We start from the raw sequence: 56,412 nt of genomic DNA, 5'->3' as shown, positions 1-56,412 counted from the left end.
TACGGCGGACAGTTGGTGTTCGACACGCCGCTGGTCGAGCGGGCGCTGGACGCGTGGCGACGATGGACCGCGACCGTGCCGGAAAACCTCACCTCGACGGTCACCATGCTCGCCTTCCCGGATATCCCCCAGGTGCCCGCGCCGCTGCGCGGACGGTACGTCGCCTCCGCACGGATCGCTTACAACGGGCCCGCGGAAGAAGGGGAACGGCTGGTCGCGCCACTGCGGGCGGTGGGGGAACGGCTGAAGGACGATCTGCGCGAAATGCCGTACCCGGAGTCGCACACCATTCACAGCGACCCTGATCATCCACACGCCTATGCCGCTACCAACGCGCTACTCGGCGAATTCACCGAGGAGACGGCCGCTGCCCTCCTCGCCGCCGCGGGCCCGGATTCCGGGGCGGGCGCGGTCGTCGACGTCCGTCATCTCGGCGGGGCACTGGCCCGCCCGAGCGATACCGGCATCGCCGTGGATCATCGCGAGGCCGCGTATGTCGTGCGAATCATCACCGGCCCCGAGGATGCCGCGACTCGCGCCGCGATCCGCGCCGCGCTGACGCCGTGGACGCTCGGGCACAGCCTCAATTTCCTCTACGGCGCGGGCGCCGAAGCGGACGAGGCGCAGACCCGCGCGGGTTATCGGCCCGACACCTACGCCCGGCTGGCCGCGCTCAAGGCCGAGCACGATCCGCGCAATCTGTTCCGCTTCAACCGCAATATCCGGCCGGAAGCCAGCTGATCCCACCGCCGCCGCGCCCTGGTGCGGCGCGGCGGCGTCATGCTATCTTCGTGATATCACTCTGATATTGGGAGAATGTCATGCAGTTTCGATCCGCGTTCCACGTCGACGGCTTTCTGGTGCTGCTCGGGTGGTTCGTGCTCACGGTCTTGTTCGGCGGCGGCGCGGCGCTCGGTTTCGCCGTGGGCGCCAGGGACGGCAACGGCTTCGCGGTGGCCGGTGCGGTGGCGGCGGTCGTCGTGGTCGTCGTCCTGCTGCTGCTCGCGACCGGGCTGACCGTGGTGAACCCGAACGAGGCCAAGGTGGTGCAGTTCTTCGGCCGCTACGTCGGCTCGGTGAGCGAGCCCGGCTTCTATTCCGTGCTCCCGCTGACCGACCGCAAGAGCATCTCGCTGCGCGTGCGGAACTTCGAGACCCAGAAGCTCAAGGTCAACGACGCCGACGGCAACCCGGTGGAGATCGCCGCGGTAGTCGTCTACCGGGTGGTGGACAGCTTCAAGGCGGCCTTCGCCGTCGACGACTACGAGGAGTACGTCGAGACCCAGTCCGAGGCGGCCGTCCGGCACCTGGCCACGACGCACCCGTATGACGCGCACGAGGCCGACCGCACCAGCCTGCGCGACGGCGCGGAGGTGGCCGGGGAACTGACCGTCGAACTGCGTGAACGCACCGAAATGGCGGGTATCGAGGTGCTGGAGGCGCGGATCACCCACCTCGCCTACGCGCCCGAGATCGCCCAGGCCATGCTGGTCCGCCAGCAGGCCGCCCAGGTGGTCGCCGCGCGGACCCGGATCGTCGAGGGCGCGGTCGGCATGGTCGGCTTGGCGCTGGAGCGGCTCGCTCAGGAGGGCATGGTGGAACTGGACGAGGAGCGCAAGGCGGCGATGGTGTCGAACCTGCTCGTCGTGTTGTGCGGTGACCGTCCCACCCAGCCCGTCGTCAACGCCGGTTCGCTCTACTCCTGAGGCGGGCTGCCCATGGCCGAGCGCAAGAAACTGCTGCTACGCCTGGACCCGGCCGTCCACGACGCCATCGCGAAGTGGGCGGCCGACGACCTGCGCAGCATCAACGCCCAGATCGAGTACGCGCTGCGCCTGGCGCTGGAGCAGGCCGGACGCAAACCGAAGTCGCAGTGACACGACCTCGATACCGATCAGAGATGGTGCCCCGGCCCGAGGGCGCGAAGACTTGCAAGGTGTCAGCAAATGTCCGGCCATCGGAACCGAAAGGGGAAATGATGACCACGGTCGTGCACATCGATGACACCGTCCGCGATTACGAGACGTGGAAGCCCGCCTTCGACGGTCTGGTGCAGTACTACACCGAGGCGGGAGCCCGCAACTGCCGGGTGGCGCGGTTCACGCACAACCCCAACCGGGTGCTCATCGAGCTGGACTTCGACACCATGGCGGAGGCCGAAGCCTTCCGGGACGGTCTGCACAAGCTGATCGACCTGCCGCGGACGCAGATGCTACTGGTCAGCCACGAGGTCTCCATCCTCGAGCTCGTCGATGACCGCCGCCTCACGGCCCGGGCTTCCTCGTGACGAAGATGGCCGTACCGGGGAAAAGCTCACCGCGCAGCGGGCTCCACTGCCCCCATTCGCGGTCGAGCCATTCCGGCCACTCCGGTTCGACGATGTCCTCCAGCGCCAGGCCCGCCGCGACGATCTCCCTGACCCGGTCGCCGATGGTCCGGTGGTGCTCGACGTAGGTGGGCACGTCGTCGCCGTCGACCTCGACGTAAGGGGTGCGGTCGAAGTACGGGATGGTGGCGGTCAGGCCCGCCGGGCCGGGATCGTCCGGGAAGATCCAGCGCATCGGGTGGTTCACCGAGAACACCCAGCGCCCACCGGGGCGCAGCACTCGCGCGACCTCGCGCATCACCTGCGCCGAATCGGCGACGAACGGCACCGCGCCGAACGCCGAGCAGGCCAGATCGAACGACGCGTCCGCGAACGGAAGGGCCTCGGCGTCCGCTTGCACCAGCGGCACTCGCGGGCCGCCGCGCGCCATCACCGCGAGGCCCCGCTCGAGCATCCCGCGCGACAGGTCGAGCCCGACGGGACGCGCGCCCTGCCCCGCCAGCCAGCGCGAGCACGGAGCGGAGCCGCAGCCGATCTCCAGCACCGCTTTGCCGGTGACGTCGCCGAGGAATCTCATGTCGCCTTCGTGCAGGCCCTCCGGGCACCACACGAACTCGCCGCCGGGGGAGTCCACGCCGAGGAACTCCGCGTGCGTCTCGTGGTACTGCGCGGCGTCGGCGTCCCACCATCGCCTGCTGGCCAGTCTGCTGGCCGCCGATCCGATCCGGGTCCGCACCGTGCCCGTCGTTCCGAGCAGTGCGTTTGCTTGCGCATGGCGATCTTCCGACACGCCGATCAGACTATCGGCGTGGCGACCCGACCGGTTTGCCCGCCCGGACCGAGGTCGCGTACGCTGAACGCGCGAGTGTCTTCCGTACAGCCGTACCGAAGTTCAACCCGTGCTGAGTTTCACGCGCGTCGCGTGCGGTACGTTCCTAGTGTCCGTCTTCACACTTCGCGGTGAGATCGCAGCGTACCGAAAGTTCCAATGTCCGCAACCGACCACAATCCGTCCGGAGCAAACCGACATATGCCCACCACCGTCACCTCGCCGCAGGTAGCCGTCAACGACATCGGCTCCGCCGAGGATTTCCTCGCCGCCATCGACGCCACGATCAAGTACTTCAACGACGGCGACATCGTCGAAGGAACCATCGTCAAGGTCGATCGCGACGAGGTCCTGCTCGACATCGGTTACAAGACCGAAGGCGTCATCCCCTCTCGTGAACTCTCCATCAAGCACGACGTCGACCCCAACGAGGTCGTTTCCGTGGGTGATGAGGTCGAGGCCCTTGTTCTCACCAAGGAGGACAAGGAAGGCCGCCTGATCCTGTCGAAGAAGCGGGCGCAGTACGAGCGTGCGTGGGGCACCATCGAGGAGCTCAAGGAGAAGGACGAGGCCGTCAAGGGCACCGTCATCGAGGTCGTCAAGGGCGGCCTGATCCTCGACATCGGCCTGCGCGGCTTCCTGCCCGCGTCGCTGGTCGAGATGCGGCGCGTCCGCGATCTCCAGCCGTACGTCGGCAAGGAGATCGAGGCCAAGATCATCGAGCTGGACAAGAACCGCAACAACGTCGTGCTCTCCCGCCGCGCCTGGCTGGAGCAGACCCAGTCCGAGGTGCGCAGCGAGTTCCTGCACCAGCTGCAGAAGGGCCAGGTCCGCAAGGGTGTGGTCTCCTCGATCGTCAACTTCGGCGCCTTCGTCGACCTGGGCGGCGTGGACGGTCTGGTGCACGTCTCCGAGCTGTCCTGGAAGCACATCGACCACCCGTCCGAGGTCGTCGAGGTCGGCAACGAGGTCACCGTCGAGGTGCTCGACGTCGATCTGGACCGCGAGCGCGTCTCGCTGTCGCTCAAGGCGACCCAGGAAGACCCGTGGCGTCAGTTCGCCCGCACCCACGCGATCGGCCAGATCGTGCCGGGCAAGGTCACCAAGCTCGTTCCGTTCGGCGCGTTCGTCCGCGTCGAGGAGGGCATCGAGGGCCTGGTGCACATCTCCGAGCTGGCCGAGCGCCACGTGGAGGTGCCGGACCAGGTCGTGGCCGTCGGCGACGACGCGATGGTCAAGGTCATCGACATCGACCTGGAGCGTCGCCGGATCTCGCTGAGCCTCAAGCAGGCCAACGAGGACTACCACGCCGAGTTCGACCCGTCGAAGTACGGCATGGCCGACAGCTACGACGAGCAGGGCAACTACATCTTCCCCGAGGGCTTCGACCCCGACACCAACGAGTGGCTCGAGGGCTTCGACAAGCAGCGCGAGGAGTGGGAGGGCCGCTACGCCGAGGCGGAGCGTCGCCACAAGATGCACACCGCGCAGATGGAGAAGATGGCGGCCGACGCCGCGGCCGAGGCCGCGAACGGCGGCGGCGCGTCGAACTACTCCTCCGAGAGCGGTTCGCAGTCCTCCGCGGGCCAGGCCGAGCCCGCCGGCGGTTCGCTGGCCAGCGACGCCCAGCTGGCGGCTCTGCGTGAGAAGCTGTCCGGCAACGCCTGATCGGCAATAGGCTGAACGACTGTGCCCCAACCGGGATTCGGTTGGGGCACAGTCGTTTTTCGGTGAGTTTTTCAGTCGTTCTCGTGCCGTGAGGCTTTCGTCGTGCCGCGTTGCACTCGTGGCGCGTGAGCGGGCGGCCGTAGCGCCTCATGTGGCGCCACCATCTGGGCCGTGGTGAGCGCGACGACCTGAATCTGCTCGAGCCGCAACCCGAGCGAGGCCAGCCGGGCGATGACGCCCAGCCGATGTTCCGGCAAGCCGGGGCGAATCACCAGCGGTTCCCGCTCCGATCGACGCAGAACGTAGGCTCGACGTTCGGCGTCGAACCGCACGGGGACACCGTCCCGGATCGCCCGGTAAGCGGCCAGATCCAGTGTGTTGTGCCGGATCGGGTCGATCAGCAGCGACTCGACGAATTGCTCCGCCTGCCGCAGGAACGGCTCTTGGTCCGACGGGTCCAGATGCTCGATCCGCTGGGCCACGCGGTACCGGTAATCCTCCGCGGCGGGGCGCAGCAGGGCACGGTGCCGCTCGATCTCCGCCGCGAAGGCCACGAGCTCTTCGTGGTCCACGGTGAGACGGTCGGGCGTCGAAGCAAGGACGTCGGGCATGGTGACCCCTATCTCTCGGGTTGCGGATTACTTTGTGTGGCAACCTGATCGACGTCCGACATCCCTTATTGTGCCGGAGGGGTCCGACAGAAACCGTGCGCGGCGCCCGGCTGTTCGCCCGTAGGCCCCGGGTTGTTCGGCAGGCGACTCCAGCCTCAGTAGCCCACGGTGAAGCGGCGCTGAACGAAACGCGGCTGCTCGGCCTCGTCGATGAGGGCGACCGCCACGTCTTCGGCGGAGAGGTCTCCGCCGCCGACCAAGAGTTGATCGCCGCCGATCCGGAAGCGGCCGGTGCGCTCGCCCGGAGCGATCCGCCCCGAGGAGGGGCTCAGGTAGGTCCAATTGCGGTTGGACAGCCGATAGATGTTCAACGCGTCGCGCAATGCGCGCACCACCCGCGCGTAGTCCGCGGGAACGTCGAGCACTTCGGTGAGGGTGCGAGTGAAATCGTCTCCGGTGTCCAGTAATTGGATGCCGGGCGCGACTTCCAGGCTGCCCGCCCCGCCCACCGCGATCAGCCGGACGCGCGGCTGCCGGTCGAGCGCGGCGACCATCGCCCGTGCGCCCACCACGAAGTCGTCCGCTCTGGCGATGGTGTCGGCGATGCCGTGCCCGGCGTTCACCGCGCTCACGACGACGTCGAGCCCGGCTATGGCCTCGGCGATGCTGTCGGTATCCAGCCAGTCGGCCACCGCCCACGTCGCGCTCCCCTCGCGGGTCGGGATACGCGCCGCGTCGCGAGTGAACGCGGTGACCCGGTGCCCCCGCCGCAGCGCTTCGGTGACCACGCGCGACCCGATGACGCCGGTCGCCCCGAAAACTCCGATGTCCACGATTCTCCTTAGCAATGTTCATTTACTACACGCCGTTCAGTAACAACACCGCAGATAGTATCCAAACGCTGTAGGGTGTCAACCGTGGCCGAAATCGTGAGAAGTCGCCGGGAGCGCCTGCGCGCCCAGACGCTGGAGGACATCACGACGATCGCGATGCGGCTGCTCGCCGAGGGCGGTCCCGACGCGATCTCGCTGCGCGCCATCGCTCGCGAAATGGGCATGACGGCGGGCGCGATCTACGGCTACTTCGCCACCCGCGACGACCTGATCTCCACCCTCATCTCGGACGTCTACACCGCCTTGGTCGACCGGCTGGAAGCGGCGCGCGACGCCGTTCCGGCGGCGGATCCGGCCGGACGCATCATGGCCTGGGCCGAGGCCGTGCGCGCCTGGGCAATCGAACGGCCCGCCGAATTCCGGCTCATCTACGGCGATCCGGTGCCCGGTTATCGGCCGCCGCCGGGCGGACCCGCCGGCGCGGCCGAATTACGCGCCTGTACCGGCCTGGTCGGTCTCGCGGCCGCCGCGTGGCCACGGGCCGCGGCTACCCAGTCCGCGGGTGACTGCACGTGGTCCGACTTCGACGCGAGCTTGGTCGACCATGTCCGGTCCGACTTCCCGGATCTACCTCCCGACGCGCTCGCCCTCGCCCTGCGTCTGTGGGGCCGGATGCACGGCCCGATCGCACTGGAGGTGTACGGCCACCTGCGTCCACAGTCGCAGGACCCGGGGAAACTGTTCCGCGCCGAGATGCGCGACCTGGTTCGTTCGCTCGGATTCTAGCCCGTCGGGTTCGGCGGCGGTTCCGCAGCGGCGTCGCGGAGCTCGGACGGTCTAGCGTGCCGGTCGTGTTCCCTCGTGCGATCCCGGTTCGGCGGGGCCGTGCGCGATGTCGTGAAAGGCGTTGCGCAGCAAGGCGATGATGCGCTGCGGCGGCGCGTCGCGCAGACCATCGAGTTCGAGCAGATGACGGCCGATCACCACGCCGATGGTGAGGGCTCCCAGCAATCCGGCGCGCAGGTCCGCCTCGTCGTCGCGCAACTGCCCGGCCGCTTCCCGCTGTCGCGCGGTCATGGCCGCGCGTACCTCGTCGGCGGCGTCCGGGTGGGTGAGCATCGAGCGGATCGCCGCCAGCGTGTTGACCGGCTGGTCGGCGAGCTTGATGGCGAGCGCGTCGAGCAGGAGTTCGGCGACCTGCTCCGGCGTCCCGGTGATCGGGTGGTCGTCGGCGAAGACCGCGACCCGCGCGAACAAATTCTCTTTCGATCCGAAATAGCGCATCACCAGGCTCGGATCGGTGTCCGCCTCCGTCGCGACGGCCCGGATGGTCGTCCGGTCGTAGCCGATCTCCGCGAACAACCGGCCCGCCGCCGCCAGGATCCGTTCCTCCGTGTTGCGGCGCTGCTGGGCTCGGGTGGGAGTGGCATCCATGAATTCAGTCTACGTGCGTTGACTCAAAGGCCGCGCAGGGGTAGCTTTCGGTCTACAACTGTTGACCGAATTGGAGAGTGAGGTGGTAGCGATGTGGTCCACTGTCGCCCTGGCCCTCGGTGCCGGGATCCTGGGAGTGAACGCCGTTCCGCATTTCGTGAAAGGGATGATGGGGGAGGAGTTCCCGAACGTCACGGGTAACGCGCCCGTGCGCAACTCCGTGGCCGGATTCCTCGGACTGCTGCTGACGGCGCTGCTGGTGTACTGGGCCGACTTGGCGAGTCATCCATGGGTCGGTGCGGTGAGCATCGGCATCGGAGGCCTGAGCATGGCGGTCTTCCACGGTCTGGGTGGGGCTTACCGCCTCAATACCGCACTCGGGCTGCCGAATCCGCCTCGGCAGATGCACGCGGGTACGACTGCCTGACCCGCGTTCCGGGCTGGTGCGGCTTCGGCGAGGCATCCGATGAGGTGTCTCGCCGTCGCCGGTCCATGAATTCAGCGAGCCGGTGCCGGAGCGGTGCCGGCTTTCGCTGTGATGCCGAGTGCCGCGAGGATCGCCGCCACCGCGAGAATCGCCGAGCTGATTTCGAATGCGAGCCGGAATCCCTGGGTGAGTGCGGATTCGGTGGAGATCCCGGACTCGAGCAACGCGGTGCTGCGGCTGATCGCGACGGTGCTGAGTACGCCGAGCCCGAACGCGCCGCCGAGCTGTTGCGTCGTCGTCACCAGTCCGGAGGCCAGTCCGGTGATGTCCTCGTGGGTTTCACCGACCGCCGCGATGGTGATCGACACGAACGCCAAGCCCATTCCGAACCCGGCGGCCAGCATGCCCGGCAACAGCTCGAGATAGCCTCCCGTGGGTGACAGCCGCGACAGCGCGAGCATGCCGAGACCGCAGGCGACCATCGCGGTGGTCAGAACCCAGCGGACGCCCAAACGTGGAGTGAGGGCCGCCGAAGTCGCGAAGCCCGCGATCACCAACGCGCAGAACGGCAGCCAGGCCGCTCCGGTTCGGGCCGGGCTGTAGTGCATGACCTGCTGCAGGTGGAGGGTGAGGAAGAACAACATCGACAGGATCGCCGAGCAGAACAGGACGTTGGCCGCGTTGGCGACCGCCCGATCCCGATCGCGGAAGAACGACAAGGGAATCAGGGGGGACGCGTGGCGCCGTTCGCGGACGAGGAACGCGAGCAGCAGCGCGAGACCCGCACCCAGCCGGAACGCCGTCGCGGCGAAGGATGCTCGGCCGCTGTCGATCAGCCCGTAGTCGAACGCCGCGACCGCCGCGGTGATCAGGGCTGCGCCGAGCCCGTCGATGCGCGGCCGCACGGCCTCGCTCCGGGTTCCCGTCTCGACCAGTCGTGGAATCGCGACCAGGGCGATCAGCGCCACCGGCACATTGATGAAGAAGCACCAACGCCAGCTCGCGTACTGAGTGATGACGCCGGAAAGCACCACGCCGAGCGTGGCCGCCAAGCCGCCGAGGCCGGCCCAGATGCCCAAGGCGCGACTTCGCGCCCGTGGGTCGGTGAACAATCCCGCGACGATGCTCAGCGCGGCCGGACTGGCGAGAGCGCCGCCGATGCCCTGACCCGCCCGGCTCGCCACCACCATCAAGCCGTTCTGCGCGAGGCCGGTGGTCAGTGACGCGACCGCGAACACGGTGACGCCCACCAGGAAGACGCGCTTGCCGCCGAACAGGTCGGCGCAACGTCCGCCGAAGATCAGGAACCCGCCGAACAGCAGGAGGTAGGCGTTGACGATCCAGGTCAGGTCGCTTTCGGACATGTGCAGCGAGCGCTGGATGGTGGGCAGTGCGACGTTGACCACGGTGTCGTCGAGATTCAGCATCATCTGCACCGAGCACAACAGCGTCAACGCCAGATAGCCGGACCTCAGGCCGGGGCGCGGTGCGATCGTCGAAGTAGTCATGGTTCCTTCATTGGTGGTGTACCACTATTACCGAGCTATGGTGACATCCGATTTAATGGTGGTCAACCACTAATTAGTGTGCCGTGGGTAGGCTGTGCCGGTGAGCGAACCGCAAGAGGTGCCGAGCATGGCGGAGTTGGTCGACGTGCTGCAGCGCGCGGTCGGGCTGGTGCGTGCGCATTTCGCCGCTGCCACAGCGCGTTTGGGCGTGACCCCGGCGCAGGCGAAGGCGCTGGGGCGACTGGCTACGCCCATGACGCCGAAGGATCTCTCCCGTCAGTTGGGTGCCGACCTGTCGAATACCGCGACCATGGTGGACCGCTTGGAGGCGCTGGGCTTGGTGCGCAAGGAGGTGCACCCCACCGATCGCCGCGCGCGCCTGCTGACTCTCACCGAGCGGGGAGAGGACCTCCGGAGAACTCTCGATCGAGAGGTGTTCGACAACGTGCCCGCACTGGCCGTGCTCGACGAACCGGAGCGCAGGCAACTGTACGGGCTGCTGCGCCGCGTGACGTCGGGCTGAGCGCCGCGAGAGACCCGGTAGCCCGGCTCGCTGCGGATGGTTTGCCAGGAGACGCACCACATCGAGAATCCGAAAGGCGTCGGCCGCTGGTGAAAGGCGATATCCCGCTGGCGATAATGCCGGGAATTCGGTCGTCGGCGCTTATGGGACCGTTCGGTGGGTCGAGTTGCGCGAGAAGCCGTGGAAACGGCGGCGGTTTCGGAGATGTTTTTCTCTCGTCCCGGTGACGGTCACGAATCGAAACCGAGTGCATGCCGTGTCGTCGCACGGCTTCGTCACCGAATCGGAGGAGAACTTTCGTAATTATTTACGATGTCACCCGGGCATCCGGGCCGCTCGGAGTTCGCGCTCGGGGAAGCACGGCTTATTCGGGGACGGTCGGCGCGGAGTTCCGCCGGAAGCGAGTTCACTGTCGCGGCCCGCCATCGATCTTGCATCTGTACTTACATTCTGTCCGGCCGATGTCGCGCACCGGGAACCGCGCTCACCGTTGGCACGCAAAACAGTGGCCCAGCCTTGGCGAGAGGCTGGGCCACTTCGAGCTCGGGTTCAGCTTGCGGTAGCAGGTACCCACCGGACCGCGGGTGCGGCCGGACGGTTCCGCATGGCAGCGAAACTGTGCCGCGCGGGACTGATGAACGCGGTGAACCAAGAGCGACGGTGCTCGGCGAGCGCCGCCGCGACAGCGGGGATCTGAATGCAGTGCACTCGCCCCGCCATGCCCAGGCGGTGGCGACCCGCCCGGTTGATTCTGGTGCCCAATGGTGTTCCTTTGCTTCGCTGGTGTCGGCCTGGATCGCCACGGCGAAGATTAGCGGAACGAAACTGATCGGCAGAGTATTTTGCCCGAGTAATTGCCTCGGCGTGTCGGAAAGTCGTCGCGGCCGAACCGTAAACATCCGGAATTGTTGCGAATCGGTCTCGGCGCTGTCACGGATCGGGCAAATGGCTTCCCGGGCGGTGGAATACGCGACCGCATCGGGTAATCGGCCGGATCGCCCGTCGACGGGCCGGGCCTACGAGGCGGACCGTCGCCGACGCGTTCGGGGCAGCACAGGCCCCTGCCAGGCCCGGATGCGAGACTGGTCGAATGTTACGAATCGGCCTCACCGGAGGCATGGGAGCGGGGAAGTCGACGGTGGCTCGCGCACTGGCCGACCTCGGCGCGGTGGTCATCGATTCCGACCTCATCGCCAGGGAGGTGGTCGAGCCGGGCACCGAGGGACTCGCCGCGCTGGTGGAGGCGTTCGGCGCAGGCATCCTCGCCGCGGACGGCAGTCTCGACCGGCCCGCCCTGGCCGCCGCGGCCTTCGGTGACGACGCGGCGCGCGCGAGACTGAATTCGATCGTGCACCCGCTCGTCGGAAAACGTACCGCGGAATTGATCGCGGCCGCACCCGCGGACGCCGTTGTGGTGCAGGATATTCCGCTTCTGGTGGAAAACGGCCTGGCGCCGTTGATGAATCTCGTGCTCATCGTCGACGTCGACGCGGAAACGCGAATTCGCCGTTTGGTGGAATTCCGTGGTGTCGCCGAATCCGATGCGCGTGCGCGTATTTCGGCGCAGGCCACCGACGAGCAGCGCCGAGCCGTTGCCGATGTATTGCTGGACAACAGTGGCGCGCCGGGTGAGGTCGAGGCGGAGGTACGCGCGCTGTGGGCGGAGCGCCTGGTGCCCTTCGAGCGCAACCTGCGCGCCGGGACGCCCGCGCGACGCGGTGACATCCGGCTGGTGCCCGCCGATCCGGCCTGGCCCGCGCAGGCGCAGCGGCTGATCGCAAGGCTGTGGGTGGCCTGCGGCAGCGCCGCCTCCCGGATCGACCACGTCGGTTCCACGTCCGTGCCGGGCCTGCCCGCCAAGGACGTCATCGATCTGCAGATCACGGTCGCCGACCTGGCCGCCGCCGACGGCCTGCGCGATGCCATCGCCGCCGCGGGATTCCCGGCGCGGCCGGAGAGTACCCAGGACAATCCCAAGCCGACGCCGCAGGACCCGGCGGGCGTGGACACCGCGCTGTGGAGCAAGCGCTTCCACCAGAGCGCCGACCCCGGCCGGCTGGCCAACGTGCACGTGCGCGTCGAGGGTTCGCCGGGGCAGCAGTACGCGCTGCTGCTGCGGGATTGGCTGCGTGCCGACGCCGGGGCTCGCGCGGAGTATCTCGCCGTCAAGCGTGAGGGTGAAGCCAAGGCGGCAGGGCTGACGGGAGCGGAGGCCACCGCCGCCTACCTCGACGTCAAAGAGCCCTGGTTCGACGCCGCGTATCCGCGCGCGCTCGCTTGGCGGGAGTCGTCGGCGCCTTAGCCGCTCCGGCCCCGGCCGTCCGCCGCGCCGATCAGGTCGGGTGTGCGCAGGTCCGGGACTACAGCCAGGTCAAGGTGATGTCCATGGTCTCCAGCCAGCCCTCGAAGGTGTGACCGTTCGCGGCGATGCCGTCGATGGCGGCGGTGGCGTGCTGCACCGCCGCCTCGGCGTCGGCGAGGCTGATCAGGCCCGCGGCGTGCGCGGCGATCAGCTCGTCGACGTCGAGCAGCTGCGTCTCGCGTGCGGAGCGCACGACGATGTCGAGGTAGTGATCGACGGACTTCCACTTCTTCGGGGCGACCGGCGTGAATTCACCGATGTCGAGGTAATAGTCCTGGTCGCGCCGATGCGCGGGCAGGTAGTGGAAGATGGTCGCGCGCAGGTGCAGCTTCGGCAGCAACCAGGACTCGATGTAGTGGAACTGCGGGTGATCCGAGGTGCGCGCCATGTACAGGCCCCACGGCTCGACGTGGTACTTCTCGACCGGGCGCACGAAGCCTTTCGGATCCGTGTTCGTCAGGTCCGCGAGGTTGAAGTACTCGACTTTGGGCCGGTGCACGTCGACGATGGGTGCCTGCGTCATGCATCAAGAATCTACCGCCGTTCCCGGCGCGTCGAGCCGGAGGCAGTAATCCGCGGGCTACATCCAGGTGAGGGTGATGCCGTGGGTGGCGAGCCAGCCCTCCACGCGGTGATCGTGCGCGGCCAGCCCGTCCAGCACGGCCGTGGCCCGCTCGAACGCCCGGTGCGCCTGCGCCGTCTCGACCAGTCCCGCGGCATGCGCGGCGAGCAGTTCGTCGACGCCGAGCAGTTCGGCGGTGCCGCCGCGGCGCACGGCGATGGACAAGTACTGGTCCACCGCCTTCCAGCGTTTCTGGCCGACCCGGCTGAACTCGCCGACGTCGAGGCGGTAGACCGGTTCCCGGTGGTGCGCCGGGTTGGTCCGCGCCAGCGTCGCGCGCAACGAGAGTCCCGGCAGCAACCAGGATTCGAGGTAGTGCGAATCCGGTCCGCCGACCCGGCGGGCCATGTACAGGCCCCACGGCTCGACGTGGAAGCGGTCGACCGGGCGGACGAAACCCTTGGCGTCGGTGTTGCTGAGTTCGGCCAGATTGAAGAACTCCACCCGCGGCCGGTGCGGCGCCGGTCTGACGGGAGCGATCGGCCCTGGTGGAGCGGCCATGACGGCGCCGGCGACGGAGGGAACCACCGCGCGGATGTCTCTGGCGACGTACCCGGCGATGCCGGTCACAGCCGGCACGGCGACGAGCAATGGAATCAGACCGCTCATGGCTTTTGTCCTTCACCACGTCCGAACAACCAGATCAGGTTACACCTGGGTCGGGGTGCTCGCGCGGTTCGCGATAAGGTGTTCTTCCACACGAAACCTGTTGCCGCAACGGACATTTCGGACATGTAACCGTTCGCGCCGAGCGCGGGTACGTGGGCTGTGAGGATGCGGTCGAGCGCAGGCCGCACGGCGAACTCCGTGCCGCCGAGGATGATAGGAGCGGGCTCGCACCGCTTCATCGAAAGTCGTTGAAATCGTTCGCTTTCGGTGTACCCACCGCGCGGTGTCGCTTATCCCCTTCTTCTCGATGGCCGACAGGCGGCTCGATCGCGTCCGCGCGTATCGGTGGCACGCGAACTCGGGAACTTTCGGCGAACGACCGGCCGGCGACCGCTTTCGGTGTGATCGGTTTCACAGCGCCGAAGCGCGGGGCATCACCCGGCTCGTGACCGGCCGTTGTCCACGGGAACCTGTCGGTGGGTGGGCCTAGGCTGGTGAGCATGGCATTCGCAACCGAGATTCCGGCGGAGGGCTTCGAGGACAGGGCCGCCGAGCAGCCGCTCGCGCACTCGGAGTTCCGCCCGGTCGGCGAGATCGAGCGCGTCGGCGGCCGGTTCGAGGTGGTCAGCGAGCACCAGCCCGCGGGCGACCAGCCTGCCGCGATCGCCGAACTGGAGCGCAGGATCACCGCGGGGGAACGCGACGTGGTGCTGCTCGGCGCCACCGGTACCGGCAAGTCGGCCACGACGGCCTGGCTGATCGAGCGGTTGCAGCGGCCGACGCTGGTGATGGCGCCGAACAAGACGCTCGCCGCCCAGCTGGCCAACGAACTGCGCGAGATGCTGCCGAACAACGCCGTCGAGTACTTCGTCTCCTACTACGACTACTACCAACCCGAGGCGTACATCGCGCAGACCGACACCTACATCGAGAAGGACAGCTCGATCAACGACGACGTCGAGCGGCTGCGCCATTCGGCGACCTCGAGCCTGCTGTCCCGGCGCGATGTGGTGGTGGTCGCCTCGGTGTCGTGCATCTACGGCCTCGGCACGCCCCAGTCGTATCTCGACCGGTCGGTGCAGCTGCAGGTCGGCACCGAGATCGATCGGGACGCGCTGCTGCGGCTGCTGGTCGACGTGCAGTACACCCGCAACGACATGGCGTTCACCCGCGGCTCGTTCCGGGTGCGCGGCGACACCGTGGAGATCATCCCGTCCTACGAGGAACTCGCCGTTCGCATCGAGTTCTTCGGCGACGAGATCGAGGCGCTGTACTACCTGCACCCGCTCACCGGCGACGTCGTCCGTCAGGTCGACATGCTGCGGATCTTCCCCGCCACCCACTATGTGGCGGGCCCGGAGCGGATGGAGCGCGCGGTGCACGACATCGAGGCCGAGCTGGAGGACCGGCTCGCCGAGCTGGAACGTCAGGGCAAGCTGCTCGAGGCGCAACGGCTGCGCATGCGCACCCAATACGACCTGGAGATGATCCGGCAGGTCGGCTTCTGCTCCGGCATCGAGAACTACTCCCGCCACATCGACGGCCGCCCGGCCGGTTCGGCGCCCGCGACGCTGCTGGATTACTTCCCGGAGGACTTCCTGCTCGTCATCGACGAGTCGCACAACACCGTCCCGCAGATCGGCGGTATGTACGAGGGCGACATGTCCCGCAAGCGCAACCTGGTGGAGTACGGCTTCCGGTTGCCGTCCGCGGTGGACAACCGGCCGCTGACCTGGGAGGAATTCGCCGATCGGATCGGGCAGACGGTGTATCTGTCGGCGACTCCCGGTCCGTACGAACTCGGGCAGACCGGTGGCGAGGTGGTCGAGCAGGTCATCCGGCCGACCGGCCTGGTCGATCCGCAGGTCGTGGTGAAGCCGACGAAGGGGCAGATCGACGATCTGATCCACGAGATCAGGCAGCGCACCGAGCGTGACGAACGGGTCCTGGTCACCACGCTCACGAAGAAGATGGCCGAGGACCTCACCGACTACCTGCTCGGGCTGGGGGTCCGGGTGCGCTATCTGCACTCCGAGATCGACACCTTGCGCCGCGTCGAGCTGCTGCGGCAGCTGCGGCTCGGCGAATACGACGTGCTGGTGGGCATCAACCTGCTGCGCGAGGGCCTCGACCTGCCCGAGGTGTCGCTGGTGGCGATCCTCGACGCGGACAAGGAAGGATTTCTCCGCAGCACGACCGCGCTGATCCAGACGATCGGGCGCGCGGCGCGCAACGTCTCCGGCGAAGTGCACATGTACGCGGACAAGATCACCGACTCGATGCAGTTCGCCATCGACGAGACCGAACGCCGCCGCGCGAAACAGATCGCCTACAACGAGGAAATGGGCATCGATCCGAAGCCGCTGCGCAAGAAGATCGCCGACATCCTCGATCAGGTGTACCGCGAGGCCGACGAGACCGAGGTGGAGGTCGGCGGCTCCGGACGCAACGCCAGCCGGGGCAGACGCGCGCAAGGCGAGCCGGGGCGGGCGGTGAGCGCGGGTGTGTACGAGGGCCGCGACGTCAAGTCGATGCCGCGCGCCGAACTGGCCGATCTCGTGAAGGAACTCACCGCACAGATGATGAACGCGGCTCGGGAGTTGCAGTTCGAACTCGCCGGGCGGTTACGCGACGAGATCGCGGATCTGAAGAAGGAATTGCGCGGCATGGACGCCGCCGGGTTGAGTTGATCCGGGGCGCAGCGGCGCTGCCTCCGCGGTCCGTTCCCGGAACGACCGCGGAGGCAGCCGAGCCGTCAGGCCTGGGTGGCCATCCATTCGTTCACCCGGCGCTCGGCCTCTTCGCGCGAGACGTCCTCGACCTTGGTGAGCACCACCCAGCGGTGCCCGAAGGGATCGATCACCACGCCGAACCGGTCGCCGGTCACGAAGGTCTGCGGCTCCTCGACCTTGCGGGCGCCGTGTTCGACGGCGCGCCGCACTACGGCGTCGACATCGGGGCAGTAGTGCACGATCGAGGTGTGCACCCACTCGCCGTTCGGCGCCAGCACGCCGTTGTCCGGGATGGGCAGCCCCATCTGCAGGGTCGAGTCGCCGATCTTCAGTTCGGCGTGCGCGGGCTGCCCGTCGGGCATGTCGTTGCGAGTGACGACCTCGGCCTCGAAGACGGCGGTGTAGAAATCGATCGCTTTGTTGCCGTCGCCGACCGCGAGGAAACAGGTGATCGAGTGGTAGCCATCGGCAATGGGATTCACTGTGTTCGTCATGACCACTACTTTCGCCGGTCCGGGCCCCCGGGTCTTGTAAGAAAGCGACACCGTGCCGCGTAGCGCCGAATCATCCGCCGCCGAGCCGCCGCAGCCCCGCAATCCCTTCGCGCCCGAGGACACGAAGGGCATTCTGCATCCGGACGAGCAGGCGAAGCATCGCTCGCTGGTTCGCTTGCCGCCGGGTCCCGCGGTCGACCGCTACATCGAGTGGTACTGGGCGGTGAGCTGGGATCTGCGGGGCAGGCCGCCGTACCGGGCGGAGGTCCTGTCCTATCCGAGCGTGAACGTCACCTTCGAGCGATCCGAAACGCGCACCGGCGGATTCGTCAACGGCGTGACCACCACGAAATTCATCCGCGAACTCAGCGGGCTCGGGGAGACGTTCGGCATCCGCTTCCGTGCGGGCGGATTCGGCGCGTTCACCGGCCTGGATGTCGGCTCGTTCCGCGATCGCGCCGTGCCACTCGCCGACGTGCTGCCCGACGCCGCGAACTTGACCGAACGCGTGCTGGACGCGCCGACTGTCGAGCGGCGTCGCCACATCGTCGAGGAATACCTCGCCGACCACCCCGCGGTCGAGGACCCGACCTATCGGTCGGTGCTGCGCATCATCGACGCCATGGCCACCGACCAGGAGCTCACCAGGGTCGATCAGATCGCCGAGCGGTTCGATGTGCCCGCCCGCACGCTGCAGCGCATGTTCCGCCGCTACGTCGGCGCGGGGCCGAAATGGGTGCTGCGGCGCTATCGATTGCAGGACGGCGCCGATCTGCTCGCGAAAGGCCGTACCGAGGATCTCGCCGCGTTGGCCGCGGAACTGGGCTATTTCGACCAGGCCCATTTCTCGCGTGAGTTCACCGCGGAAGTGGGTATGGCACCCCTGGAATACGCCAAGAATTCCCTACGTCTCCGGAACGAGGTCACCGCCAAGGTCATCCCGGCGAGGGCTTAGTTGCCGGACAGCCGACGAGGAGCTGGACATGGATGTCGTGGTGTTGATCGGACGAGTGTTGTTCGCGCTGCTGTTCCTGGCCTCCGCCCTCGGGCATTTCACTCAGACCGAGGCGATGGCGGGGTACGCGCGGAGTAAGGGCGTCCCGATGGCGAAGGCCGCAGTGTTCGGCTCGGGGGCGCTGTTCCTGCTGGGCGGCCTCAGCGTGCTGTTGGGCATCTGGGCCGACCTCGGTTCGCTGCTGTTGGTAGTCGCGCTGCTGCCGACGGCGGCCGTGATGCACCGGTTCTGGCAGGAGTCCGATCCGCAGACCAGACAGGGCGAGATGATCCATTTCAACAAGGACGTCGCCCTGGCGGGCGCCGCCCTGATGCTGTTCGCGTTCTTCGCGCACGTCGACGAACTCGGATTGACCATCACCGGTCCGCTTTTCGACCTCTAGTCCGCGCTCCGCGCGCTAATATTGCGCGTCCTTTTCACCGCAGGAAGAAGAAGCCATGGACATCATCGGAGCGATTCTCGGCATATTCTGGGCAAACTATCGGCAGTGGCCGTAGCCGCACGGTAGTCCGGGCCCGATCGGTCCGTTCCCGGCACGTGATCAACGTGCGGGGCGGACCGATCTTCGTGTGACGGACCTGGCTCTGTGATGAATATCCCAGGCCCGCAACGGCGTTGAAGGCCGTTGTGGCACATCACAAGTTTAGTTCTCCGAAATTGCGTCTGCCCTGGTTGGTCCGGCCCTTCCGGTATTCCCTGGCGAATACGCGGCGGGAATGGCCGGACGGCCCCGGTGTGATGTCTTGCGATTTCTGAAATTTCCGCACCGATTGCCGCTATGGTCGACCCCAGTCGCCGCGCCGGCGCGCCGTCGAACCAGAGGCGAACCCGTGCGCAGCACCCGACACACCGCATAGTTGGAGGAGAAATGACCGCCTACCGGACCATTGTCGTCGGTACCGATGGCTCGGACTCGTCGTATGTCGCCGTCGAGAAGGCAGGGGCGCTGGCCGGTGTGTCCGGCGCGACCCTGGTCGTGGCCTGCGCGTACTACCCGACCGACGACCGCGATGTCGCCGCCGCGGCCGACGTGCTCAAGGAGGAGGCTTACCAGGTACGCGGTTCCGCGCCGACCAATGAGATCCTGCGCGTCGCCAGGGACAAGGCGATCGCGGCGGGTGCGGCCGACATCGTCGAGCGCGCCATCGTCGGCGAGCCGGTGGAATCGCTGCTGGCGCTGGTCAAGGAGGTCGACGCCGATCTGCTGGTCGTCGGTAACCGGGGCCTGAACACCTTGGCCGGACGGCTGCTCGGCTCGGTGCCCTCCGATGTGGCGCGCAAATCGCGCTCCGACGTCCTGATCGTGCACACCGTGCGCTGAGTCCCGCCTCGGCCGAAAGGCTCCGTGCCCACCGCGAACAGCGTTGTGGCACGGAGCCTTTCGTCTTCCGGTGCGTCGGTGATCAGCGCAGCCGGTCGAGCACGGCGGGCAGGTCCGCGCTGTGCACCACGCCGAGCCGCTGGGTGGCGCGGGTCAGCGCGACGTACAGATCGTTGAGGCCACGCGGCGATTCGTCGAGGATGTCCCGCGGTTCGACCAGATAGACCGCGTCGAACTCCAAACCCTTCACCTCGTGCACGGTCAGCACGCGCACCGATTCGCCCGCGAGGTCGGCCAGCGGTGCCACCAGCGCCTGCGGCGCGATCACCGCCGTGGTCCCCGGCCCCGTCTCGGTGGCGACCAGCCGGGCGACCTCCGCGTGCACGTCGCCGGGCTCGACCCGGTACGCGCGCGGCGCGACGCCGGTCGCGCGGACCGAGCGCGGCGCGGTCGCCGTCGGATCGATGGCGGCGAGGACGTCGGCGGCTACGTCCATGATCTCCGCGGGGGTGCGGTAGTTGACGGTGAGTTCGGTCAGCTTCCACCGGGCCGCGACGTAGGGCTCCAGCATCCGCTGCCACGACGACGTGCCCGCCGGGTCGCCGGTCTGCGCGACGTCGCCGACCACCGTCACCCACCGGTTCGGGATGCGCCGCATCACCATGCGCCAGGCCATCTCCGACAGCTCCTGCGCCTCGTCCACGATCACGTGGCCGTAGGTCCAGGTGCGGTCGCCCGCAGCGCGCTCCGCGGTCGTCTGGCGGGTGCGGAAGTCCTGGCGTTCGGCCAGCTGGCCGGCATCGATCAGGTCGTAGGCCATCAGAATCTCGGGATCGAGGTCGTCCTCCAGATCCTGGGGCGCGGAGCCGGTGAGGATGTCGAGGGCGTCCTGCGCCTCGGCGAGCTGGGCGCGCCAGCGGCGGCGGGCGCGTTCGCGTTCCTCGGTGTCGTCCACGCCGAGCAGTTCGGCCAGCTCGTCCAGCAGCGGTGCGTCCGCCGGACTGAACCGCCCGTCGTCCGGCCGGAGCAGTTCGGCGCGGTCGGCCGGGTCCAGCGAGCTGGCGGCCCGGTCCAGTCGCTTCGGGTCGGCGAGCAGGTCGGCCAGGACATCCTGCGGGGACAGGATCGGCCACAGTTTCGCGATCGCCGCCTGGATCTGCGGGTCGGCGCGCATCTCGTCGCGGATCTCGGTGAGATCGGCCGAGCTGAGCAGACTGGGCCCACCGGAGAGGTCGGCGCCCATGGTCGCGGCGAGCTGATCGGTCAGCGCATCGACCACCGAGGCGGCGAAGATCGGCCGCGCCAGGTTGTGCGGGCGGCGCGAGGAACGGGCGCGGCCACGGGCCTTCGTGGCGATCTTGCGATCCAGCGTGACCGGATAGCCGTCGAAGCCCAACCGGATCGGTTCGGCGGGCACCTCCTGGCGGTCGCGCACGGCCTGCTTGAGCACCTCGAGTATCGTCAGCGACCCCTTGATCTCGCCCGCGCGCAACGAGTCCTCGCGCGCGGCCCGGACGCCGGGGTACAGATCGCCGATGGTGGACAGCAGCACGCCGGTTTCGCCGAGCGACGGCAGCACCTGGCCGATGTAGTCGAGGAAGGTGGCGTTCGGCCCGATGATCAGCACGCCGCTCTTGGCCAGCTGCTGCCGATAGGTGTAGAGCAGATACGCCGCCCGGTGCAGCGCGACCGCGGTCTTGCCGGTGCCGGGCCCGCCCTGCACCACGAGCACGCTCTTGTGCTCGGAGCGGATGATCGCGTCCTGCTCGTGCTGGATGGTCTCGACGATGTCGTTCATGTGGCCGGTGCGCGCGGCGTTGAGCGCGGACAGCAGCGCGCTCTCGCTGCCGACACCGCCGTCCGCGGCCGTGACACCGGCCCGGCGCGCGGCGGTCAGATCGAGGTACTCGTCGTTGATCGCGGTGACCTTGCGGTTGCGCGAGCGGATGTGCCTGCGCCGGGTCACCCCGTCCGGCGCCGCGGTGGTGGCCAGGTAGAACGGCCGCGCCAGCGGGGCGCGCCAGTCCAGCAGCAGGCTCTCGTAGTCGTCCTTCTCGTCGAGAATGCCGAGCCTGCCGATGTAGCGGTACTCCTCCTGTTCACCGTCGAGGTCGATGCGGCCGAAACACAGGCCGTGCTCGGCGGCGTCGTATTTCGCCAGGTCCTCGGTGTAGAGCTGACTGAAGGACTCCCGTTCGCTGCGGGCCTGCGGCGTGCCGCCGGTCTCCAGCAGCACGGTGCGCAGGCGATTGCGCGCGTAGTCGCGCATCTCGTCGAGCCGCTCGTACAGCACCGACAGGTAGGCCTGCTCCTGATCGGTTTCGCGGGTCCGCTCGGGCGCGCCGCCGCCTGCGGCACGGTCCTGAGTGAGGTCGGGCAAACTGAACTCCTTGTCACCGCGAACAGGCGCGCGCACGCCGCCGGGATCGGGCAGGTGCACGCACGGAAAACAGAGTTGTCGAGTCTACTGGGGTTGCGGCGGGCTCGCCGTAACCGCAGGTGAGGCCCCCGGCGCCGGGGCGGGGGCGAGGTCGGCGGGCGGTGTGAGCTGCACCGGCGTGAAGTGCTCGACCACCGGGAACGGGTCGTAGAAGTGGTGTAGCAGGTCCTTCCAGCGCTGATATTCCGGCGAGCCGCGGAATCCGACGACGTGATCGTCGAGCCGGTCCCATTCCACCCGGAGCAGGTAGCTGCCCGGCGACTCGAGACCGCGCGACAGCGACAGCGCCCGGAAGCCGGGCATGCTCGCGATGATCGGCCGTGCCGCGGCGAAGGCGGCTTCGAAATCGGCGGCGAGTTCGGGGCGAACCGGCAGAAGTGCGTGTTCGATGATCATGGCGAGCTCGTCAGGACGCGTGGGTGCTGTTGGGTCTGCGGCCTTTGGTGACGGTGCCTTCCCGCCGTCCAGGCGGCTTCGCGCGGTACATCGCCAAGTCCGCGTCGTGCAGCACCGCCTCCGGGCTGCGCCGGTCGCCCACCCCCAGTTCGGTGACGCCGATCGAGGCGTTCACCTCGATCCGGTGCCCGCGCGCGATGATCGGCTCGGCCATGGTGGAGCGCAGCCTGCTCACCAGCGCGTCGATGTCGACGCGGCGGGTGCGGCCGGACAGCAGCACCAGGAATTCGTCGCCGCCGAGCCTGCCGACGATGTCGTCGCCGCGCAGGGCGCGCTGCAGGCGCTGGGCGACGATCTGCAGCACGGTGTCGCCGATGGCGTGCCCCAGCGTGTCGTTGATCGTCTTGAACCCGTCAAGATCGATGAACAGCACGGTGGACACCGGCAGCAGTTCCTCGGTGCTGGCCAGCGCGGCGGCCAGCTGGGACAGGATCAGCGAGCGATTGGCCAGCCCGGTCAGCGAGTCGTGCGTGGCCTGATACTCCAATTGCCTTCTGCTGGCGCGGAATTCGGTGATGTCGGCGAAGGAGGACACCGCCGACGAGCGCGGATCGCCTGGATTGAGCAGGCGGCTGCTGCCCGACAGCCAGCGCCGCTGGCCGTCCACCCGGTCGACGCCGAAGACATAGCCGGTGATCGTCTCGCCCGTGGCGAGCGTGCGCGCCACCGGATGGCGGCTCGGCGGCAGCGGCTGGGCGTTCGCGTCCAGCAGCACCAGCGGCAACGACTGGATGGTGCGCCCGATGACCATGCCGTCGGGCCCCTCGGTACCGAAGATGCGCTTGGCCGCCGGGTTCATCGACTCGATCCGGCCCTCCGGATCGATCACCACGACGCCCTCCTCCAACTGGGACACGACCGTGGTGAAGTAGTGCTCGGCCCTGCGCTGCGCGGCCTCGGCGTGGCGCTGGGCGGTGAGGTCGTGGATGACCACCTGATAGGCGAGGTGATCGTGCCAGGCGGTCAGCACGGACACCGTCTCCACGGGCACGGTGCCGCCGTCCACCCGCATCAAGGTCATCTCGGTGGGAATCGAGGCCGCGCCCGCGGTGGTGAGGGTGCTGATGCGGTCGAGCATCGAGGGAACGGAGGCGGGGTGGACGAAGTCGGTCAGCGGGCGGCCGATGATCTCCTCGGCGTCCTCCGCGGCGAGCAACCGGACGGTGGCCGGGTTGACGTAGACGACCCGGCCACGCTCATGCACACAGATCCCGTCCGGGGTGTGCTCGACCAGGGAGCGGTAGCGCGCAGCCAGCTGTTCGGCGGCGTCGACCGCCGCGGCCAGCTTGTCGTCACCCACTCGAACCCCCGATCATCGACCCCATTATGGCCATTGGAACACGGGATTATTCTGGTATCGACGTGGACAAGATCACATCCTCCACGCTATTGCTTCGATCACAGTACTGGCACGTTCTCGGGCCGGATCCGGCGATCATGGCAGAAACCGGTTTCTGCGTCGAGGCGGGGCAGACGGTTCGGCCCGCCCTGGGAGCCGGTGAAGGAGCGATACATGCCGGGTGCCGACCCGAACGCCGCTACGCGGTTCCGCACCGATCCGCGGGGGCCTCGAGACAACATGACCATCGCCGGGATCGGCGCGATCACCGGGTACGGATGGGGACGTGAACAGCTGTGGGACGGCTTGCTCAGCGGCAAGTCGGCGGCGGCTCTGCAACCGGGCTACGGGCCCGGCCGCGACGACGACGCGTGGGTCGCGCTCGTCCCCGACGGCGGGGACCCCGAGGTGAGCACGAGCCGGTACGGGCGGGCCGTGCACGAGGCGGCGCGGGAGGCCGTCGCCGACGCACGCGACCGGGGCTGGCGGCCAGGCCGCACCGTCGGCCTGCTGCACGCCATCGTGCTCGGCGACGTGGTGAACTGGCGCGACTTCTACCTCGTCGACGGCGGCCGCCGCCGGTCGAGGGACTACCTGCGGCTGTTGCCGTCCACGCCGGTCTCGATGCTGATGCAGGAATTCGGCTTCCACGGCCCGGCGATGAACATCTCCGCCGCGTGCAGTTCCGCCAACGTCGCGCTCATCACCGCGAAGCTCTGGCTGGACGCGGGCATGGCCGACGACGTGATCTTCGTGGCGACCGACCTGTCCGCAACCCCGGACATGCTGGACAGTTTCGTGCGGCTCGGCGCCGCGGTCGCCGACGCCGAACCGCTGGACGCCTGCCGTCCCTTCCAGGAGGGCAGTCGCGGGTTCAGCATGGGCGAGGCCTCGGTGGCGTTCGTGCTGACCCGTTCGGTGGATCGGCCCTATGCGGCGGTGCTCGGCGGCGCCATGTCCAACGACGCCTATCACGTGGTCTCGGTCGACCCGACGCACGAGCAGATCCTCGACTGCGCTCGCGGCGCGCTCGCCGCCGCGCACGTCACCGCCGCCGACGTGCGCTATTTCAACGCGCACGGCACCGGGACCCGGCAGTGTGACGTGGCCGAGCACCATCTGCTCGCGGACGTGTTCGCCGACCGCCCGCACATCTACGCGGTGAAGCCGCTTGCGGGCCACTGCCAGGGCGCCGCGGCCGCCGTCGAGGTCGCGGCCGCCGCGCTCGGCTACGACCGGGGCATCGTGCCCGCGGCCCCGATCGTCGCGCCCGCGCATCCACGGCTGCTGGACGGCCCCACACCGTTCGAGGGCGGCATCACCGTGAAGCTCTCCCTCGGTATGGGTGGCAACAACTCCGTCGTGGTGCTCGGCGCCGCGTGATCGTGGCCGCCACGCGAGGTGCGGCGCGGGCACTCGCCCCGGGCCGAGCCTGAATTCCGCCTGCGCCAGTCTTTTTCGCTCGATGGGGACTTTCGGCCCTGTTCGCGGCATCCCCCGCGGTGCTGGCATGGGGTGGGACGAATCGATCCGGAAGGCGGGGCAATGCAGATGGTCTCATCGGGGCTGCGATTCGCGTCGGACCAGTGGACGGCGGCCGCGGGGCCGGAAGTGGCGGTGACCACGCGTGGGGAGGTCTCGGCCATGGACGTGACGCGGGCGGTGCGCGCCATCACCCGGGTTCTGCGCAGGCATCATCTCGACGGGCCCGCCCGGGTGCGTCTCGGCGCGCCGCCCGATCCGGAGGCGCCGACGGTGGTCCAAGTCGACGTCCACCACCGGGATGTGGTCACCCGGGTGCAGGTCACCGGGCCGCGCGGGTTCGCGGTGACCTTCGCCGCCGAGCGGCTCGACCGCCGACTGGCCCGCTCGGCCGCGGGTGAGACGCGGACCTGGCCCGATCCGGCCCGCCCTCCGCTGGCCCGCGCGGGTGCGCCGCGTCCGATCGTGCGCCGCAAGCGGTGCGTCCTGTCCGTCTGCACGCCCGCCGAGGCGGTCGCGGTGCTGGACGCCATGGACTACGACGCCCACCTGTTCATCGACGCCGAGACCGGTGCGGACGCGGTGGTGCACTGGGCGGAGGCGGGCGTGCGACTCGTCCGCCAGTGGGCGACGTATCCGCCGATCCGGTCGACGGAGCCGGTGCGCGGCACCCCGCCGATCCTGGCCGACGCGGCTCCCGCCGCCTGCCTGGACCCGGCCGAGGCCGCGAACATCCTGTGCCACAAGGGATTGCCGTTCCTGTTCTGTACCGATCCGGGTAGCGGGCGTGGCGGGTTGCTGTACCGGCGCCACGACGGCGACCTGGCGATCGTGCTGCCCGCCTGACTCTCAGGCCAGCGGCGCGGACCAGTGCACCCTGGTGCCGCCGCTGTCGGTCCGCTGCACAGTGCAGTGACCGTCGGACATGCTCGCACGCTGCGCGAGGTTGGCCAGACCGCTCGGTGTCACCTGCGCGGGCATCCCCGCGCCGTTGTCCTCGACGAGCACGGTCAGTTCGTCGCCGACGGTGATCTCGACGGCGAGCCGGTTCCCGCCGGAATGGCGCACCGCGTTGCTGACCGATTCGCGCACCACGGCTTCCGCATGGTCGGCGAGTTCGTCGCCGACCACCGACAGCGGCCCGGAGAACCGCACACTGGTCCGGAACGCGCCGTCGGCGGTCTGCTGGCGGATGGCGTCCTCGAGCCGACGGCGCAGTGGGTCGCCGCCGTGCAGGTCGAAGATCGACGTACGGATCTCCTGCACGACCTCCTGCAGACCGTCCATCTCCACCGAAAGTCGTTGCCGCACCACGGGATCCTCGGTGCGGGCCGCGGTGGCCCGCAACCCGAGCCCGACCGCGAACAGTCGCTGGACCACATGGTCGTGCAGGTCGCGTGCGATGCGGTCGCGGTCGGCGAGCACGTCGAGTTCGCGCATTCTGCGCTGGGTCTGGGCCAGTTGCATGGCCAGCGCCGCCTGATCGGTGAACGCGGCGGTCAGGTCCACCAGTTCGCCGGGGTACGGGGGACACCCGGGTGGCCGCACCACGATCAGCACACCGAGCGCGAGGTCCGCGGTCTGCAGTGGCAGCACCAGCGCGGGCCCCGCCGCGCCGACCTCGGCCCCGAGATCGACCGATTCGGCGTCGGCTAACCGCACCGGCGCGCGACGAGTGAACGCCGTGCCGGTGGCGGTATCCGCGATGCGCACCCGCTCCGGGCCCCCTCCGGGGCCGAACCATTGCGCCACAACGAGTTCGGTGGCTTCATCGGGCGGCGTCCCCGGCGCCACCACGGCCAGCAGCGCCTGCTGCGAACCGGTCAGCGCGCGGGCGCGCGCCACCACCTGCGCGAGCACGAGATCCGGCGCCGTGCCCGCGAGGAACTCGGTCGCGATGTCGCGCGTCGCCTCGATCCACGCCTGCCTGGTCCGCGCGGATTCGTACAGCTTCGCGTTCTCGATGGCGATACCCGACGCGGCGGCCATGGCGAGCACGATGGCCTCGTCGTCCTCGGTGAACGACTGTCCCCCGGCCTTTTCGGTGAGGTAGAGATTGCCGAAGATCTCCTCGCCGACCCGCACCGGGACGCCGAGGAAACTGCCCATCGGCGGATGGCCGGGCGGAAAGCCCACGGCGGCCGGATGTTCCGACAGATCGTCCAGCCGGATCGGGTGCGGGTGCGCCGGCAGCAAGCCCAGTACGCCGTGTCCCTCGGGGGAGCGGCCGATGTGGGCGGCCGTCGCGTCGTCGACGCCGTGGAAGATGAACTCGACCAGCCGGTCGTCGTGGCCGCGGATGCCGAGCGCGCCGTAGCGGGCCGCGACCGAGCGGGTGGCGGTTCGCAGCAGGGCGCGCAGGGTGTCGAGCACCGTTGACGGGAGATGCTGGGTCAGGATCGTCATGGATGAGTGGGGGAGGCCGGTGGGGGGCGCACAGCGGGCTCAGTTTAGTCGGGGACCGGTGCGCGCGGGGCGCAGTTGTGCGGAGTGGTGACCGGTCTCGCCGGAGACATCCGCGCCGCGCTTCTGTGGGTGCTCGCACCGTGCTGACCAGTTCGTTCGCCGCGCGTGCTCGAGGTTTTCCATCCCACCACCGCGGAGTGATCTCGCGCACCGCGCATCCGTTGGGGGCGTCGCCGGCCGCCCTGCGTCGGGCTGCCTGCCGTAACTGTGTCGACCAGGGAATGCCGAATGACGTCGCGCTGTTGACCAGTGGTGCCGGGAGGGCGATGCTACGGAGGCGTCCTGGCCCGTTTCCCGGCTCATCCGCAACGTCCGGCCACAGGGGTCCCGTCATTCGCCCAGGTGACGGCCGGTCCGCGAAACTTGTCGGTGCCCATGCCTAGCATGGCGGCCGGGGGTATGTCTGGACGCCGAACACGAAGGAGAAGGGACGGCCGTGGCGGAACGCCTCACTGTGCGCGGAGCTCGGGAGCACAACCTCAAGGGTGTCGATCTCGACCTGCCCCGCGACAGCCTCATCGTGTTCACCGGTCTGTCCGGCTCCGGCAAGTCGAGCCTGGCCTTCGACACGATCTTCGCGGAGGGGCAGCGGCGCTACGTCGAGTCGCTGTCGGCGTACGCGCGGCAGTTCCTCGGTCAGATGGACAAGCCCGATGTCGACTTCATCGAAGGCCTCTCGCCCGCGGTGTCCATCGACCAGAAGTCGACCAACCGCAACCCGCGCTCGACCGTGGGCACCATCACCGAGGTCTACGACTATCTGCGGCTGCTCTACGCGCGAGCAGGCACGCCGCACTGCCCCGTCTGCGGCGAGCTGATCGCAAAGCAGACGCCGCAACAGATCGTCGACCAGGTGCTGGCCATGGAGGAGGGCATCCGATTCCAGGTGCTCGCGCCGGTGGTGCGCACCCGCAAGGGCGAGTTCGTCGACCTGTTCGACCAGCTCAACACCCAGGGCTACTCCCGCGTGCGGGTGGACGGCGTGGTGTATCCGCTCACCGATCCGCCGAAGCTGAAGAAGCAGGAGAAGCACGACGTCGAGGTCGTCGTCGACCGCCTGGCGGTGAAGCCGAGTTCCAAGCAGCGCCTGACGGATTCCATCGAGACCGCGCTGCGCCTGGCCGACGGCATCGTGGTGCTCGACTTCGTCGATCGCGACGAGCACGCGCACGACCGGGAGCGCCGCTTCTCCGAGCGCCTCGCCTGCCCGAACGGCCACCCGCTCGACATCGAGGACCTGGAGCCCCGCTCTTTCTCGTTCAACTCGCCCTACGGCGCCTGCCCGGACTGCACCGGCCTCGGCATCCGCAAGGAGGTCGACCCGGAACTGGTGGTGCCCGACCCGGCGCTGAGCCTGAACGACGGCGCCATCGCGCCGTGGTCGCGCGGCCAGACCGCCGAGTACTTCACCCGGCTGCTCTCGGGCCTCGCCGATTCCATCGGCTTCTCCATGGACACCCCGTGGCAGGATCTGCCGCCCAAGGCGCGCAAGGCCGTGCTGGAGGGCAGCGCCGACCAGGTGCACGTCTCCTACACCAACCGCTACGGCCGCAAGCGCTCGTACTACGCGGACTTCGAGGGCGTGATGCCGTTCCTGCAGCGGCGCATGGAGAACACCGAGTCCGAGCAGATGAAAGAGCACTACGACGGGTACATGCGCGACATCCCGTGCCCGGTGTGCAACGGCGCCAGGCTGCGCCCGGAGATCCTCGCCGTCACCATCGCCGCGAACGGCGACAAGAAGTCCATCGCCGACGTCAGCGATCTGTCCATCGGCGAGTGCTCGGCGTTCCTGAACTCGCTCACCCTGGGCGAGCGCGAGGCGGCGATCGCGGGGCAGGTGCTCAAGGAGGTGCAGGCGCGGCTGGGCTTCCTGCTCGATGTCGGCCTGGAGTACCTCACGCTGTCCCGCGCGGCGGCCACCCTCTCCGGCGGCGAGGCGCAGCGGATCCGGCTCGCCACCCAGATCGGCTCCGGCTTGGTCGGTGTGCTGTACGTGCTCGACGAGCCGTCCATCGGCCTGCACCAGCGGGACAACCGCAGGCTCATCGAAACCCTCACGCGGCTGCGCAATCTGGGCAACACGTTGATCGTGGTCGAGCACGACGAGGACACCATCCGCGCGTCGGACTGGGTGGTCGACATCGGCCCGTTCGCCGGCGAGCACGGCGGCACGGTGGTGCACAGCGGGCCCTACGAAGAGTTGCTCACCGATCCGAACTCGCTCACCGGGGCATATCTGTCGGGCCGGGAACGCATCGACGTGCCGCTGGTGCGCCGCCCGGTCACCAAAAAGCGGCAGCTCACCGTGGTCGGGGCGAGCGAGCACAACCTGAAAGGCATCGACGTCGCCTTCCCGCTCGGTGTGCTGACCTCGGTGACGGGCGTCTCCGGATCGGGCAAGTCGACGTTGGTGAACGACATCCTGGCCACGGTGCTGGCGAACCGGCTCAACGGCGCCCGGCAGGTGCCGGGCAGGCACACCCGGGTCAACGGGCTCGACCACCTGGACAAGCTGGTGCAGGTGGACCAGTCGCCGATCGGCCGGACGCCACGGTCCAACCCGGCCACCTACACCGGCGTCTTCGACAAGATCCGCACGCTGTTCGCGGCCACCACCGAGGCGAAGGTGCGCGGCTACCAGCCGGGCCGGTTCTCCTTCAACGTCAAGGGCGGTCGCTGCGAGGCCTGCTCCGGCGACGGCACGCTGAAGATCGAGATGAACTTCCTGCCGGACGTCTACGTCCCCTGCGAGGTGTGCCACGGCGCCCGCTACAACCGGGAAACCCTCGAGGTGCACTACAAGGGCAAGACCATCGCCGAGGTGCTGGACATGTCCATCGAGGAAGCCGCCGAGTTCTTCGAACCGGTCACCTCGATCCACCGCTACCTCAAGACCCTGGTGGACGTCGGGCTCGGCTACGTACGTCTCGGCCAGAGCGCTCCCACCCTCTCCGGTGGTGAGGCCCAGCGGGTGAAACTCGCCGCCGAGTTGCAGAAGCGGTCCACCGGCCGCACGGTGTACATCCTCGACGAGCCGACCACGGGCCTGCACTTCGAGGACATCCGCAAGCTGCTGAACGTCATCAACGGCCTGGTGGACAAGGGCAACACGGTGATCGTCATCGAGCACAACCTGGACGTCATCAAGACCTCCGACTGGGTGATCGACATGGGTCCCGAGGGCGGCTCCGGCGGCGGCACCGTGGTGGCGGAGGGCACGCCGGAGGAGGTCGCGGGCGTGGCGGACAGCTACACCGGTCAGTTCCTGAAGGAAGTGCTGGACCAGCCACCCGCGCCGCAGAGCGTCGCGAAGAAGGCTCCGGCGAAGAAGACCGCGGGCAAGGCCACCAAGCGTCCGGCGAAGAAGGCCGCGGCGGTCGGCTGACCTCTCGTCCGAAGCGGGCGCGGTCCGGGTGCGCCGGGCCGCGCCGCCGTTCGTTCAGCGGTTGGCGATGGCGTGGATCAGTTCGGTGAGTTCCTTCGGCTTGGACCACATCGGCCAATGTCCCGTGGGCAGGTCGACGTACTCGGCGTCGATGCGTGCCAGTTCGGCGAAGAGGGGAGTTTCACCGTTGTCGCGCAGCTTCTCGACCACGTCGGCGGTCATGCTGCTGCAGATCACGGTGGTCGGGACCGACAGGCGGGCGTCCGAATCGCTCAACCGGAGCGGGGCGGCCGCGACGGACGTGGGCTCCGACACGGCACGCTCCCGAAAGCGCGCCAAGGCGGCCTCGTCCAGGCCCGCCAGGCTGTTGCCCGCGGCCTCCAGTTCCGGCCATTCCGGCAGAATCCATTCGCGCACGGCGACGTCGAGCGCGGAGTTGATGACGAAACCGTTCGGCAGCGGCGCGCTGTCGACGTAGATCGCCCGGCGGAACAGCTCGGGCGCGCGGTCGATGGCGAGATAGGCGGGCGCCGCCCCGCCGGAATGCGCGACGAGCACGACGGTCTCGCCCTCGGGCACCGCATCGACGATAGCTTGCGCCTGGGATTCCAGGGTGGCCGACAACCGGTCCGGGTCGGCTTCATCCAAGCCGGGCAGTGTGAGCGCCACCACCTCGTTGCCACGCCGCCGCAGATCGGGTGCGACCTCGTCCCACGCCCATGCACCGAGCCAGAATCCGGGAGCGAGAAGAATCCGAGTAGCCATGGGCTCACTGTGCCCTACCCGTTGGGATATTTCCTAAACATCGTTGTACCCACCGGTATTTCGCTCATAATGCCGCCCTTACTTCGGAATTCTCTTCTCGACCGGGCGGAACGCGGAGGATCGATCGGGGCGGGTGCCTGACCCGCTGCGGCCGGTCGATGGTCGGCGCGGCGCGGTGTCTACTCCCATCGGGCTCGGAACCGAACGAGGTCAGTAGACCGGGCCGGTGTACTTCTCGCCCGGGCCTTTGCCCGGCTCATCGGGATGCGCGGAGGACTCACGGAACGCACGTTGCAGCGACTGCAATCCCTCGCGCATCGGTCCGGCGTGGGGCCCCAGGTACTCCACCGACGCCGTCACGAGTCCGGCCAGCGCGGTGATCACGCGGCGCGCCTCGTCCAGGTCACGCTGCGGGCTGGTCTCGGGGTCCTCGTCCGCCAGCCCGAGCTTCTCGGCCGCCGAACTCATCAGCATCACGGCGGCGCGGCTGATCACCTCGACCGCTGGGATGTCGGCCAGTTCGCGTACGGAGGCGTCGAGCTCGTCAGTCATGCCTTCAGGCTAGCGACGCCGCCCGGAGCATCCGGAGGTGGCCGATCTCGGTGATGTCGGCGAGGTGGATCCCGGCGAGTGACCAGGTCGGGTCGAACTGCCATCGCAGCAGGTCGCGGCGTGGTTTGGGCACCGGGGGAGCGTGGCATGCCGGACGCGGCCGGGCAATGATTCGCGGCCGATTCGGCGATAGCCGAACGGAATGTTAGACTTTCCGCTGACGACCGCCCCGGGCTGCCCCGGGGCTGATAAGTGGAGCCCGACTCCCACCGTTGCCGACGAGTCATCGTACGGTCCAGCGGTCCGGTCACTCACCCGCGAGGGTGGGTTTCTCGTGCCGGGGTTCTCATGGAGAACCCTGCCGCGCGAGAGTCGACCCGAGTTCGCTCGTGGTCGGTGATCGGTCGACATCGGGCCCCGTGCGCGGAATACCGCACCGGGGCCTTCGTGTTGAACAGGGGTTGCAGTTATTGCGCGCGGTCGTCTGACGACACCGCTTGACCTAGGAGGCCCCATCAGCACTGAGACCCGCATCAACGATCGCATCCGTGTTCCCGAGGTCCGGCTCATCGGACCGGGCGGCGAGCAGGTTGGGATCGTGCGTGTTGAAGATGCACTACGCGTCGCCCTCGAAGCCGACCTCGATCTGGTCGAGGTGGCACCGGATGCCCGTCCGCCGGTCTGCAAGATCATGGACTACGGCAAGTTCAAGTACGAGACGGCGCAGAAGGCGCGCGAGTCTCGGAAGAACCAGCAGCAGACGGTGATCAAGGAGCAGAAGCTCCGCCCGAAGATCGACGACCACGACTACGAGACCAAGAAGCGCAACGTCGTGCGCTTCCTCGAGGCCGGGTCCAAGGTCAAGGTGACGATCATGTTCCGGGGACGCGAGCAGTCCCGCCCCGAACTCGGTTTCCGGCTGCTGCAGCGGCTGGCGTCCGACGTCGCCGATCTCGGTTTCGTGGAAACCTCGGCCAAGCAGGACGGTCGCAACATGACCATGGTCCTCGCCCCCCACAAGGGCGCGAAGACCCGGGTGAAGGCGCAGCAGGAGTCGGCTTCGCGCCCGGCGCCCAGCGCCGCCCCGGCCGGTCAGCCCGCCCCGGAGCAGGCCGAGACGGCCGGCCCGCAGTAACACCGATCAGAACACCGGCGGTCCGCCCCGACCGCCGGGACGACAGATAGAGGAATCCATGCCGAAGATGAAGACGCACAGCGGCGCCTCGAAGCGATTCAAGGTGACCGGCAAAGGCAAGCTGCTGCGCCAGCAGGCGAACCGTCGCCACCTGTTCGAGCACAAGCCCAGCCGCCGGACTCGTCGTCTGGACGGTGTGGAAGTCGTCGCCTCCGCCGACGTCCGTCGCGTGAAGAAGCTGCTCGGTCTCTGATCGCGCCCGCGCGCAGACCGGCACGCACTCGCGACCGGAGTTACCTCCGTCGCCACCCCGACCCATTTCCGGGCGCCGCCCCGCGCCCCCAGATCGAACAGGACTGACCAGTGGCACGCGTCAAAAGGGCCGTCAACGCTCAGAAGAAGCGCCGTTCCATCCTCGAGGCCTCCAAGGGCTACCGCGGCCAGCGCTCGCGGCTGTACCGCAAGGCCAAGGAGCAGCAGCTGCACTCGCTCACCTACGCCTACCGGGACCGCCGGGCGCGCAAGGGTGACTTCCGCAAGCTGTGGATCGCGCGCATCAACGCCGCCGCGCGGATCAACGACATCACCTACAACCGCTTCATCCAGGGCCTGAAGGCCGCCGGTGTGGAGGTGGACCGCAAGATCCTCGCCGAGCTCGCGGTGTCGGACGCCGAGGCGTTCGCCGGCCTCGTCGCGGTCGCCAAGGCCGCCCTGCCGCAGGATGTCAACGCGCCGGCCGCCTGAGTCGCGTTCGTTGACACCCGGACGACTTTCGGAACGACCCGTGGAAGCGCTCAGTGAGCGCAATCCGCGGGTCGTTTCCGCTGTCAAGCTGCAACGCGGAGCGCAGCGCCGCAAAGCGGGCCGATTCCTCGCCGAAGGAGCCAATGCCGTCGCCGCGGCCCTGGAGACCGCGCGCGTCCACGAGCTGTTCTATTCGCAGGCGGCCGCCGAACGCGACCACGCGCTGATCGCGGGGGCGTCCGCGGCGGGCGTCCGCACCACGCTGGTCAGCGACCGCGCGGCGGAGCATCTCGCGGAAACGGTCACAGCGCCGGGCTTGGTGGCGGTCTGCGATCTGCTCGACGTGCCCTTGGCCACGATCCTCGACGCCGGACCCCGGATGCTCGCCGTCCCGGTCGAGATGGCCGAACCGGGAAACGCCGGCACGGTCATCCGAGTCGCCGATGCGGTCGGCGCCGACGGCGTGGTGCTGGCGGGCGACACGGTCGACCCGCACAACGGCAAATGCGTGCGAGCCAGCGCGGGCAGCATCTTCCATGTGCCGATCGCCCGGCACCGCGATGTCGCCGAGACGCTGGATGCGATCGCCGCGGCGGGCATCACGATCCTCGCTACGGCGGCGACCGGCGAGGTCGACCTCGACGACGCCGACGAATTGTTCACCGAACCGGTGGCCTGGCTGTTCGGCAACGAGGCGCACGGCCTCGACCCGGCCGTCGCGCGCCGCGCCGACCACCGCGTCCGCATTCCCATTCGCGGCCGCGCCGAGAGCCTGAATCTGGCGACGGCCGCCGCGATCTGCCTGTACGCGAACTCGCGCGTGCGGTATTAGATTTCCAGCGCCTGCGGCGCGGGCCGCGAACGGAATTCAGTCGCCTTCGGTGCTCAAGTTCTCCAGGATTTCTGTCGCCCACGTCGTGGGGACCGCCTCCGGACCCGCCACTCGCATCGCGCTCATGACGGTGAGCAGCATTCCGGTGGAGAGGAAGCGGCGCGTCTCGGTTTCCGGTGCTCCGGTCAGTTCGCGGATCAGGTGGTAGATACCGCCGAACCTGGCCCGGACCTGGTCGCCGATCTCCGGGTCCGCGCTGGCCGCGAAGCCGTGCAGCAGAAGTTGGAGCAGTTCGCGTTCGGCGAGGAAGACCGAATAGCCGGTGGCGAGGGCGGCGAGGGCTTCGTCGGGGGCCGCCTCGGGCGATGCCTCGGCGCGCGCGGCGCGGAAGATCTCCTCGATCCGGTCGCAGACGCGGTGCTGGGCGGCGCGGAACAGGTTCTGCTTGGTGCCGAACAGCCGGATCACGTAGGGCTGTGACACGCCCGCTCGCCGGGCGATCTCGTCGGTCCTGGTAGCGGCGTAACCGCATTCGGCGAACGCGGAGACCGCCGCGCGCAGCACCTGCTCGCCCCGTTCGGACGCCGTCATCCTGGTTCTGGTCGCCATCGTTCTCCATTTTCGCTGGTACCGACCTTGCTCTTGACATGTTATCAGTCGATGCATACCGTTTCGAGCATTAGTTATCAGTCGATTACAACAAGGACTGGACATGACCGAGACCCTTCCATCCGCCACGGCGACCGTCGCCGCGCCCGATGCGACGATCGGCGGTCGCAGGCTCGCCGCCGTCCTCGCCGCGGTCGGTATCCCGATGTTCATGGTCACGCTGGACAACCTGGTCGTGACGAACGCGCTGCCGGTGATCCGCACCGAGCTGGGCGCCTCGCTGGCCGACCTGCAATGGTTCGTCAACGCCTACACGCTGTCGTTCGCCTCGCTGTTGCTCACCGCGTCCGCGGTCGGTGACCGACTGGGCAGGCGGCGGATCTTCCTGCTCGGTATCGCGCTGTTCACACTGGCGTCCGCGGTCTGCGCGCTGGCGACCGGACCGGGCATGCTCATCGCGGCGCGGGCGGTACAGGGATTCGGCGCGGCGGGGGTGATGCCACTGTCGCTGACACTGTTGTCGGCGGCGGTGCCGGAGAAGATGCGCAGCGCCGCCATCGGCATCTGGGGCGGGATCGCCGGCCTCGGCGTCGCGCTGGGGCCGCTCATCGGCGGCGCGGTCGTCGAAGGGCTGAGCTGGCAGTGGATCTTCTGGGTGAACGTGCCGATCGGCCTGGTCGTGCTGCCGTTCGCGCTGCGGGTGCTGGCGGAGTCGCACGGCGGCAGCCGACGAGTCGACCTGTTGGGACTGCTGCTGTCGGCGGGCGGCGTGCTGGCGGTGGTGTGGGGCGTCATCCACGGCGCCGATGATGGCTGGACGTCTCGTGGCGTGCTGTCCGCGCTGATCGGTGGCGTGTTGCTGCTCGGTTGCCTGATCGCCTGGGAGCTGCGCACGCGGGAGCCGATGCTGCCGCTGCGCCTGTTCCGCTCCCGCGCGTTCCGGGTGAGCAACATGACCGGCTTCACCTTCTCGATGGGCGTCTTCGGCTCGATCTTCCTGCTGGCCCAGTACTTCCAGGTCGTGCAGGGCTACGGACCGCTGCAATCCGGCATCCGCACCATGCCGTGGACGATGGCGCCGATGGTGGTCGCTCCGCTGGCGGGTTTGATCGTCGACAAGGTCGGCGCCCGTGCGCTGCTCACCACCGGGCAGACACTGCTCGCCGTCGCGCTGGGCTGGATGGCGTTGGTCACTTCCGTCGACGCGAGTTACCTGTCGTTCGTCGGTCCGTTCCTGCTCGGCGGGATCGGCATGGGCCTGACCTTCGCGCCCGGCGCGACCGTGGTGATGGCCGCCGCGGCGGAGGAGGACCGCGCGATGGCGTCTGGAACCAACAACACCCTGCGGGAAGTCGGTGTCGCCATGGGCGTCGCGGTGCTGGCGTCGGTGTTCGCGGCGCGGGGCTCGTACCTGGATCCGCAGAGCTACGTCGACGGACTGGTGCCCGCGGTGTGGGTGGGTGCCGCGATCGTGGCGGTCGGCGCGCTGGGGTCGCGGTTGCTGCCCCGCCACATCACCGCCGCGCGCTGACCGCACTGTCGCGCGCTGATCGCGGAGCGCCCGGTCACTGGGTATCGGCCAGGGCCGGGCGTTTCGCGGCGGCTGTCGGAGCTGGTCTTTCGCTGCCCTGACCGGTCACCGCCTGCGAGCCTGTGATGAGTCGCGCCGTTCCGGACGGGTAGTGGAGCGGGGCCGGCGCGCGCCCGTCCGGCTCGCGGGTACCACACGGCTCGCGCGGCGTGGCGGGTAATCCGCGTGAATCCGCCGAGGCCCATCGAATACGATTGCGACCAGCAGCAATGCGGGCAGGCGTGCAGCGGTGCCCGCGAATTGATCCCCAGGGGAGAGACGGAGCATCGTGGCCGACGACATCGACGCAGGCGAGCAGAACGCGGCGCTGACCGAGGAGGCACTGGCCGCGGCCGCGGCGGCCGCCGAGAAGGCGTTCGCCGCTGCCGCCGACCTGGATGCGCTCGCGGTCGCGAAAACCGAGCACCTCGGCGGTAAGGCGCCGCTGGCGCTGGCCCAACGCGCGCTGGGCAGCCTGCCCAAGACGGAGAAGGCGGACGCGGGCAAACGGGTCAACGTCGCCAGGTCCAGGGTGTCGGAGGCATTCGAGTCCCGCCGCGCCGCGTTGCTGGCCGAGCGCGACGCCGCCGTGCTGGTCGCCGAGACCATCGACGTGACGCTGCCCGCACGCCGGGCGGCCGTCGGCGCGCGGCATCCGATCACCGTCATCTCCGAGCAGATCGCCGACGTGTTCGTCGCGATGGGCTGGGAGGTCGCCGAAGGTCCCGAGGTGGAGACCGAGCACTTCAACTTCGACGCGCTGAACTTCCTGCCCGACCATCCGGCCCGCACCATGCAGGACACCTTCCACATCGCGCCGGAGGGCTCGCGCCAAGTGCTGCGCACGCACACCTCGCCGGTGCAGGTGCGTTCGATGCTGGAACGCGAGCTGCCGATCTACGTGGTCTGCCCGGGCCGCACCTTCCGCACCGACGAACTGGACGCCACGCACACACCGGTGTTCTCCCAGGTCGAAGGCCTGGCGGTGGACAAGGGCCTGACCATGGCGCATCTGCGCGGCACGCTGGACGCGTTCGCTCGCGCGCTGTTCGGACCACAGACCCGCACGCGCATGCGGCCCAACTACTTTCCGTTCACCGAGCCCTCCGCCGAGGTCGACGTGTGGTTCCCGGACAAGAAGGGCGGTGCGGGCTGGGTCGAATGGGGCGGCTGCGGCATGGTGAACCCGAAGGTGCTGATCGCCAGCGGGATCGACCCCGAGGTGTACAGCGGGTTCGCCTTCGGCATGGGCCTGGAGCGCACGCTGCAGTTCCGCAACGGCATCCCGGACATGCGCGACATCGTCGAGGGCGACGTGCGTTTCACGCTGCCCTTCGGTATCCGGTCCTGACCCCACCCTTCGATCGAGAGAGCGAAACGTCAAGTGCGAGTAGCGCAGTCCTGGCTGACCGACATCATCCAGCGCACCAACCCGGAGTGGTCGGTGACGCCGGAGGAGCTCGACGCGGGATTCGTCCGGGTCGGGCTGGAAGTCGAAGAGCTCGACCAGCTCGAGCGGATCGCGGGTTCGGAGGAGGGCGGCGAGCCGCTGGTGGTCGGCCGCGTCGCCGAGATCACCGAACTGACCGAGTTCAAGAAGCCGATCCGCTTCTGCAAGGTGGACATCGGTAAGCCCGAGTTGCAGGAGATCATCTGCGGCGCCCGGAATTTCCAGGTCGGTGATCTGGTGGTCGTGGTGCTGCCCGGCGGCGTGCTGCCCGGCGGGTTCGAGATCACCTCGCGCAAGACCTACGGTCACGTGTCCAACGGGATGATCTGCTCGGTCGCCGAACTGGGGATCGGCAAGGACCATTCCGGCATCCTGGTGCTGGAACCGGGCACCGCCGAGCCCGGCGCCGACGCCAACGCGCTACTCGGTCTGGACGACACCGTCATCGAGCTGAACATCACTCCCGACCGCGGTTACTGCTTCTCCGTTCGCGGCCTGGCGCGCGAGCTGGCCTGCGGTTTCGATCTCGAGTACGCCGATCCGGCGGTGCGCACCCTGCCCGACCACGAGCAGGAAGCCTGGCCGATCCGGGTCGAGCCGGACGCCCGGTGCACGCGCTTCGCGGCCCGCCGGGTCACCGGCGTCGACCCGGAGGCGGTGAGCCCGTGGTGGTTGCAGCGCAGGCTGCTGTTGTCGGGCGTACGCCCGATCTCGCCCGCCGTGGACGTCACCAATTACGTGATGCTGGAGTTGGGGCAGCCGCTGCACGCCTTCGACGCGAACAAGGTGTCGGGCGGATTGGTGGTCCGTTCCGCGCACAAGGGCGAGAAGTTGCGCACCTTGGACGACGTCGAGCGCGCCCTCGACGTCGAGGACGTGGTGATCGCCGACGATTCCGGCGTCATCTCCTTGGCCGGTGTGATGGGCGGCGCGAGCACCGAGGTCGGCGCGGAGAGCACCGACATCCTGCTCGAGGCGGCCACCTGGAACCCGCTGCTGATCTACCGGACCGCGCGCAGGCACAAGCTGGTGTCCGAGGCGGGCAAGCGGTACGAACGGGTCGTCGACCCGGAGATCAACGTGGCCGCGCTCGATCGAGCGGCCACGCTGCTGGCCGAAATCGCCGGCGGCACCATCGAACCCGTGCTGACCGACGTCCGGACCCCCGTCCCGGCGCCCGAGCCGATCCGGATGGACATCGACCTGGCCGACCGCGTCGCGGGCGTCACGTACGCGACCGGCACCTCGGCGCGCCGCCTGGCCCAGATCGGCTGCACGGTCGAGGTCGGCGTCAGCGAGGCCGGGCACGGTCAGCTGGTGGTGACCCCGCCGAGCTGGCGGCCCGACCTGGCTCAGCCCGCCGACCTGGTGGAGGAGGTGCTGCGGCTGGAGGGCCTGGAGCGGATCCCGTCCGTGCTGCCGGCCGCACCGGCCGGGCGTGGGCTCACGCCGACCCAGCGCCGCAGGCGCGCCGTCAGCCGCGCGCTGGCGTTCGCGGGCGCCGTGGAGGTGCCGCCGCCGGTGTTCCTGCCCGCCGGAGTGTTCGACACCTGGGGCCTGGACGCCGACGACCCGCGCCGCGCCACCACCAGGGTGCTGAATCCGCTCGACGTGGAGCGCGCCGAGCTGGCCACCACCCTGCTCCCCGGTTTGCTCGAGGTGGCGGTCCGCAATATCTCGCGGGGCGCGCGTGACCTGGCGATCTACGGCATCGCGCAAGTCGTGCTGCCGGGCGCGAACACCAGAGCGGTCGATCCGCTGCCGGTGGACCGGCGCCCCACCGACGAAGAGATCGCCGAGTTGCTGGACTCGCTGCCGGAACAGCCGGTGCACGTGGCCGCTGTCCTGACCGGCCGCAGGGAGCCGCGCGGGCCGTGGGGGCCGGGCCGTCCGGTCGAAGCCGCCGACGCGTTCGCCCTCGCCGACGCCGTCGGCGACGCGGCCGGTGTGACCATCGAGCGCCGTGCGGCGGCTCAGCTGCCCTGGCATCCCGGGCGCTGCGCCGAGCTGGTGGTCGACGGAACGGTTGTCGGCTACGCGGGTGAGCTGCATCCCGCCGTGCTGGAACGTTCCGGCCTGCCGCCGCGCACCTGCGCCGTCGAACTCGACTTGGACGCGCTGCCGCTGCGCGAGTCCCGGCCGGTCCCGACGGTGTCGCCGTTCCCCGCGGTGCTCCAGGACGTCTCGGTGAGCGTCGAGAAGACCGTCCCGGCGGCGTCCGTCGAGTCCGCACTGCGCACCGGCGGCGGCGAGCTGCTGGAGGACATCGCGCTGTTCGACGTGTACGAGGGCGCTCAGGCGGGTGAGGGACGTAAGTCGCTCACCTACGCCCTGCGTTTCCGTGCCACCGACCGGACCCTCACCGAGGACGAGGCAAGTGCGGCACGCGACGCGGCCGTCGCGGCGGCGGCCGACGCCGTGGGCGCGGTGCTGCGCGGCTGACGCACGCGGTCACCGCAACCGGCTACCGGCCGAGTTCGATCGTCTCCGCGGGTCGGGCGGCGACCGGCGTCCGCACCGGCCCTGCGGCGGTGGGCCGCGGCTTCGAGCGCTCGTGTCGCGGCACCCGCCCGACCCGGCCTTGCCTGTTCAGGAGTAAGAACATGGGCATGCGACACCCGGCCCGTCCGATCCTCAACGCGCTGACTTATCTGCCGGAGCGGACGGTGCTGCAAACTCCGGCGCTGCTCGGCATGGAGTACACGGACCTGTCCCTGCCCACGGCGGACGGGCAGACCGTGCACGCGTGGTGGATGCCTGCCCGCGATTCGATCGGGCACATCCTGTTCGCGCACGGGAACGCGGGCAATCTCGGCGACCGGGTGCCGATCTTCGCGTTGCTCACCGAGGCCGGTTTCGACGTGCTGGCCTTCGACTACCGCGGCTACGGGCGCAGCACCGGGAAACCGACCGAGCACGGCACCTACCTGGACGCGCGCGCCGCGCGCAGGGCGCTGCTGGAACAACCCGGCGTCGATCCGAATCGCGTGTTGTACCTGGGCAAGTCCCTCGGGGGCGGTGTCGTGCTCGAGCTGGCACAGCACCATCCCCCGGCCGGAGTGATGCTGATGTCCACCTTCAGCGGCCTGCGCGACGCGGCTCGCTCGGTGTATCCGTTCCTGCCCGCGGCCTTGGTGCCGAACGCCTATCCGAACGAACGCCGCATCCGCGCGCTGCGCGCCCCGGTGCTGATCATGCACGGCGACCAGGACGAACTGCTGCCGCTGCGGCACGCGCAACGGCTCTACGCCGCAGCGCCGGAGCCGAAACGGCTGGTGGTCTTCCCCGGAGCCGGGCACAACGATCTGATCGTCGTGGGCGGCTCGGCCTGGTACGAGCTGGTGCGCGACTGGGCGGGTGCGCGCGTGCGGTCGTGAACGGCCTTCGGTGCGGTCGCGCGTGCGTAGCCTGGCGGTATGAGTGACAACAGCGAAATCGCGAGCCGGTTGGCCGGGCTGCCGGATGCGGAGCTGGCAGGTGTACTGCTGGCCGCAACGGCGGCGCGTCCCGGGTTCGCGGCGGTCCACGCCGCGCTGGTCGGGCTGTTGGAAACCGGTGATGCGGCTGCGGCCGGAGATGTGACTCCTGCCACCCCGGCCGGCGGGCCTGGGTTCCCGCAGCACACGCCCGATGTGTCGGGCCAGGTCGGCGGCGGTTCCGCGGTACCGGCGGTACCGGTACCGCCGCCGGGTATGCCGGAGTCCGCCGCGAGTGGCGGATATTCGGCCTCCGGTGTTCCTACTTTCGAGTCAGTTCGCGATAAGGTCGAGCATCGCTACGGCACCGCGCAGGGGATGGGTGAACTCGACCGGCAGACTCCAGCGGGCCGCGGCGTGGACGAACAATGGCAGGCACGTGAGCAGGCCGCGCGTGAGCGCCTGGACCGGATCCGGAAATCGTTGCACGGCAACGACGCCGACCCGCACCAGCCGTGAACCGTGCCGGGCGCGCCGCACGAGGTGTGATGGGTGGAATTCGATGAGCGAGCCGCGTGAGATCGCCGAACGGCTACTGGAGGCCCAGGTGGCATTCCTGCTCGCCGAGGTGACCGGCGAGCGTTTCGCGGAGGTGGTCGCGCGCGACACCGAGGCGGTGCTCGGAGTCGCCGACACGCTCGTCTTCCGGGACGTGGTGGAGATCGACCAGGCCAAGCAGACCGTCCGCACGGTCGTCGAGCTGATCGGCGGCAGTCCGGTTCTCGCCGATATGGTCGGGGTGTTCGCCGACTCCATCTACGACCACATCGCCGCCAACCACGACTACACGCTCGGCGAGGTGGTCGAGCGCGAGCCGGTGGAGGCGCTGCTGGAAAAGATCTTCGGCATGCACCAGGCGCAGGAGCGCATCCTGGATCGGCTCACCGAGAGCCCGCTGGTGGCCACGGTCGCGTCGAAGTTCGTGGACAAGCTGATCAACGACTTCATGCAGGCCAACCGGGAACGCGCGGAGAAGATCCCGGGTGTGTCCTCGCTGATGTCGCTGGGCCAGTCCGCGGCCAATCGCGCCAAGAAGGCCGCCGACGGCACCTTCGTCGGCGACCTCGCGGGCAAGGGCGCGCTGTTCGCCCTCAAGCGGACCAACAACGCCATCCGCGAGATGCTGCGCGATGCCCCGGTGCACGCCGCCGCGATGGAGTTCTGGGATCTGCATGCCGACGAGCCGGTCAGCGGTCTGCGCGAATACCTCAGCCGGAAGGATCTCAACGAGCTGGTGCTGCTGTGCTACGAGATCGCCGTCACCACCCGCGAGAAGGAGTACTTCGGCCTGCTCCTGGACGAGTGCGTGGAGGTGTTCTTCACCAAGTACGGCGACTACACCTTGGCGGCCATGCTGCCCGAACTCGGTCTGACCGGTGACGACATCGTCCAGGAGATCCTCCGGTACGGACCGGCGGTCATCGAGGGCGCGAAGCGCGAAGGGGTTCTCGCCGGGTTGATCCGCGAGCGCCTCGCCCCCTTCTATACCTCCGACGAGGTACTCGCCATCCTCTCTGTCTGATTTCCAGCGCCGGGCTGTGTTCGTTCTTCCAGCGCCTGCGGCGCTGGGTGTTCGCGGCCCCTTCATGGCTCGCGTCCGAGCGACCGCCGCTTGCTCCTTCGTCGCGGACGCGACGGCCACTCGGACGCGAGCCGGGCCGCGAACGGCGCATGCTCGGTCTCGCTTCGCTCGAAACCGGTGGTTGAGCTTGGTGTGGTTGCGTGCGAGGTAACCGGCGGCTGAACTCCGCCGATGCCGCAGCGATGGTCGTGGTTGTCGGGTGCGCCAGGCGAATCCGTACCCGGTCCTGCGCCGAGGGGGGCGGTGCTATTTCGGCAGCGCCGGGACGATCGCTTCGCCGATGGTCGCGAGGCGATCGCAGGGGTTCTGGTCCGCGGTCTTGTTGACCAGGGTCAGTTGCAGCAGGCCCTGCCGGGCGGGGAAGAGCACGTCGCACATTTGGTCTTTGGCGGCGTCGTCCACGCGGAACTGGCGTCCGGTGCGTCCGGCGATGGTGACGTCCTGGAAGTCGACATTGCCCGGCTTCCGCTCGAACTCGGCAACGGACATGTTGTTGGAGAACACGCCGAGGGTGAAGTCGGCGCCCTTCCATCCGCAGATCTCCCAACCGGGCTGCTTCACCCCGCCGACGCCGACCTGCTTGCTCGCCGGGTCGAGTCCGGCGCTCGTCAGCGCGGCGTCGGGGATGCCGGTGCAGGGATCGAACAGCTGGGTGGCCGTGCCCGCGGCGCTCGCGGTCTGCGTGCTGGTCGTCGCGGGGGACCCGCCGGACTCGTCGCCGCAGGCGGCCAGTCCTAACGCGAGTGCGATCGCCAAGGGAACCAACGTAATTCGGTGCGCCATCCAGCCCTCTTGCCATCCGGTTTGTCGCGCCGGACTGTATCAGAGTCGGGCCGCGAGGTTTCGCGGCGGGCGAAGGTGGGTAGGACACAACGAGTCTCGGCATTCGTTCGCGGATGCCGGTTTTGTCGCGCTCGTAACTCTTCGTTGCCAGTGTGTTTAGAAGTCCGCACAGTGTCCGTTTTGCCCGATTCTCGCGTTGACGACGGGTAGGCCGTGTGACAGTTTCCCCTTGATTTCCGCGTGCTCGCTGTGGAGCAGGCGCGGCGGCTGATCGGAGGAGCAGAGGGTGGTGCGGTCACCTGGACGACCGGAGAATTCCGGCGGCACACCGGTTGTCCCCCTCCGCATTTCCGATGGTGAACGCCAGGTGTCCGGCAGCGGAATTGTGCGCCCGCGAACCATCCGCGGGCAGCTGGCCCGCATCCTCGTGGTGTCGCTCGTGCTGGTGCTCGCGCTGTTGGGCACGCTGGTGGCGCGCGAAGTGGACGCGTACCGGAAGAGCCGGGACACAGTCGCCGCGGTGACGCTCGCGCTGGCGGTGCAGGACCTGGTGCACGAGACGCAGCGCGAGCGCGGCCTGACCAATGGCCTGCTCGGCGGCGACCAGCGCTTGCGCCAGCCGGTCGACGACCAGCGCGGTGCGGTCGACCGCGCCTTGCGTGCCCTGCGGCAGGCGGCGGCGGACGGCCCGCCCGGCGCGGAGCGGGTGCGGGAGGCCGCCCGGCCGCTGGCCGATTTGGACGCGACCCGATCCACGATCGACCAGCGGCGAGAACCCCGGCAGGCGGCGTTCCAGTACTACACCGACGCGATCGACGCCCTGAACCACCTGTCCCTCGGTCAGGATCAGGCTGCCGACCCGGTGGTCCGGCACGGGCTGCAAGCGCTGTACGCGCTGGGTGAGGCGAAGGAGCAGACGGCTCGCGAGCGCGGCTTCCTCAACGGCGTCTTCGCCGCGGATGCCTTCGGGCCGGGCGAGTACGTGCAATTCCTCGACATCCGCGCGGCCAAACTGGCCGGACTGGCCGCGTTCGCCCGCGACGCGACCGGCGCGCAGCAGGCGCGCTTGGACGCCGTGCTGGACGGCGCGGACGCGGCCGCGGCCGCGGAGTCGGAGAACGTCGCGATCGCCGCGGGCGGCGGACCGCTGGCGCGCCCGGTCGATCCGATCGCCTGGTGGGCCAGGATGACCGCGGTCATCGACGAGCAGCGCACCGTGCAGCAGACGGTCGGCGCCGACGTGCGGCAGCGGGCAGAGGTGTTGCGCGGCGACGCCGCGCTGGCCCTCGGCGCGTTCGTGCTCGCCGCGCTGGCGGCGATCGCGCTGGAGGTGGCGCTGGTCGTCGCGGCGGTGCGCGCGATCGTCCGGCCGCTGGCCACGCTGGCCGCGGACGCCGACGACGTATCCGGTCGGCGGCTGCCCGACGTGATCTCGGCCTGGCGCACCGGCGACGACACCCGGCCGCCGGACCCGCCCGCCCCGGTGCGACCGCCGCCGGGGGCGGGCGTCGAGATCGTCGCCGTGGCCCGAGCGCTGGATCGGGTGCAGTCCACCGCCTTCGACCTCGCGTCGGAACAGGCGCTGGTGCGCCGCAACACCACCGAGTCGATGGTCAGCCTGGCCCGCCGCAACCAGAACCTCGTGCGCCGCCAGCTCGGCCTGATCAGCGAATTCGAACGCGAGGAGCTCGATCCCAAGGCGCTGTCGAATCTGTTCGAGCTCGACCATCTCGCCACCCGCATGCGCCGCAACGCCGAAAGCCTGCTCGTGCTGGTCGGCGAGGCGAGCCCGCGCCGCTGGGCCGAACCGATCCCGCTCAGCGACGTGATCCGCGCGGGCCTGTCCGAGGTCGACGACTACCGCAGGGTGGTGCTGCGCCGGATGGACGACGTGCTCATCGCCGGCGCGGCGGCCAGCGAACTCGCGCACATACTCGCGGAGCTGATCGAGAACGGGCTGGCGTTCTCCCCACCGGATGTCGAGGTGGAGATCTACGGGCGCGCCGGGCCCAACGGGTACCTGCTCGCGGTGGTCGACCACGGCGTGGGCATGCCCGCCGACCAATTGGCCCAGGCCAACGCACGATTGCGCGGCGAACAGGACTTCGTCGTCGCACCGACCCGCCACCTCGGCCACTACGTGGTCGGCAGGCTCGCCGAACGGCTCGGCATCACGGTCGAACTGAGCGTCTCGCCGGTGAGCGGCATCGTCGCGCGCCTGACGCTGCCGCCCGGCATGGTCGAGACCGAGCCGGATCGGCGCGACGATCCCGCCACCTCCCACACCGCCACGGTGGGCGATACCGCTGGGTCTGCGACCGGTTCGAGGCCACAATCGCGCGGTACCGCTACCGCTACGACCGCCGACCGCCCACCGGCGCACGCGGTGAACGCCGGGTCGTCGCCCTACACGCAGTTCGTTTCCGCGCCGACCGAGCCGACAGCGAGCGTCGGCCGCACCGAATCCCGCCGCTCAGAAGAGCCGTTCGTCCCGGCGCCGAGCGACCCCGCGGCGCGGCACACCAAGAACGGCTTGGTGAAACGAAACAAGAAGGCCCGCGCTGCCGCCACCGGCGCGCGGCCCGACGCGCCGCCCCGGACGGAGCCCGCCCCCGCGGTCGAGCGCTCACCCGAGGAGATCCGCAGCATGCTGTCCTCCTTCCGGACGGGACATCAGCGTGGCGCGCCCGCACGGCACGCCGCCGCGCGGGACGACCGCGTCCGCGCCGCCGCCGCGGCGCCCGAATTCCAGCCCGCCGCGACCATGGCAGAGGAGATCCGGTGACCACCCACATATCGAGCGCCGACCCGCACACGTTCAATTGGATGCTGGCCAACTTCGTTCGCGAGACCGACGGTGTGCGCGAGGCGGTCGCGGTGTCCTCGGACGGCCTGCTCATCGCCATGTCCGAAGGATTGGACCGCGCCTCCGCCGACCGGCTCGCCGCCATGGTGTCCGGGCTGGTCGGGCTGGCCCGCAGCGCCTCGCGCAGCTACTCCTTCGACGGCCTGAAACTGATCATGATCGAGATGAGGCGCGGGTTCCTGCTCGTCTCCGCCATAGGCGACGGCAGCTGTCTCGGCGTGATCGCCGACAGCGGTTGCGACGTCGGTCTGGTCGGCTACGAGATGGCGGTGCTCGCCGACCGCGCTGGTGCGCTGCTCGATCCCGCGCTCATCGCCGAACTGCGTGAGTCGCTGCGGCGATGAGACACGAATTCGCCTCCGGCGAGGACCGATTCGTGCGGCCCTTCGTGGTCACCGCGGGACGCACCAGGCCGCTGCTGGACGGACTGCGCATCGAGACGTTGGTGCGGGCCGAGCCCGCAGCGCTGTCCGCGCCGCTGCGTTTCGAGCAGCGCACCCTCGTGCGGCTGTGCCAGCGGCCGCACTCCATCGCCGAGATCGGCGCCGCGCTCGGCGTGCCGGTCGGGGTCGCCAAGGTCGTGGTCAGCGACCTGGCCGCCACCGGACACGTGACCGTGCGCTCGGCCGACCAGCTCACCGCCGCCGCCATCGAGAGGATCAGGGACCTTGTCCGGGCACTCTGACATGCGAACGCCTACCATGCCGTCCTCGGTGAAAATCGTGGTCAGCGGCGGTTTCGGCGTCGGGAAGACGACATTCATCGGAGCCATCTCCGAAATCGAGCCGCTGGTGACCGAGGCGGCGATGACCGAGATGGCCGTCGGCGTGGACGACGCGGGGCACCGCGACGACAAGACGCAGACCACCGTCGCCCTCGACTTCGGGCGCATCACCCTGGACAGCGCACTGCTGCTGTACCTGTTCGGCACGCCGGGCCAGGACCGTTTCGTCTTCCTGTGGGACGACCTGGTCGACGGTGCGCTCGGCGCGGTGATCGTGGTGGATACCGGCCGCGTCGACGACTGTTATCCGGTACTGGACTATTTCGAGGCACGCGGCACGCCGTTCGTCATCGCGGTCAATCGCTTCGACGGCAGCACGCGTTTCGACCTCGACGAGGTCCGCGAGGCGCTCGAACTGGAGGATTGGATCCCGGTGCTGGAATGCGATGCCAGGCAGCGCGATTCGGTCAAGGAGGTGCTGGTCTCGCTACTCGAACAGGTCCTGTTGCACCGGACGGATCACCTGACCGCAAGGGACGCGGGCTGAGAATCGCCGCGAGATTGCGCCGCGACCGATGAATTCGCCGCGCGTGCGTCGTCCGTACTGTTGCCCGGCCCTGACGAACAGAAGGAGCATCATCATGAGCAACGGCGCGGACCTCGGCCTCACCCACATCGGCGTGCTGGTCGGTGACCAGGACAAGGCCTTGGAGTTCTATCGCGACGTGATCGGTCTGGAAGTGCGTGCGGACCTGCCGTTCGCCGGTGGGCGCTGGCTGACCGTCGGGCCGGCGAAGCAGCCGGGCATCGAGTTCATTCTGGAGACCCCCGAGATGGTGCCGGACGAGGCGGCCGCCGCGGCGGCGCGGGCCCGGCTGGCCAACGGGGCGCAGGGCACGTTGATCTTCACCACCGATGCCGTGGACGCCACGTTCGCCCGGCTGCGCGACGCCGGGGTGGAGGTGACGCAGGAGCCGATCTCGCAGCCGTACGGCGTCCGCGACTGCGGGTTCCGTGACCCGTGGGGCAACCACCTGCGCTTCTCCGAACTCCTCGGCTGAGCCGGGCGCGGCCGGTGTGGGCCGCGTCGCATTTCCCGGCGGGCCGGAGGACAATACTGTCTGATCATGGGTGAAACGACGAGCGAGACCCAACAGGACGCCATCCGGCCGCTGCGCGACGACATCCGGTTCCTCGGTGGCGTGCTCGGCGACACCATTCGCGACCACGAGGGGCCGGAGGTCTTCGACCTCATCGAGCGCGTGCGCATCGAAGCGTTCCGGGTGCGCCGCGAGGAGGTCGGGCGCAGCGCCGTCGCGGAGATGCTCGACGGAGTGGACATCGCGGTGGCCCTTCCGCTGATCCGCGCGTTCAGCTACTTCGTGCTGCTGGCCAATCTGGCCGAGGACATCCAGCGCGACCGCCGCCGCGCCGCGCACGAGACGGCGGGCGAACCGCCGCAGGACTCGTCACTGGCGGCCACCTACCGCAAGCTGGACGCGGCGGCGCTGGACGGAACCCGGGTCGCGGATCTGCTGGCCGACGCGCTGGTGTCGCCGGTGATCACCGCGCACCCGACCGAGACGCGCCGCCGCACCGTCTTCGACGCGCAGGCCCGGATCACCGAGCTGATGCGCCTGCGCCAGCGCTACGCCGAGAACGAGCGCGAGCGCGCCGACCTCGAGCGGCGGATCCGCCGCCAGGTGCTGAGCCTGTGGCGCACCGCGCTGATCCGCTTGGCGCGCTTGCGCATCCAGGACGAGATCTCGGTGGGTCTGCGCTACTACGACCTGACCCTGTTCGACGTGATCCCGGCGATCAACGCGGAGGTGCGCGCCGCGCTGCGCTCGCGCTGGCCCGGCGTCGAGTTGCTGCCGCGCCCGATGCTGCGTCCCGGTTCGTGGATCGGCGGCGACCGCGACGGCAACCCGTACGTCACCGCCGAGGTGGTGCGGCAGGCCGCCTCCCGCGCCGCGGGCGTCGCGTTCGAGCGCTACCTGCGCGATCTGGTGGAACTGGAGAAGACGCTGTCGTTGTCGGCCCGGTTGGTCGCCGTGACGCCCGAGGTCGCCGCGCTCGCCGAGACCGGGTACCCCGATCCGGCGACGCACGCCGACGAGCCGTATCGCCGTGCGCTGCACCACGTCCGGGCCCGGCTGACCGCCACCGCGCTGGCGGCGCTCGAGCAGGTGCCACCGAACGGCCTCGATGCCGGGGCGCGGCCCTACCCGACTCCGCAGGCCGTCCTGGACGACTTGGACGCGATCGACGCCTCGCTGCGGCGCAGTGGCGACGGCCTGCTCGCCGACGATCGCCTCGCCACGTTGCGCCACGCCCTGGAGACTTTCGGCTTCCATTTGCAGAGCCTGGACATGCGCCAGAACTCGGAGGTGCACGAGCAGGTCGTCGCCGAACTGCTGGCCTGGGCCGGGGTGCACTCCGACTACGCGAGCCTGCCGGAGTCGCGCCGAGTGGAACTGCTCGCCGCCGAGCTGCGCACTCGCCGCCCGCTGCTCGGTCCGCACGCCCGGCTGAGCGAACTGGCCGTCAAGGAACTCGGCATCGTCCGCGCCGCCCGGGACGTGGTGGACACGCTCGGCGCGGCGGCGGTGCCGAACTACATCATCAGCATGTGCACGTCGGTCAGTGATCTGCTCGAAGCCGCCCTGCTGCTGAAGGAGGGCGGTCTGCTCGACCCAGGGGAGCCGGACGGGCCGCCGAGTTGCCCGGTGGGCATCGTCCCGCTGTTCGAGACCATCGAGGACCTCGGCGCTGGCGCGGCCACGCTGTCGGCGGCGCTGGAGGTGCCGGTCTATCGCGAGCTGGTGGCCGCGCAGGGCATGCGTCAAGAAGTGATGCTCGGCTACTCCGACTCCAACAAGGACGGCGGGTATCTGGCCGCCAACTGGGCGCTGTACCGGGCGGAGCTGGATCTGGTCGAGGTCGCCCGCAAGACCGGCATCCGGTTGCGGCTGTTCCACGGCCGCGGCGGCACGGTCGGTCGCGGCGGCGGCCGCAGCTACGACGCGATCCTCGCCCAGCCGGCCGGAGCGGTGCGCGGCTCGCTGCGGCTCACCGAGCAGGGCGAGGTGATCGCCGCGAAATACGCCGAACCCGGTGCGGCGCATCGCAATCTGGAGTCGCTGATCGCGGGCACCCTGGAGTCGACGCTGCTGGACGTGGAGGGTCTCGGCGCCGACGCCGAGCCGTCCTACGGCATCATGGACGACCTGGCGGCCCGCGCCCGAGCCGCGTACGCGCGGCTCGTGCACGAGACACCCGGATTCGTCGAGTACTTCCGGCAGTCCACGCCGGTCGCCGAGGTGGGCGATCTGAACATCGGCAGCAGGCCTGCCTCGCGCAAGCCGACGAATTCGGTCGCGGACCTGCGCGCCATCCCGTGGGTGATGTCGTGGAGTCAGGCGCGGGTGATGCTGCCGGGGTGGTACGGCACCGGTGCCGCGCTGGAGGAATGGATCGGCGGCGACCCGGAACGTCTGGCGACCTTGGCGGATCTGTATCGCCGCTGGCCGTTCTTCCGCACGGTGCTGTCCAATCTGGCGCAGGTGATGGCCAAGAGCGATCTGGACATCGCCGCCCGCTACGCGGAACTCGTGGACGACGTGGCGTTGCGGGAGCAGATCTTCGGCATGATCCGCGACGAACACGCCCGGACCGTCCGCATGCACGCCGCGATCACCGGCAACGATCACCTGCTGGCCGACAACCCGTCGCTGGCCGAGTCGATCCACAACCGCTTCCCCTACCTGGAACCACTGAACCAGATGCAGGTGCAGCTGCTGCGCCGCCTCCGGGCCGGGGACGACTCCGAACTGGTGAAACGCGGCATCCTGCTGACGATGAACGGCCTGGCCACCGCCCTGCGCAACTCGGGTTAGCCGCCGAAGGGCCCGCGTCCGGTAGGAAGGACGTCGTGTCGATCGACGAAGCAGCCGTGGCGGCGCTGGCGGACCGCCGGATCGGTCCCGAGCACAAGGGCATGCCACCCGCGTTCTGGGGGCGGACCGTGCGCGAACTCCGCGCTGCCGCACCGGCGCTCGATCAGCTGGAGACGCCGGTGCTCACGGTCGATCGCGCGGCCCTCGCGGAGAACATCGCGGTCATGGCCGAGTGGGTGCGGGCGGCAGGCGTTCGGCTGGCGCCGCACGGCAAGACGACGATGGCGCCGCAGGTGTGGGCCGATCAGCTGGCCGCGGGCTCATGGGGCATCACCCTCGCCACCATCTGGCAGACGCAGGTGGCGCGGTCCTTCGGCGTCGCGCGGGTGCTGCTGGCCAACGCGCTGGTTGACCCGGTCGGATTGCGGTGGGTCGCGGCGGAATCGGCGCGCGATCCGTCTTTCGAGTTCTACTGCTGGGCCGACAGCCCCGAAACGGTTGCCTTGATGGACGCGCATCTGCGCACCGCCCCCGAGTCGGCGCGGATCCGGGTGCTGGTGGAACTCGGCGGCCCGCACGGCAGAACCGGCGCACGCACGGTGGAACAGGCGCACGCCGTAGCTCGGGCGATCGCCGGCGCGTCCCGGCTGACGCTCGCCGGGGTGGGCGGTTACGAGGGCGCGCTCGCACACGACCGCACCGCGACCGGCATCCGCGCGGTGCGCGACTACCTCGGGGAACTCGCCCGGCTGCACCGGGAACTCGACGCGGCGGGGCGATATCGCGGTCCGGCCGTCGTCACCGCCGGTGGGAGCGCCTATCCCGAGCTGGCGCTCGAGTACCTCGCCCCGCTGTCCGACGAGCAGGGCAGGCAAGGTGTCGCGACGACGGTCGTGCTGCGCTCGGGCGCGTATGTCATCCACGATGACGGCTTCTACGCGAGCATGTCGCCACTGGCGGCTCCCGAGTGCGCGCGGCCGCTGCGCTCGGCGATGCACGGCTGGGCACGCGCACTCTCGCGCCCGGAGCCCGGCCTCGCGTTGCTCGACGCGGGCAAACGTGATCTGCCTTTCGACGAGGGGATGCCGGTTCCGCAGCGCGTCGCGGGACCGCGGGGCGGTGCGCTCGACTCGGACGCGACGGTCTCCGCGCTCAACGACCAGCACGCCTTCCTCCGGTTACCGGGCGGCGCCGCCACCGAGTTGCCCATCGGGGCGGTCGTTCGGCTCGGTCTGTCACACCCGTGCACGGCTTTCGACAAATGGCGGCTGATCCCGGTGATCGATGACGCCGATGCGCCCTCGCCGCGAGTGGTGGATCTCCTGCACACGTTCTTCTGACGGGTGGCGCCGGGCTCTCGGCCGCGACGCCCGGCGCTAGTCGTTCGAAGCGATCAGCGCGCGCACCAACCGGTCCAGCACCGGACGCGGATCGAAATCCGGTGTCGGATCGACCAATTGGTGCAGGATGATGCCCTCGAGCTGGCCGACCAGGATCTGCGTCGTCGCCCGGTCCCCGCCGACGTTCGCCAGCAGGCTCGCGGCCCATTCGGTCAGCCTGCGGTGGCCGCTCCGCACGGTCTCACGCAGCGCGGGCGAGGTCCGCGCTTCTTGGAACAGCGCGTAGCGTGCCAATGTCCGTGTGGGGTCGGTTCGCGCCGCGTGGACGACGAAGGCGGCCGTGCCGTCGACGAGGTCCTCGATGGTGGCGGGGGCGGGTCGCCGGTTGAGCGCCTCCCAATCCGCGTAGTCGCGAGCTTCGAGTCGCTCGGCGATGCCGGTCAGCAGCGCCGCACGGGTGCGGAAGTAGTTGGACGCCGATCCGGCGGGCATGCCCGCGACCTCGTCCACCGCGCGGTGGGTGAGGGCTCGGATCCCGCGGGACCCGAGCAGCTCGATCGCCGCGTCCAAGACGAGTTCGCGCTTACCGGACATTCCTCGATACTACAGCGGTAGTGATACCGGTTACAGTCCGGCGCGGCGACACTACATACGTAGTAGCGTTCGGGGAACCGAGTGGTCCGGAGAAAGGGGAAACGATGCCCGAGGTGGTCATCGTGGGCGGTGGCATCGGTGGTCTGGCGACCGCGGTCGCCTTCCTCCGGCAGGGCCTGCGCGTCGAAGTGCTCGAGCGGAGTGCCGAAATCACCGAGGTCGGGGCGGGGTTGTCCTTGTGGCCCAACGCCCTGCGTGCTCTCGATGTACTCGGCCTGGGCGACGCGGTGCGGGCACGGGCCGTCGAGGAGGGCGCTGCGGGTATTCGCGACCGCACCGGGCGGTGGCTGACCAGGATCGACGCCGAGAAGCTCCGGGCGGCGTACGGCAGCCCGATCATGCTGCACCGCGCCGATCTGGTGGACATTCTGCGGTCGGCCATCCCGGCGGAGGCGCTGCGCACCGGTGTCACCGTGGCCGAGGCGAGGGTGGACGGCACGGTGGTGCACTCGGCCGGGACGTCCAGCGGAGACTTCGTAGTCGGCGCCGACGGCATCCGCAGTGTGGTGCGCCGCGCCGTCTGCGGCGAGATTCGGCCCCGCTACGGCGGATACACCGCATGGCGTCTGGTCGTCACGCCGCACCAGCCGGTCACCGATATGGGCGAAAGCTGGGGGCGCGGTGAGCGTTTCGGTTACGCGCCGCTCGCGGACGGCCGGGTCTACTGCTTCGCCACCGCGAACATGCCCGCGGGCACGGCGAGCGGCGGGCTCGCCGAGTTGCGCGCGCGGTTCGGCGGCTGGCACGAGCCGATTCCCGCCCTGCTCGCCGCGGCCGGGGACGCCGAGGTGCTGCGGCACGATCTCTACGACCTGCCCGCGTTGAGAACCTTTGTGGCAGGACGGATCGCGCTCGTCGGCGACGCCGCGCACGCGATGATGCCCAACCTCGGGCAAGGCGCCTGCCAGGCGCTGGAGGACGCCGTGGTGCTGGCCAGGGTCGTGACCCGCGACGGTGACCTGACCGCCTACGACCGGGAACGCGGGCCGCGTACCCGGATGATCGCGGCTCGCTCGCGCCGGATCGGCGCGGTGGCGCAACTGTCGTTCCCGCCCGGCGTCGCGCTGCGGGACGCCTTGCTGCGGGCGATCCCCGGCTCGGTGCAACTCAGGCCGTTCGCGCCGGTCCTGGATTGGCGCTGCTAGCTCGCTACGGCGCGAAGTCGCGTACCGCGCGCTCGCAGCGGGCGGCCTGGGCGCGGAGCGCGTCGAGGAGTTCCGGTGGGCCGGTGAGCACGGTGAAGTCGAGATCGACCGAGGTGATCATCCAGACCAGCTGTTCGGGCGTCTCGCTGCCGACATGCAGGCGGCAGCTGTGCTCGTCGACGGCTTCCACGACGCCCGCACCGGGCCAGACGCGTCCGGCGGCGTCGTCGGCCGATCGGTGCAGCAGCACCGTCGCCTGATACGGCCACGAGTGGGCCGACAGCCGCATCGAAAGATATGCCACGACATCGCCTTCCGGCGGCTCCCGGGGCGTGAAGCGCGGCCCGGTCGGAATCCGCGGGGTCATCCGGTCCACCCGGAAGGTGCGCCAGTCGGTGCGGTCGACATCCCAGGCGACCAGGTACCAATGCCTGCTGAAGTGCACGAGGGTGTGCGGCTCGACGGTGCGCGGGCCGAGCGCGCCGTTGTGCGCGCGGTAGTCGAACCGGAGCCGTTCGTGGCGCTGGCACGTTTCGGCGATGGCCATGAGCGTGTCCGGATCGACCTGCGGCGCCGGTGCGCCGACGCGCAAGGTGGCGCCGCGCAGGGTGCGGATCCGGTGCCGCAAGCGCGGCGGGAGCACCTGCTCCAGTTTGGTCAGCGCGCGCAGCGATGCCTCTTCGAGCCCGGTCACGGTACCGCCGCGCAGCCCGACCGCCACCGCGACCGCTTCGTCGTCGTCGAGCAGCAGCGGCGGCAGCGCTGTCCCCGCGCCCAGCCGGTAGCCCGCTGCGCCGCGGGTGGCATGGATCGGGTAGCCCAGCTCGCGCAGCCGGTCGACGTCGCGGCGAACGGTGCGGCCGGTGACGCCGAGCCGTTCGGCCAGTTCGGCGCCCGTCCGGTCCGGACGGGTCTGCAGCAGAGTCAGCAGGGCGAGCAGGCGGGCCGACGTTTCCAGCATGACGCCAGCATGCCCGGAAGTTAGGAACGATCCCGTCCTAAGCGCTTCCTACCGTGGCCGATATGACTACCGAACCGGACATTCGCCCCTTCCGCATCGCCATCCCGCAGGAGCAGATCGACGATCTGCGCCGGCGCCTCGCAGGCACGTCGTGGCCGAGCGACCTGCCCGGCGCCGGATGGGACAAGGGCATGCGAGTGTCCTACCTGCGACCGCTGGCCGAGTACTGGCGTACCGAATTCGATTGGCGCGCAGTGGAAGCGGAGCTGAACGAGCTGCCGCAGTTCGTCACCGACATCGAGGGGCAGCAGGTGCACTTTCTGCACCTGCGCTCGCCGGAGCCGGATGCCATGCCGCTGGTGCTCGGGCACGGCTGGCCCGCGTCGTTCGTCGAGTTCCTGGAGTTGCTCGGACCGCTGAGCGATCCGCGCGCACACGGC

53 protein-coding genes and 1 pseudogene (2 of these 54 only partly in view) are annotated in these 56,412 nt (G+C 69.3%); 35 read left to right on the top strand and 19 right to left on the bottom strand.

What is annotated here, in order from left to right:
• The 4 genes from AB0L97_RS17280 to AB0L97_RS17265 form a co-directional block, all read left to right on the top strand.
• A protein-coding gene (locus tag AB0L97_RS17280) for an FAD-binding oxidoreductase (protein WP_364430386.1) crosses the window boundary here: on the top strand, nt 1-741 show its 3' portion. Its footprint begins 621 nt before the window's first position; only the last 741 of its 1,362 coding nucleotides appear in the window; its start codon lies beyond the left edge, outside the window; its stop codon occupies nt 739-741.
• 80 nt (nt 742-821) lie between these two features.
• Nucleotides 822-1,706: an SPFH domain-containing protein gene (locus AB0L97_RS17275; protein ID WP_355078229.1), complete on the top strand. Its 885-nt coding sequence runs from the start codon at nt 822-824 to the stop codon at nt 1,704-1,706.
• 12 nt (nt 1,707-1,718) lie between these two features.
• Nucleotides 1,719-1,877 (top strand): hypothetical protein, encoded by a 159-nt coding sequence (locus tag AB0L97_RS17270; RefSeq protein ID WP_168434213.1) that lies wholly within the window; start codon nt 1,719-1,721, stop codon nt 1,875-1,877.
• 101 nt (nt 1,878-1,978) lie between these two features.
• Nucleotides 1,979-2,287 (top strand): hypothetical protein, encoded by a 309-nt coding sequence (locus AB0L97_RS17265; RefSeq protein WP_355078228.1) that lies wholly within the window; start codon nt 1,979-1,981, stop codon nt 2,285-2,287.
• Here AB0L97_RS17265 and AB0L97_RS17260 read toward each other — a convergent pair.
• Nucleotides 2,265-3,116: a class I SAM-dependent methyltransferase gene (locus tag AB0L97_RS17260; protein ID WP_364430381.1), complete on the bottom strand. Its 852-nt coding sequence runs from the start codon at nt 3,114-3,116 to the stop codon at nt 2,265-2,267. The two genes, AB0L97_RS17265 and AB0L97_RS17260, sit on opposite strands and share 23 nt — an antisense overlap.
• Before the next feature lie 240 nt (nt 3,117-3,356).
• Here AB0L97_RS17260 and rpsA point away from each other — a divergent pair, with 240 nt between their 5' ends.
• Nucleotides 3,357-4,823, top strand: coding sequence for a 30S ribosomal protein S1 (gene rpsA, locus AB0L97_RS17255; protein ID WP_039797295.1), 1,467 nt, complete (start codon nt 3,357-3,359; stop codon nt 4,821-4,823).
• A 71-nt stretch (nt 4,824-4,894) separates the two neighbouring features.
• Here rpsA and AB0L97_RS17250 read toward each other — a convergent pair whose 3' ends face one another.
• Together AB0L97_RS17250 and AB0L97_RS17245 are read right to left on the bottom strand one after the other, a co-directional pair.
• A complete protein-coding gene (locus AB0L97_RS17250) occupies nt 4,895-5,434 on the bottom strand; it encodes a hypothetical protein (RefSeq protein WP_355078226.1) in 540 nt (179 codons plus the stop codon).
• A 155-nt stretch (nt 5,435-5,589) separates the two neighbouring features.
• Nucleotides 5,590-6,267: an NAD(P)H-binding protein gene (locus tag AB0L97_RS17245; protein ID WP_355078225.1), complete on the bottom strand. Its 678-nt coding sequence runs from the start codon at nt 6,265-6,267 to the stop codon at nt 5,590-5,592.
• An 84-nt stretch (nt 6,268-6,351) separates the two neighbouring features.
• Between AB0L97_RS17245 and AB0L97_RS17240 the strand changes: the two genes are divergently transcribed.
• Nucleotides 6,352-7,053 carry a TetR/AcrR family transcriptional regulator gene (locus AB0L97_RS17240; protein ID WP_356967854.1) on the top strand — a complete coding sequence of 234 codons (702 nt, stop codon included), beginning with the start codon at nt 6,352-6,354 and terminating at the stop codon, nt 7,051-7,053.
• A gap of 51 nt (nt 7,054-7,104) precedes the next feature.
• On the opposite strand, the gene AB0L97_RS17235 is transcribed toward AB0L97_RS17240, so the two are convergent.
• Entirely contained in the window at nt 7,105-7,701 is a 597-nt protein-coding gene (locus AB0L97_RS17235) for a TetR family transcriptional regulator (RefSeq protein ID WP_364430374.1), read from the bottom strand.
• Between the two features lie 91 nt (nt 7,702-7,792).
• Here AB0L97_RS17235 and AB0L97_RS17230 point away from each other — a divergent pair, with 91 nt between their 5' ends.
• Complete coding sequence (locus AB0L97_RS17230) at nt 7,793-8,128, top strand: hypothetical protein (RefSeq protein ID WP_355078222.1); 336 nt, start codon at nt 7,793-7,795, stop codon at nt 8,126-8,128.
• 71 nt (nt 8,129-8,199) lie between these two features.
• Here the strand turns inward: AB0L97_RS17230 and AB0L97_RS17225 are convergent, their stop codons facing one another.
• Nucleotides 8,200-9,636 (bottom strand): MFS transporter, encoded by a 1,437-nt coding sequence (locus AB0L97_RS17225; RefSeq protein WP_364430369.1) that lies wholly within the window; start codon nt 9,634-9,636, stop codon nt 8,200-8,202.
• A gap of 100 nt (nt 9,637-9,736) precedes the next feature.
• Between AB0L97_RS17225 and AB0L97_RS17220 the strand changes: the two genes are divergently transcribed.
• Together AB0L97_RS17220 and coaE are read left to right on the top strand one after the other, a co-directional pair.
• Complete coding sequence (locus AB0L97_RS17220) at nt 9,737-10,159, top strand: MarR family transcriptional regulator (RefSeq protein WP_355078220.1); 423 nt, start codon at nt 9,737-9,739, stop codon at nt 10,157-10,159.
• A 1,090-nt stretch (nt 10,160-11,249) separates the two neighbouring features.
• Nucleotides 11,250-12,461: a dephospho-CoA kinase gene (gene coaE / locus AB0L97_RS17215; RefSeq protein ID WP_364430365.1), complete on the top strand. Its 1,212-nt coding sequence runs from the start codon at nt 11,250-11,252 to the stop codon at nt 12,459-12,461.
• A gap of 58 nt (nt 12,462-12,519) precedes the next feature.
• On the opposite strand, the gene AB0L97_RS17210 is transcribed toward coaE, so the two are convergent.
• Nucleotides 12,520-13,044, bottom strand: coding sequence for a DUF402 domain-containing protein (locus tag AB0L97_RS17210; protein ID WP_355078218.1), 525 nt, complete (start codon nt 13,042-13,044; stop codon nt 12,520-12,522).
• Between the two features lie 57 nt (nt 13,045-13,101).
• On the bottom strand, nt 13,102-13,752 hold the full coding sequence (locus AB0L97_RS17205) for a hypothetical protein (RefSeq protein ID WP_356967866.1): 651 nt from the start codon (nt 13,750-13,752) through the stop codon (nt 13,102-13,104).
• Between the two features lie 500 nt (nt 13,753-14,252).
• On the opposite strand from AB0L97_RS17205, the gene uvrB reads away from it, so the two are divergent.
• Complete coding sequence (gene uvrB, locus AB0L97_RS17200) at nt 14,253-16,442, top strand: excinuclease ABC subunit UvrB (protein ID WP_356967868.1); 2,190 nt, start codon at nt 14,253-14,255, stop codon at nt 16,440-16,442.
• A 65-nt stretch (nt 16,443-16,507) separates the two neighbouring features.
• Here the strand turns inward: uvrB and AB0L97_RS17195 are convergent, their stop codons facing one another.
• Nucleotides 16,508-16,978: a VOC family protein gene (locus tag AB0L97_RS17195; RefSeq protein ID WP_355078215.1), complete on the bottom strand. Its 471-nt coding sequence runs from the start codon at nt 16,976-16,978 to the stop codon at nt 16,508-16,510.
• A gap of 52 nt (nt 16,979-17,030) precedes the next feature.
• Here AB0L97_RS17195 and AB0L97_RS17190 point away from each other — a divergent pair, with 52 nt between their 5' ends.
• From AB0L97_RS17190 to AB0L97_RS17180, 3 genes are all read left to right on the top strand, one after another.
• Nucleotides 17,031-17,933: a helix-turn-helix domain-containing protein gene (locus tag AB0L97_RS17190; RefSeq protein ID WP_355078214.1), complete on the top strand. Its 903-nt coding sequence runs from the start codon at nt 17,031-17,033 to the stop codon at nt 17,931-17,933.
• 28 nt (nt 17,934-17,961) lie between these two features.
• A complete protein-coding gene (locus AB0L97_RS17185; protein ID WP_355078213.1) occupies nt 17,962-18,375 on the top strand; it encodes a DoxX family membrane protein in 414 nt (137 codons plus the stop codon).
• A 486-nt stretch (nt 18,376-18,861) separates the two neighbouring features.
• The gene (locus tag AB0L97_RS17180; RefSeq protein ID WP_355078212.1) at nt 18,862-19,314 is read left to right on the top strand and encodes a universal stress protein; all 453 of its coding nucleotides are present in this window, start codon (nt 18,862-18,864) and stop codon (nt 19,312-19,314) included.
• Nucleotides 19,315-19,396: 82 nt separating this feature from the next.
• On the opposite strand, the gene AB0L97_RS17175 is transcribed toward AB0L97_RS17180, so the two are convergent.
• The 3 genes and pseudogenes from AB0L97_RS17175 to AB0L97_RS17165 form a co-directional block, all read right to left on the bottom strand.
• A complete protein-coding gene (locus tag AB0L97_RS17175) occupies nt 19,397-21,607 on the bottom strand; it encodes an ATP-binding domain-containing protein (protein WP_364430633.1) in 2,211 nt (736 codons plus the stop codon).
• A 258-nt stretch (nt 21,608-21,865) separates the two neighbouring features.
• Nucleotides 21,866-22,150, bottom strand: a pseudogene (locus AB0L97_RS17170) (antibiotic biosynthesis monooxygenase); the annotation flags it as partial.
• Nucleotides 22,151-22,160: 10 nt separating this feature from the next.
• On the bottom strand, nt 22,161-23,510 hold the full coding sequence (locus tag AB0L97_RS17165; protein ID WP_364430355.1) for a diguanylate cyclase: 1,350 nt from the start codon (nt 23,508-23,510) through the stop codon (nt 22,161-22,163).
• Between the two features lie 279 nt (nt 23,511-23,789).
• Between AB0L97_RS17165 and AB0L97_RS17160 the strand changes: the two genes are divergently transcribed.
• Nucleotides 23,790-24,932 (top strand): beta-ketoacyl synthase N-terminal-like domain-containing protein, encoded by a 1,143-nt coding sequence (locus tag AB0L97_RS17160; protein WP_355078341.1) that lies wholly within the window; start codon nt 23,790-23,792, stop codon nt 24,930-24,932.
• A 162-nt stretch (nt 24,933-25,094) separates the two neighbouring features.
• Complete coding sequence (locus tag AB0L97_RS17155) at nt 25,095-25,877, top strand: sigma 54 modulation/S30EA ribosomal C-terminal domain-containing protein (RefSeq protein ID WP_364430352.1); 783 nt, start codon at nt 25,095-25,097, stop codon at nt 25,875-25,877.
• Nucleotides 25,878-25,880: 3 nt separating this feature from the next.
• Here the strand turns inward: AB0L97_RS17155 and AB0L97_RS17150 are convergent, their stop codons facing one another.
• Nucleotides 25,881-27,437 carry a GAF domain-containing protein gene (locus AB0L97_RS17150; protein WP_364430349.1) on the bottom strand — a complete coding sequence of 519 codons (1,557 nt, stop codon included), beginning with the start codon at nt 27,435-27,437 and terminating at the stop codon, nt 25,881-25,883.
• Between the two features lie 496 nt (nt 27,438-27,933).
• Between AB0L97_RS17150 and uvrA the strand changes: the two genes are divergently transcribed.
• A complete protein-coding gene (gene uvrA / locus AB0L97_RS17145; RefSeq protein WP_364430345.1) occupies nt 27,934-30,885 on the top strand; it encodes an excinuclease ABC subunit UvrA in 2,952 nt (983 codons plus the stop codon).
• Between the two features lie 54 nt (nt 30,886-30,939).
• Here the strand turns inward: uvrA and AB0L97_RS17140 are convergent, their stop codons facing one another.
• From AB0L97_RS17140 to AB0L97_RS17130, 3 genes are all read right to left on the bottom strand, one after another.
• The gene (locus AB0L97_RS17140) at nt 30,940-31,650 is read right to left on the bottom strand and encodes an alpha/beta hydrolase (RefSeq protein ID WP_364430342.1); all 711 of its coding nucleotides are present in this window, start codon (nt 31,648-31,650) and stop codon (nt 30,940-30,942) included.
• 210 nt (nt 31,651-31,860) lie between these two features.
• A complete protein-coding gene (locus AB0L97_RS17135; protein WP_364430339.1) occupies nt 31,861-32,202 on the bottom strand; it encodes a DUF1844 domain-containing protein in 342 nt (113 codons plus the stop codon).
• Between the two features lie 4 nt (nt 32,203-32,206).
• Nucleotides 32,207-32,335, bottom strand: coding sequence for a hypothetical protein (locus tag AB0L97_RS17130; protein WP_364430336.1), 129 nt, complete (start codon nt 32,333-32,335; stop codon nt 32,207-32,209).
• 351 nt (nt 32,336-32,686) lie between these two features.
• Here AB0L97_RS17130 and infC point away from each other — a divergent pair, with 351 nt between their 5' ends.
• The 4 genes from infC to AB0L97_RS17110 all read left to right on the top strand — a co-directional run bounded on the left by infC (nt 32,687) and on the right by AB0L97_RS17110 (nt 34,913).
• A complete protein-coding gene (gene infC / locus AB0L97_RS17125) occupies nt 32,687-33,337 on the top strand; it encodes a translation initiation factor IF-3 (protein WP_355078340.1) in 651 nt (216 codons plus the stop codon).
• Nucleotides 33,338-33,395: 58 nt separating this feature from the next.
• On the top strand, nt 33,396-33,590 hold the full coding sequence (gene rpmI / locus AB0L97_RS17120; RefSeq protein ID WP_355078204.1) for a 50S ribosomal protein L35: 195 nt from the start codon (nt 33,396-33,398) through the stop codon (nt 33,588-33,590).
• A 110-nt stretch (nt 33,591-33,700) separates the two neighbouring features.
• Nucleotides 33,701-34,081 (top strand): 50S ribosomal protein L20, encoded by a 381-nt coding sequence (gene rplT, locus AB0L97_RS17115; RefSeq protein ID WP_039797323.1) that lies wholly within the window; start codon nt 33,701-33,703, stop codon nt 34,079-34,081.
• Nucleotides 34,082-34,121: 40 nt separating this feature from the next.
• Nucleotides 34,122-34,913: an RNA methyltransferase gene (locus AB0L97_RS17110; protein WP_364430331.1), complete on the top strand. Its 792-nt coding sequence runs from the start codon at nt 34,122-34,124 to the stop codon at nt 34,911-34,913.
• 36 nt (nt 34,914-34,949) lie between these two features.
• Here the strand turns inward: AB0L97_RS17110 and AB0L97_RS17105 are convergent, their stop codons facing one another.
• Entirely contained in the window at nt 34,950-35,522 is a 573-nt protein-coding gene (locus AB0L97_RS17105; protein WP_364430328.1) for a TetR/AcrR family transcriptional regulator, read from the bottom strand.
• Between the two features lie 103 nt (nt 35,523-35,625).
• Between AB0L97_RS17105 and AB0L97_RS17100 the strand changes: the two genes are divergently transcribed.
• From AB0L97_RS17100 to AB0L97_RS17075, 6 genes are all read left to right on the top strand, one after another.
• Nucleotides 35,626-37,053 carry an MFS transporter gene (locus AB0L97_RS17100; protein ID WP_364430325.1) on the top strand — a complete coding sequence of 476 codons (1,428 nt, stop codon included), beginning with the start codon at nt 35,626-35,628 and terminating at the stop codon, nt 37,051-37,053.
• Nucleotides 37,054-37,381: 328 nt separating this feature from the next.
• Nucleotides 37,382-38,443 (top strand): phenylalanine--tRNA ligase subunit alpha, encoded by a 1,062-nt coding sequence (pheS, locus tag AB0L97_RS17095; RefSeq protein WP_364430322.1) that lies wholly within the window; start codon nt 37,382-37,384, stop codon nt 38,441-38,443.
• Between the two features lie 33 nt (nt 38,444-38,476).
• Entirely contained in the window at nt 38,477-40,984 is a 2,508-nt protein-coding gene (gene pheT, locus AB0L97_RS17090; RefSeq protein ID WP_364430319.1) for a phenylalanine--tRNA ligase subunit beta, read from the top strand.
• Nucleotides 40,985-41,145: 161 nt separating this feature from the next.
• Nucleotides 41,146-41,919: an alpha/beta hydrolase gene (locus AB0L97_RS17085; RefSeq protein ID WP_364430316.1), complete on the top strand. Its 774-nt coding sequence runs from the start codon at nt 41,146-41,148 to the stop codon at nt 41,917-41,919.
• Between the two features lie 39 nt (nt 41,920-41,958).
• The gene (locus tag AB0L97_RS17080) at nt 41,959-42,477 is read left to right on the top strand and encodes a hypothetical protein (protein ID WP_355080649.1); all 519 of its coding nucleotides are present in this window, start codon (nt 41,959-41,961) and stop codon (nt 42,475-42,477) included.
• 43 nt (nt 42,478-42,520) lie between these two features.
• The gene (locus AB0L97_RS17075; RefSeq protein ID WP_355080651.1) at nt 42,521-43,540 is read left to right on the top strand and encodes a hypothetical protein; all 1,020 of its coding nucleotides are present in this window, start codon (nt 42,521-42,523) and stop codon (nt 43,538-43,540) included.
• Between the two features lie 306 nt (nt 43,541-43,846).
• Here AB0L97_RS17075 and AB0L97_RS17070 read toward each other — a convergent pair whose 3' ends face one another.
• Nucleotides 43,847-44,356 carry a DUF3558 domain-containing protein gene (locus tag AB0L97_RS17070; RefSeq protein WP_355080653.1) on the bottom strand — a complete coding sequence of 170 codons (510 nt, stop codon included), beginning with the start codon at nt 44,354-44,356 and terminating at the stop codon, nt 43,847-43,849.
• Nucleotides 44,357-44,750: 394 nt separating this feature from the next.
• On the opposite strand from AB0L97_RS17070, the gene AB0L97_RS17065 reads away from it, so the two are divergent.
• The 7 genes from AB0L97_RS17065 (at nt 44,751) to AB0L97_RS17035 (ending at nt 53,212) form a co-directional block, all read left to right on the top strand.
• The gene (locus tag AB0L97_RS17065) at nt 44,751-47,168 is read left to right on the top strand and encodes a nitrate- and nitrite sensing domain-containing protein (protein ID WP_364430311.1); all 2,418 of its coding nucleotides are present in this window, start codon (nt 44,751-44,753) and stop codon (nt 47,166-47,168) included.
• 41 nt (nt 47,169-47,209) lie between these two features.
• Nucleotides 47,210-47,593, top strand: a complete 384-nt coding sequence (locus AB0L97_RS17060; protein ID WP_364430628.1) for a roadblock/LC7 domain-containing protein — start codon at nt 47,210-47,212, stop codon at nt 47,591-47,593.
• The gene (locus AB0L97_RS17055) at nt 47,590-47,934 is read left to right on the top strand and encodes a DUF742 domain-containing protein (RefSeq protein ID WP_355080657.1); all 345 of its coding nucleotides are present in this window, start codon (nt 47,590-47,592) and stop codon (nt 47,932-47,934) included. The genes AB0L97_RS17060 and AB0L97_RS17055 overlap by 4 nt, the downstream gene beginning before the upstream one ends.
• Before the next feature lie 16 nt (nt 47,935-47,950).
• Nucleotides 47,951-48,520 carry an ATP/GTP-binding protein gene (locus tag AB0L97_RS17050; protein WP_364430625.1) on the top strand — a complete coding sequence of 190 codons (570 nt, stop codon included), beginning with the start codon at nt 47,951-47,953 and terminating at the stop codon, nt 48,518-48,520.
• A gap of 94 nt (nt 48,521-48,614) precedes the next feature.
• Nucleotides 48,615-49,034 (top strand): VOC family protein, encoded by a 420-nt coding sequence (locus tag AB0L97_RS17045; RefSeq protein ID WP_364430307.1) that lies wholly within the window; start codon nt 48,615-48,617, stop codon nt 49,032-49,034.
• 66 nt (nt 49,035-49,100) lie between these two features.
• Nucleotides 49,101-51,872 carry a phosphoenolpyruvate carboxylase gene (ppc, locus tag AB0L97_RS17040; RefSeq protein ID WP_364430304.1) on the top strand — a complete coding sequence of 924 codons (2,772 nt, stop codon included), beginning with the start codon at nt 49,101-49,103 and terminating at the stop codon, nt 51,870-51,872.
• Nucleotides 51,873-51,907: 35 nt separating this feature from the next.
• The gene (locus AB0L97_RS17035; RefSeq protein WP_364430301.1) at nt 51,908-53,212 is read left to right on the top strand and encodes an alanine racemase; all 1,305 of its coding nucleotides are present in this window, start codon (nt 51,908-51,910) and stop codon (nt 53,210-53,212) included.
• A gap of 36 nt (nt 53,213-53,248) precedes the next feature.
• Here AB0L97_RS17035 and AB0L97_RS17030 read toward each other — a convergent pair whose 3' ends face one another.
• Entirely contained in the window at nt 53,249-53,806 is a 558-nt protein-coding gene (locus AB0L97_RS17030; RefSeq protein WP_364430298.1) for a TetR family transcriptional regulator, read from the bottom strand.
• A 104-nt stretch (nt 53,807-53,910) separates the two neighbouring features.
• Between AB0L97_RS17030 and AB0L97_RS17025 the strand changes: the two genes are divergently transcribed.
• On the top strand, nt 53,911-55,011 hold the full coding sequence (locus AB0L97_RS17025) for an FAD-dependent monooxygenase (RefSeq protein WP_364430295.1): 1,101 nt from the start codon (nt 53,911-53,913) through the stop codon (nt 55,009-55,011).
• A gap of 4 nt (nt 55,012-55,015) precedes the next feature.
• Here the strand turns inward: AB0L97_RS17025 and AB0L97_RS17020 are convergent, their stop codons facing one another.
• Nucleotides 55,016-55,972 carry a YafY family protein gene (locus tag AB0L97_RS17020; protein ID WP_364430292.1) on the bottom strand — a complete coding sequence of 319 codons (957 nt, stop codon included), beginning with the start codon at nt 55,970-55,972 and terminating at the stop codon, nt 55,016-55,018.
• A gap of 62 nt (nt 55,973-56,034) precedes the next feature.
• On the opposite strand from AB0L97_RS17020, the gene AB0L97_RS17015 reads away from it, so the two are divergent.
• Nucleotides 56,035-56,412, top strand: the beginning of a protein-coding gene (locus AB0L97_RS17015; protein WP_364430289.1) for an epoxide hydrolase family protein. It continues 810 nt past the right edge of the window; the window shows 378 of its 1,188 coding nt (coding positions 1-378); the start codon lies at nt 56,035-56,037; its stop codon lies beyond the right edge, outside the window.

The organism is Nocardia sp. NPDC051911, assembly GCF_040681035.1.
Classification (GTDB): domain Bacteria; phylum Actinomycetota; class Actinomycetes; order Mycobacteriales; family Mycobacteriaceae; genus Nocardia; species Nocardia sichangensis.
The sequence above is the reverse complement of the archived record's forward strand: the minus strand, read 5'-3'. Positions and strand labels throughout refer to the sequence as shown.

Bases quoted from the DNA above. Each gene is read 5' to 3' on its own strand.
- AB0L97_RS17075 (WP_355080651.1), top strand. From the start codon at position 42,521: ATGAGCGAGCCGCGTGAGATCGCCGAACGGCTACTGGAGGCCCAGGTG.
- AB0L97_RS17085 (WP_364430316.1), top strand. From the start codon at position 41,146: ATGGGCATGCGACACCCGGCCCGTCCGATCCTCAACGCGCTGACTTAT.
- AB0L97_RS17230 (WP_355078222.1), top strand. From the start codon at position 7,793: ATGTGGTCCACTGTCGCCCTGGCCCTCGGTGCCGGGATCCTGGGAGTG.
- AB0L97_RS17250 (WP_355078226.1), bottom strand. From the start codon at position 5,434: ATGCCCGACGTCCTTGCTTCGACGCCCGACCGTCTCACCGTGGACCAC.
- AB0L97_RS17020 (WP_364430292.1), bottom strand. From the start codon at position 55,972: ATGCTGGAAACGTCGGCCCGCCTGCTCGCCCTGCTGACTCTGCTGCAG.
- AB0L97_RS17105 (WP_364430328.1), bottom strand. From the start codon at position 35,522: ATGGCGACCAGAACCAGGATGACGGCGTCCGAACGGGGCGAGCAGGTG.
- AB0L97_RS17100 (WP_364430325.1), top strand. From the start codon at position 35,626: ATGACCGAGACCCTTCCATCCGCCACGGCGACCGTCGCCGCGCCCGAT.
- AB0L97_RS17270 (WP_168434213.1), top strand. From the start codon at position 1,719: ATGGCCGAGCGCAAGAAACTGCTGCTACGCCTGGACCCGGCCGTCCAC.
- rpmI (WP_355078204.1), top strand. From the start codon at position 33,396: ATGCCGAAGATGAAGACGCACAGCGGCGCCTCGAAGCGATTCAAGGTG.
- AB0L97_RS17140 (WP_364430342.1), bottom strand. From the start codon at position 31,650: ATGGCTACTCGGATTCTTCTCGCTCCCGGATTCTGGCTCGGTGCATGG.
- AB0L97_RS17160 (WP_355078341.1), top strand. From the start codon at position 23,790: ATGACCATCGCCGGGATCGGCGCGATCACCGGGTACGGATGGGGACGT.
- uvrB (WP_356967868.1), top strand. From the start codon at position 14,253: ATGGCATTCGCAACCGAGATTCCGGCGGAGGGCTTCGAGGACAGGGCC.
- rpsA (WP_039797295.1), top strand. From the start codon at position 3,357: ATGCCCACCACCGTCACCTCGCCGCAGGTAGCCGTCAACGACATCGGC.
- coaE (WP_364430365.1), top strand. From the start codon at position 11,250: ATGTTACGAATCGGCCTCACCGGAGGCATGGGAGCGGGGAAGTCGACG.
- AB0L97_RS17275 (WP_355078229.1), top strand. From the start codon at position 822: ATGCAGTTTCGATCCGCGTTCCACGTCGACGGCTTTCTGGTGCTGCTC.
- AB0L97_RS17155 (WP_364430352.1), top strand. From the start codon at position 25,095: ATGCAGATGGTCTCATCGGGGCTGCGATTCGCGTCGGACCAGTGGACG.
- AB0L97_RS17225 (WP_364430369.1), bottom strand. From the start codon at position 9,636: ATGACTACTTCGACGATCGCACCGCGCCCCGGCCTGAGGTCCGGCTAT.
- AB0L97_RS17045 (WP_364430307.1), top strand. From the start codon at position 48,615: ATGAGCAACGGCGCGGACCTCGGCCTCACCCACATCGGCGTGCTGGTC.
- AB0L97_RS17060 (WP_364430628.1), top strand. From the start codon at position 47,210: ATGCTGGCCAACTTCGTTCGCGAGACCGACGGTGTGCGCGAGGCGGTC.
- ppc (WP_364430304.1), top strand. From the start codon at position 49,101: ATGGGTGAAACGACGAGCGAGACCCAACAGGACGCCATCCGGCCGCTG.
- AB0L97_RS17150 (WP_364430349.1), bottom strand. From the start codon at position 27,437: ATGACGATCCTGACCCAGCATCTCCCGTCAACGGTGCTCGACACCCTG.
- AB0L97_RS17195 (WP_355078215.1), bottom strand. From the start codon at position 16,978: ATGACGAACACAGTGAATCCCATTGCCGATGGCTACCACTCGATCACC.
- AB0L97_RS17135 (WP_364430339.1), bottom strand. From the start codon at position 32,202: ATGACTGACGAGCTCGACGCCTCCGTACGCGAACTGGCCGACATCCCA.
- AB0L97_RS17180 (WP_355078212.1), top strand. From the start codon at position 18,862: ATGACCGCCTACCGGACCATTGTCGTCGGTACCGATGGCTCGGACTCG.
- AB0L97_RS17235 (WP_364430374.1), bottom strand. From the start codon at position 7,701: ATGGATGCCACTCCCACCCGAGCCCAGCAGCGCCGCAACACGGAGGAA.
- AB0L97_RS17265 (WP_355078228.1), top strand. From the start codon at position 1,979: ATGACCACGGTCGTGCACATCGATGACACCGTCCGCGATTACGAGACG.
- AB0L97_RS17050 (WP_364430625.1), top strand. From the start codon at position 47,951: ATGCCGTCCTCGGTGAAAATCGTGGTCAGCGGCGGTTTCGGCGTCGGG.
- AB0L97_RS17205 (WP_356967866.1), bottom strand. From the start codon at position 13,752: ATGAGCGGTCTGATTCCATTGCTCGTCGCCGTGCCGGCTGTGACCGGC.
- AB0L97_RS17185 (WP_355078213.1), top strand. From the start codon at position 17,962: ATGGATGTCGTGGTGTTGATCGGACGAGTGTTGTTCGCGCTGCTGTTC.
- AB0L97_RS17080 (WP_355080649.1), top strand. From the start codon at position 41,959: ATGAGTGACAACAGCGAAATCGCGAGCCGGTTGGCCGGGCTGCCGGAT.
- AB0L97_RS17210 (WP_355078218.1), bottom strand. From the start codon at position 13,044: ATGACGCAGGCACCCATCGTCGACGTGCACCGGCCCAAAGTCGAGTAC.
- AB0L97_RS17055 (WP_355080657.1), top strand. From the start codon at position 47,590: ATGAGACACGAATTCGCCTCCGGCGAGGACCGATTCGTGCGGCCCTTC.
- AB0L97_RS17030 (WP_364430298.1), bottom strand. From the start codon at position 53,806: ATGTCCGGTAAGCGCGAACTCGTCTTGGACGCGGCGATCGAGCTGCTC.
- AB0L97_RS17025 (WP_364430295.1), top strand. From the start codon at position 53,911: ATGCCCGAGGTGGTCATCGTGGGCGGTGGCATCGGTGGTCTGGCGACC.